Origin of the sequence: Mastigocoleus testarum BC008 (assembly GCF_001456025.1) — a bacterium.
GTDB classification, from domain to species: domain Bacteria; phylum Cyanobacteriota; class Cyanobacteriia; order Cyanobacteriales; family Nostocaceae; genus Mastigocoleus; species Mastigocoleus testarum.
Window position 1 is genome coordinate 1 of sequence record NZ_LMTZ01000077.1, and the last position, 57,671, is coordinate 57,671.

General features: G+C 37.6%; 37 protein-coding genes and 1 tRNA gene (1 of these 38 running past the window's edge). 20 read left to right on the forward strand and 18 right to left on the reverse strand.

Annotation, left to right across the window (positions count from 1 at the left end; translation table 11 throughout):
* Window positions 1-341: 341 nt before the first annotated feature.
* Window positions 342-830 (reverse strand): hypothetical protein, encoded by a 489-nt coding sequence (locus BC008_RS11975; protein ID WP_027846734.1) that lies wholly within the window; start codon window positions 828-830, stop codon window positions 342-344.
* 170 nt (window positions 831-1,000) lie between these two features.
* Between BC008_RS11975 and BC008_RS11980 the strand changes: the two genes are divergently transcribed.
* Both BC008_RS11980 and BC008_RS11985 read left to right on the forward strand, forming a co-directional pair.
* Window positions 1,001-3,022 carry a protein kinase domain-containing protein gene (locus tag BC008_RS11980; protein ID WP_063800753.1) on the forward strand — a complete coding sequence of 674 codons (2,022 nt, stop codon included), beginning with the start codon at window positions 1,001-1,003 and terminating at the stop codon, window positions 3,020-3,022.
* A gap of 222 nt (window positions 3,023-3,244) precedes the next feature.
* Window positions 3,245-3,565, forward strand: a complete 321-nt coding sequence (locus tag BC008_RS11985; RefSeq protein ID WP_058183427.1) for a GIY-YIG nuclease family protein — start codon at window positions 3,245-3,247, stop codon at window positions 3,563-3,565.
* 605 nt (window positions 3,566-4,170) lie between these two features.
* On the opposite strand, the gene BC008_RS11990 is transcribed toward BC008_RS11985, so the two are convergent.
* The 7 genes from BC008_RS11990 to ndhL all read right to left on the reverse strand — a co-directional run bounded on the left by BC008_RS11990 (window position 4,171) and on the right by ndhL (window position 17,688).
* Entirely contained in the window at window positions 4,171-5,964 is a 1,794-nt protein-coding gene (locus BC008_RS11990) for an SdrD B-like domain-containing protein (protein WP_027843954.1), read from the reverse strand.
* A 133-nt stretch (window positions 5,965-6,097) separates the two neighbouring features.
* Window positions 6,098-8,431 carry an OmpA family protein gene (locus tag BC008_RS11995; RefSeq protein ID WP_082650514.1) on the reverse strand — a complete coding sequence of 778 codons (2,334 nt, stop codon included), beginning with the start codon at window positions 8,429-8,431 and terminating at the stop codon, window positions 6,098-6,100.
* Between the two features lie 4 nt (window positions 8,432-8,435).
* Window positions 8,436-12,398, reverse strand: coding sequence for an Ig-like domain-containing protein (locus BC008_RS12000; RefSeq protein ID WP_235595825.1), 3,963 nt, complete (start codon window positions 12,396-12,398; stop codon window positions 8,436-8,438).
* Entirely contained in the window at window positions 12,395-13,321 is a 927-nt protein-coding gene (locus BC008_RS12005) for a DUF11 domain-containing protein (RefSeq protein ID WP_027843952.1), read from the reverse strand. The genes BC008_RS12000 and BC008_RS12005 overlap by 4 nt, the downstream gene beginning before the upstream one ends.
* A 2,195-nt stretch (window positions 13,322-15,516) precedes the next feature.
* Window positions 15,517-16,179 carry a hypothetical protein gene (locus BC008_RS12015; RefSeq protein ID WP_027843951.1) on the reverse strand — a complete coding sequence of 221 codons (663 nt, stop codon included), beginning with the start codon at window positions 16,177-16,179 and terminating at the stop codon, window positions 15,517-15,519.
* Window positions 16,180-17,105: 926 nt separating this feature from the next.
* A complete protein-coding gene (locus BC008_RS12020) occupies window positions 17,106-17,414 on the reverse strand; it encodes a DUF3007 family protein (RefSeq protein WP_027843950.1) in 309 nt (102 codons plus the stop codon).
* 25 nt (window positions 17,415-17,439) lie between these two features.
* The gene (gene ndhL, locus BC008_RS46355) at window positions 17,440-17,688 is read right to left on the reverse strand and encodes an NAD(P)H-quinone oxidoreductase subunit L (protein WP_072207702.1); all 249 of its coding nucleotides are present in this window, start codon (window positions 17,686-17,688) and stop codon (window positions 17,440-17,442) included.
* A 1,475-nt stretch (window positions 17,689-19,163) separates the two neighbouring features.
* On the opposite strand from ndhL, the gene BC008_RS12025 reads away from it, so the two are divergent.
* Window positions 19,164-20,474, forward strand: coding sequence for a hypothetical protein (locus BC008_RS12025; RefSeq protein WP_027843949.1), 1,311 nt, complete (start codon window positions 19,164-19,166; stop codon window positions 20,472-20,474).
* A gap of 20 nt (window positions 20,475-20,494) precedes the next feature.
* Here the strand turns inward: BC008_RS12025 and BC008_RS12030 are convergent, their stop codons facing one another.
* Window positions 20,495-21,427, reverse strand: coding sequence for a lysylphosphatidylglycerol synthase domain-containing protein (locus BC008_RS12030; RefSeq protein ID WP_027843948.1), 933 nt, complete (start codon window positions 21,425-21,427; stop codon window positions 20,495-20,497).
* Window positions 21,428-22,856: 1,429 nt separating this feature from the next.
* On the opposite strand from BC008_RS12030, the gene BC008_RS12035 reads away from it, so the two are divergent.
* On the forward strand, window positions 22,857-23,816 hold the full coding sequence (locus BC008_RS12035; RefSeq protein ID WP_058183569.1) for a hypothetical protein: 960 nt from the start codon (window positions 22,857-22,859) through the stop codon (window positions 23,814-23,816).
* Between the two features lie 542 nt (window positions 23,817-24,358).
* Here the strand turns inward: BC008_RS12035 and larC are convergent.
* Window positions 24,359-25,648, reverse strand: a complete 1,290-nt coding sequence (larC, locus tag BC008_RS12040) for a nickel pincer cofactor biosynthesis protein LarC (RefSeq protein ID WP_027842004.1) — start codon at window positions 25,646-25,648, stop codon at window positions 24,359-24,361.
* Window positions 25,649-25,953: 305 nt separating this feature from the next.
* On the opposite strand from larC, the gene BC008_RS12045 reads away from it, so the two are divergent.
* The 3 genes from BC008_RS12045 (at window position 25,954) to BC008_RS12055 (ending at window position 29,176) form a co-directional block, all read left to right on the forward strand.
* On the forward strand, window positions 25,954-26,595 hold the full coding sequence (locus BC008_RS12045) for an L-threonylcarbamoyladenylate synthase (RefSeq protein ID WP_027842003.1): 642 nt from the start codon (window positions 25,954-25,956) through the stop codon (window positions 26,593-26,595).
* Between the two features lie 386 nt (window positions 26,596-26,981).
* Complete coding sequence (locus BC008_RS12050) at window positions 26,982-28,205, forward strand: HetZ-related protein (RefSeq protein ID WP_027842002.1); 1,224 nt, start codon at window positions 26,982-26,984, stop codon at window positions 28,203-28,205.
* Window positions 28,206-28,687: 482 nt separating this feature from the next.
* On the forward strand, window positions 28,688-29,176 hold the full coding sequence (locus BC008_RS12055) for a PD-(D/E)XK nuclease superfamily protein (protein WP_027842001.1): 489 nt from the start codon (window positions 28,688-28,690) through the stop codon (window positions 29,174-29,176).
* A 27-nt stretch (window positions 29,177-29,203) separates the two neighbouring features.
* Here BC008_RS12055 and BC008_RS12060 read toward each other — a convergent pair whose 3' ends face one another.
* Window positions 29,204-30,037: a DNA adenine methylase gene (locus tag BC008_RS12060; protein WP_027842000.1), complete on the reverse strand. Its 834-nt coding sequence runs from the start codon at window positions 30,035-30,037 to the stop codon at window positions 29,204-29,206.
* A gap of 257 nt (window positions 30,038-30,294) precedes the next feature.
* Between BC008_RS12060 and BC008_RS12065 the strand changes: the two genes are divergently transcribed.
* From BC008_RS12065 to BC008_RS12075, 3 genes are all read left to right on the forward strand, one after another.
* Window positions 30,295-30,501 carry a DUF751 family protein gene (locus tag BC008_RS12065; RefSeq protein ID WP_058183430.1) on the forward strand — a complete coding sequence of 69 codons (207 nt, stop codon included), beginning with the start codon at window positions 30,295-30,297 and terminating at the stop codon, window positions 30,499-30,501.
* A 458-nt stretch (window positions 30,502-30,959) separates the two neighbouring features.
* On the forward strand, window positions 30,960-31,367 hold the full coding sequence (gene rbfA, locus BC008_RS12070; RefSeq protein WP_027841999.1) for a 30S ribosome-binding factor RbfA: 408 nt from the start codon (window positions 30,960-30,962) through the stop codon (window positions 31,365-31,367).
* 1,565 nt (window positions 31,368-32,932) lie between these two features.
* Window positions 32,933-33,175: a DUF4327 family protein gene (locus BC008_RS12075; RefSeq protein ID WP_058183431.1), complete on the forward strand. Its 243-nt coding sequence runs from the start codon at window positions 32,933-32,935 to the stop codon at window positions 33,173-33,175.
* A 482-nt stretch (window positions 33,176-33,657) separates the two neighbouring features.
* Here the strand turns inward: BC008_RS12075 and BC008_RS12080 are convergent, their stop codons facing one another.
* Complete coding sequence (locus tag BC008_RS12080) at window positions 33,658-34,017, reverse strand: hypothetical protein (protein ID WP_027841998.1); 360 nt, start codon at window positions 34,015-34,017, stop codon at window positions 33,658-33,660.
* 354 nt (window positions 34,018-34,371) lie between these two features.
* Here BC008_RS12080 and BC008_RS12085 point away from each other — a divergent pair, with 354 nt between their 5' ends.
* Window positions 34,372-38,901, forward strand: a complete 4,530-nt coding sequence (locus tag BC008_RS12085; RefSeq protein WP_027841997.1) for a WD40 domain-containing protein — start codon at window positions 34,372-34,374, stop codon at window positions 38,899-38,901.
* Between the two features lie 88 nt (window positions 38,902-38,989).
* On the opposite strand, the gene BC008_RS12090 is transcribed toward BC008_RS12085, so the two are convergent.
* Window positions 38,990-39,199 (reverse strand): hypothetical protein, encoded by a 210-nt coding sequence (locus BC008_RS12090; RefSeq protein ID WP_027841996.1) that lies wholly within the window; start codon window positions 39,197-39,199, stop codon window positions 38,990-38,992.
* Window positions 39,189-39,632 (reverse strand): PIN domain-containing protein, encoded by a 444-nt coding sequence (locus BC008_RS12095; RefSeq protein WP_235595827.1) that lies wholly within the window; start codon window positions 39,630-39,632, stop codon window positions 39,189-39,191. Before BC008_RS12095 ends, BC008_RS12090 begins: the two co-directional genes overlap by 11 nt.
* 425 nt (window positions 39,633-40,057) lie before the next feature.
* Between BC008_RS12095 and BC008_RS12100 the strand changes: the two genes are divergently transcribed.
* The gene (locus BC008_RS12100) at window positions 40,058-42,076 is read left to right on the forward strand and encodes an ABC transporter ATP-binding protein (RefSeq protein ID WP_082650515.1); all 2,019 of its coding nucleotides are present in this window, start codon (window positions 40,058-40,060) and stop codon (window positions 42,074-42,076) included.
* Between the two features lie 150 nt (window positions 42,077-42,226).
* On the opposite strand, the gene BC008_RS12105 is transcribed toward BC008_RS12100, so the two are convergent.
* A complete protein-coding gene (locus tag BC008_RS12105) occupies window positions 42,227-43,231 on the reverse strand; it encodes a mechanosensitive ion channel family protein (protein WP_407657042.1) in 1,005 nt (334 codons plus the stop codon).
* A 153-nt stretch (window positions 43,232-43,384) separates the two neighbouring features.
* Here BC008_RS12105 and BC008_RS12110 point away from each other — a divergent pair, with 153 nt between their 5' ends.
* From BC008_RS12110 to BC008_RS12130, 5 genes are all read left to right on the forward strand, one after another.
* Entirely contained in the window at window positions 43,385-44,302 is a 918-nt protein-coding gene (locus BC008_RS12110; RefSeq protein ID WP_027841993.1) for a histone deacetylase family protein, read from the forward strand.
* A 237-nt stretch (window positions 44,303-44,539) separates the two neighbouring features.
* A complete protein-coding gene (gene gshA / locus BC008_RS12115) occupies window positions 44,540-45,676 on the forward strand; it encodes a glutamate--cysteine ligase (RefSeq protein ID WP_027841992.1) in 1,137 nt (378 codons plus the stop codon).
* Between the two features lie 616 nt (window positions 45,677-46,292).
* Window positions 46,293-46,754, forward strand: a complete 462-nt coding sequence (locus tag BC008_RS12120; protein WP_058183432.1) for a tRNA (cytidine(34)-2'-O)-methyltransferase — start codon at window positions 46,293-46,295, stop codon at window positions 46,752-46,754.
* A gap of 833 nt (window positions 46,755-47,587) precedes the next feature.
* The gene (locus BC008_RS12125) at window positions 47,588-49,717 is read left to right on the forward strand and encodes a peptidoglycan DD-metalloendopeptidase family protein (protein WP_027841991.1); all 2,130 of its coding nucleotides are present in this window, start codon (window positions 47,588-47,590) and stop codon (window positions 49,715-49,717) included.
* Between the two features lie 241 nt (window positions 49,718-49,958).
* A tRNA-Met gene (locus tag BC008_RS12130) sits at window positions 49,959-50,032 on the forward strand.
* Window positions 50,033-50,327: 295 nt separating this feature from the next.
* Here BC008_RS12130 and BC008_RS12135 read toward each other — a convergent pair.
* Entirely contained in the window at window positions 50,328-52,439 is a 2,112-nt protein-coding gene (locus tag BC008_RS12135; protein WP_027841990.1) for an amylo-alpha-1,6-glucosidase, read from the reverse strand.
* Window positions 52,440-52,581: 142 nt separating this feature from the next.
* Here BC008_RS12135 and BC008_RS12140 point away from each other — a divergent pair, with 142 nt between their 5' ends.
* Together BC008_RS12140 and BC008_RS12145 are read left to right on the forward strand one after the other, a co-directional pair.
* Window positions 52,582-53,193 (forward strand): peroxiredoxin, encoded by a 612-nt coding sequence (locus BC008_RS12140; RefSeq protein ID WP_027841989.1) that lies wholly within the window; start codon window positions 52,582-52,584, stop codon window positions 53,191-53,193.
* Between the two features lie 523 nt (window positions 53,194-53,716).
* Window positions 53,717-54,253, forward strand: a complete 537-nt coding sequence (locus tag BC008_RS12145) for a peroxiredoxin family protein (protein ID WP_027841988.1) — start codon at window positions 53,717-53,719, stop codon at window positions 54,251-54,253.
* Window positions 54,254-54,301: 48 nt separating this feature from the next.
* On the opposite strand, the gene BC008_RS12150 is transcribed toward BC008_RS12145, so the two are convergent.
* Both BC008_RS12150 and BC008_RS12155 read right to left on the reverse strand, forming a co-directional pair.
* Window positions 54,302-54,529, reverse strand: a complete 228-nt coding sequence (locus BC008_RS12150; RefSeq protein WP_235595828.1) for a hypothetical protein — start codon at window positions 54,527-54,529, stop codon at window positions 54,302-54,304.
* Between the two features lie 672 nt (window positions 54,530-55,201).
* Complete coding sequence (locus BC008_RS12155; protein WP_027841987.1) at window positions 55,202-56,572, reverse strand: pyridoxal phosphate-dependent decarboxylase family protein; 1,371 nt, start codon at window positions 56,570-56,572, stop codon at window positions 55,202-55,204.
* 738 nt (window positions 56,573-57,310) lie between these two features.
* Between BC008_RS12155 and BC008_RS12160 the strand changes: the two genes are divergently transcribed.
* Window positions 57,311-57,671, forward strand: partial view of a pentapeptide repeat-containing protein gene (locus tag BC008_RS12160; protein WP_161938092.1) — the 5' end (the start) only. The gene runs 815 nt beyond the window's last position; 361 of the gene's 1,176 nt are visible here — the first part of the coding sequence; its start codon is at window positions 57,311-57,313; its stop codon lies beyond the right edge, outside the window.

Below are 57,671 nucleotides of genomic sequence, written 5' to 3' on the forward strand. Positions count from 1 at the left end.
CTTTGAAGACCTTAGAGGTGGTGGCGATCAGTCCTTTGATGACTTAGTTGTCAAGATGAATCTCACTATTCGCGCTTAGTCAATTAAAAATAACACTTTGCCACGATACTGTAGCAAAGTTCTAATTTCATAAGTTTGTAGAGATATTACTTGCGGTATCTCTACAATTTTTTTGATACAAGTGACGTAGTCGTAGCCTCTAATTTTTGGTACATCTCTACCTCATTACTTGCTGTTACTTATTACTTATTACTCATTACTGTGCGCTGTCGCGCCCCGCAATACCTTACGGTACGCTACCGCTAGCTGCTAACATTACTCATGACTCATTCCCCAATTTCCTAATCCGGTAATCCAGCAAACACCTGCTTAACTATTTCCTTAGTTTTTTCATCCAGATTATGCCAATCTACATCTCCTGTCTCATCAATTAAAGTAGTATCGATCGCAACATCTGAATTTTCTGTGGAAGAATAATCTAAAAAACATATTCGATAACACAATTCCCACATATCAATATTTATCTCTTTCCCTTGACGCTGCAAACACAGATGATATCCTGGTTGTGGGGTTGGTAACTCGGCAAGATTTTGTCTAATTTTTAAAGCTTGTTCAGGTGTAGCACTTTCTAACTCTTTAAGTAGCTGAGTTACAAGTGTCTTTACTTCATCTGTGGTATCAGGATTCCAAATAGTTACATCTTGGTAATTTCCCTTCCAAGAAGAAATTTCTAGTTCTTTGCGGATATTATCAACCAAACGAATAAATGCAGGTTGCATCAAAATTTCAGCCTGTTGCCACGTAACAGAATCTGATATGGTTGGCGGCATATGTATAAATCGGTATAAAAAATAGGTTATAAAAAATTTAACAAAGTGGAATGAGAAAATTAAAGTTCTTCTCACAAATCTTTTTTTTCAAGATAGCGGATTTTGTTCGCCAGAGAGTGGAGATATTTATTATCACCTTTAAAATCGGGTGTTAACACTGGGGAGGGATTATGATAAATACACTATTAGACCATCGATATCAAATAATTAGAGTTTTGGCAACTGGAGGATTCGGTAAAACTTATATTGCCGAAGATACAAAAAGACCAGGACGTCCTATTTGTGTAGTCAAACATCTTAAGCCCACCAGTGAAGACCCAAAAATTTTTGAAACAGCCAAACGTTTATTTCAAAGTGAAGCAGAAACTTTAGAACAACTAGGTAACCACGACCAAATACCCCGTTTGCTAGCATACTTCGACCACAATCAGGAATTTTTCTTAGTACAAGAGTTTATTGAAGGACATACTCTGAGTGATGAACTGGTTACAAACCAAAAATGGAGTGAAAGCGAAGTTGTAGAACTTTTAGAAGAAGTTTTAAGTATTCTGGAGTTTGTCCACGATCAAGGAGTAATTCACCGCGATATCAAACCGGATAATATTATTCGTCGCGCTTCAGATAATAAATTAGTTCTGGTAGATTTTGGGGCTGTCAAACAGTTGCGCGGTTCTCACCCCCATGGAATTGGTATTCCTCAACATACAGCAACAGTAGCAATTGGTACCCCTGGTTATATGCCCACGGAGCAAGGACAGGGTAAACCCCGTCCCAACAGCGATCTGTATGCTTTGGGGATCATTGCAATTCAAGCACTTACGGGTGTAGCACCAATCGACCTACAAGAAGACTTGGATACGGGCGAAATACTATGGCAAAACTTAGTTGCAGTTGACGATCAGCTAGCGGCATTTTTGAACAATATGATATCTTATCATTTTAAAGACCGCTATCAAAATGCAACTCAAGCCTTAAAGGTATTGCATTCCTTTACTCCTGAAATCTCAAATCGAGGATACGCTCGTCATTCTAGAAATTTGGGTGTTGGGTCAATGCGTGTAAATACACAACAAAAAACAATTGCATTTGCACCCGCAAACCCGGATATTCCCGCAGAAAAACCAATAGAAGTACGAAGGAGATCGAATCGTCGTGATTCTGGGGGGTTCGATTTCTTACAAGTTCTTTTTTTAGCAATGTTAACTGGTGGTGCAGCAGTTGTTACTCCTTTAGCAGTTGAAGCATTCCAAGGTCTAACAAATAATTTCTCCTTTGCTAGCAACACTTTACCTGGATATTGTGTTGCTGTAGTTGCGGGTGATAGCAACATCCGTACGGAACCAAGTTCTGTAAATCCAAGAACTATTGTCAAAACTCTTAGTAAAGATACTAAATTAGAAGCTATAGGTAAACGTACTACCCGTGGTTGGGTACAGTTAAAACTTAATTCCGGAAAATTGGTTTGGGCGCATTCAGATGCAATTAAAAATAATGATGAATGGAAGTCCTGTCTGCGAGATAAACATATTACTATCACGACTGTTGATGATCGCAGTTTAGTTGCAGATATTCCCGTACCTCAAACCCAAAGAAAATCTTCTCAGGAAACACCAACTACTTCCGATGAAGTAACAGAATCTCCAAAAGCTTCTTTCTGGGATTTATTTAAAAATAAAAAACAGGAAAAAACAGATTCTGCGACTCAAGAGGGGAATCGAGGAGATAAAGCTGTTAAAGAAGCTAGAGAAAAATATGAAAATGGGGATATTAAAGGAGCAGTAAGCATACTACGTTCCCTTGAATCTAAAAAAAACCAGGTTAAAGAAACAACTGATATGATTTCCCAATGGCAAAAAGATTGGGCTAAGGCGGAATCTTTATTTGAAGATATTGATCGCGCAGTTTTAGAAGGTAAGTGGGATAAAGTACTCGAATATAAAAATAACCCAGAAAAATTACCCGATATTGAGTATTGGAGAAAAAAAATAGATCCTTTGTTTCAGCAAGCGAACAAAAATTCAGTTGATGATAAAACTAATGGGAGTGAAACAACTGAAACTGCTCGAGCAAAAGAGTCTAAAGCTGACAAAGAATCTTCTGATACTGGGAAATTAACAGAAAATAAAAATATTAAACCTAAGCCAGAAAAATCACTAGCTGACAATATTCTCCAATGGTTTGAAGGTAATTAAATTTTATGTTTTATTAAAAGCTAAGTAAAGCTCTTGTAAATTGCAATTGTAGCTGAGTTAATCCTTCTTTCAATATTTGGTTTGGCGAGAGTTCGATCTGACAACAGCTTGTGAATTTATAAGCATCGTAATAATTTTTCAAAATGTGTCTTATTGTATAGGTTGACTGACTTCCTAAATGAGCTGTGTCATTATTCTTTCACCAAACCTAAAAAAGATAAGATGATCGTTCCCAAAGCAGTCAAACCAAAATTATTACCTTCTATAAGATTAGACAATCTAGAAAAATTACCTGAGATCGCTGCGATCTATTTTGTTCTTAACGATAAAGAAGAAGTTCTATACATAGGAAAAACCGAAAATATAAAACAGAAATGGAATAGCAATGCTAAACAAGAATTATTAAAAGTGACGAGGAATGCAATAATAACCTACTTCCCAGTAGCTTCTGCTGATAGTTTGAATCAAATTGAGACAACTTTAATCAAATGGTTCAAGCCAGAATACAATGTCACAGAGAAAAATGACTGCCAATTTCGATAAAAAATATAAATTTCAAATCTCAATTTTTATCAATCATTTTGATTTTGCAACGCTTCAAAACCCCAGTCGTATTACGTCCGGCTAAACAGTTATCACATCTGTGGGGGCGAAGTGATGAGTAATAAGTAATAAGTAATAAGTAATAAGTAATAAGTAATAAGTAATAAGTAATAAGTAATAAGTAATAAGTAATTGTTAGCGTTCACCGCAGGTGCATCTTGGACGCGCTTACAGCGAACAGCGGGGCGCGTAGAAGCAAGCACGTGTACCGGTTTGGACGCGTCTAAAGACGAATGCACGCGTCTGACTACGTTAGCGCAGCAAGAGGCTTTGCCGTCGCCTTTCTGCTCTAGGTATTGCGCACAGTAAAAGGGTTATTAGGTAATAACCGCCGTCTTTTCAATAGGGTTATATAGTAATACCAATTTAGAAAAATAATCTGTTGCAATGATTTATTTAGTTGGTATTACTAATTAAAATTAAGCGGACTTGATATCAAATAAGCAAAATATAATACAGGGGCTTACTTGTCGTAAACCCCTGTGAATCATCAAAGAAAATATGGCGTAAATTGTTTTTTGAAAAGTAATTTTACCAATAAATGGCTAATCAATTTTTACTCGGAAACGAATCAAACCAAAGTTATCAGGAAGAATTTCGTTAATATTGACAACTACTGCACCATCGGGATTATTAGGATTTTGACAGGCGTCTCCACCGGTTCGATCTGCCAAAGGTCTGAGGGGAGAATAAAATGTTCCTCCGTCTGTATCTTCAGTATTTGTCAAACTCCTTGCTGATGCATTCCCCTGTTGTAAACTAATTCCCCTACCAACACCAAAAGTATTTAGACTAAAGGATGTTCCCTGAGGAATCAAGTCACATATACGGACGTTTTGCTGCGGTGCACCACCTTCAGCTAAGAAGTAAATTGTATATTCCACCTCATCGCCACTTTTTGTTGGCAGTTCCAGTACGCCAAAAAGTCTATTCCCCAACGCTCGATTTAATACATTATCATCATTGCCAGTACCGTCTACAAAAGTATTAAATGAACCAATAGGTTGACCGTTGCTTCCAAATGCACCGGTAATTCGTTTCACCAACCGCAGATTAGTTGGAGCTCCTTCGCCAACATTTCCGCCACGCAGACCAAAATCAACATCATCTACATTTTGTCCGATGAGAAGATTAACTGTTCTTTGCGAACTACCAGTAGTAATTTCAGGAAAATTATCAGGAGGAGTAAGGGTTACTCGATAAGGACCAGGAGGTAAAAGCTCAAAGCGATAAAACCCATTGTCATTGGTGGTAGTTGTCCTGTTAATGTCATCAGCGGTGCCTAACTGATTGTCTTGTCCAGGTAAGGTAAGAGTTACAGTTGCGTTAGGAATTCCAGGTTCGCCCTGATTTTGAACCCCATCACCGTTACGGTCATTAAAAACTGTGTCGCCTATAGAACCAGGTCCAATACAAAGATTGAATCTGGTTAAACCAATAGTCTCATCCTGTTGGGGTACCCCGAATTCCGTTCCTGCTGTATATTGAATTTGAATTTGGGTTACCGGAGCAGTAATTGTGGCTTCTACATTACCATCACTACTATCACGAGTAGCATTTTCGTTAACACCTCTAGCGACATTATTATCTACAGCAACGTTTGGTCCAAGCGCTGTAAGATTTACGCCCACGGGTGTATTAGCGTTGAATGCTCTAACCGTTACCTGGTCTTGAAAAGTAAAGCCAAGATCGCGCTCTCCGTCACGGTCGATATCCACTAAAAGCAAAGGATCGAGCTGAATTGGTTGAGAAAAATTTATGGTCAAAGTCGCGCTACTACCTGGTGGTGCTGCTCTATCTTCTGCTCCAGTTGGATCCTGCAAACCTATATTGAATTCTAAATTGGGACCGGGTTGTCCTCCATAAACCCCGGAAGTAATTCTAGTTTCCTCATTGTCAATTACTTGTCCGGGGATACTTTCAGTAAATTGAAAAGTTGTTATAACTCCACCTGTATTTGGGCTTTGACTTTCAATTCCCGCTCGATTATCCGTAGGAGTCCAATTAACGACGGTTGGAGTTGTTCCCGCAGGACAACTTGTAGTTGGGGTTTGTGCCAAAACTCGATTATCTTGTAACAGGTTTCCCCCAAATATCAGTTGTGGTACGGTAAAAACCAAAGTTAGGAAACTGCTTCCCAAAGGTTTCATCATTCCCCTGAGCATGGGCTGAGTCTGAGAAGGGGAAAATAAAATTGGGAATGAATACTTCTGATTAACAGATACTTTGGTTGAAATTTTATCGTATCTTATTGGCGAGTTATTCTTCGAACTACAAGGCTCGCGATCTTGTCCGCGATTATTTGGTTTTGCCAGTAAATGTTTAAATAAAGCTTTCATTTTTAGCTTGCTAAACAATAAAAAATGACCAGTTGGGCTGGGAATTATGGGTTACTAAGGACTGCCTGGAATTGCAAACTGGAAACAAATTAGGAACCAATTACCAATTACCGATTACCAATTAGCAAAACCTTTATCTTCCTTCTCTTTTACGTCTTCTTTCGATTTGCAAATCATCTTCTTGTTCTTCAATAATTAGATCGACCCCTCTAATATCCTTGAAGATAATTTCAACGCGGCGATCGCGAGCATAATCTACAACACCTGTACCATCTGGAACTTTACGTTGAGATTCACCAAAAGTACGGATCGTCATTCTTTCCGGAGCAATACCTTTGCGGAGTAAATAATTTCTTACGGATAACGATCGCCTTTTACCCAAAGCTAAATTGTAAGCGTTACTAGCACGGGGGTCAGTATGACCTTGCAGTTCCACCACAATGAATGGATATTTCTGTAATACTTCTGCTACGCGATCAAGAACTTCCCCACTAGTTTCACTAATAAAAGATTTATCTAAGGCGAAGTGAACGTTACGTGGAACTTTGATTTTAAGTGGTGGTGGTGGCGGTGGCGGTGGAGGAGGTGGTGGTGGTGCCGGTGGAAGCGGTCGAGAAATACATTGGGGTATCGGTATGGGGGTTTGTTTCTTCGGACTAGGACCAATATTGGGTTTAGTTTGAGGTGTCCCAATTAATGCGGCAGCTGCTGGTTCTGAGGTACCGTATTTGGGATCGCTTGCGATCGCACTGACTAAATCCCCAGTTTTTAAATTATTTAACTGAACTGTGAATTTACCATCTTCATTAACTGGTACCTGGGTTAGGATTTCTGATAGTGCTCCATATCCAGGAGTATAAATTGCTTGCTTTCCTGTTTGATAATCACTAAGGCGATAAATTGTTACTTCACTGCCCCGATCAGCTTTTCCTTCCACAGTGACTGTAGTACCATTAGGAGCAAATGTCCGAGAAGTAAATTTGGGAGCATTAATTGCTGCATTTCCCGTATCTCGACGTCGGTTAGAAGAATTTCGCTTGGGGTTAGGACCATCTCCCCTTTGAAAATCAGACACTCCTAAATTTCGTTGAGTATTTAGATCGATACTCAAACCTTCTAAGGCAGTAAATTTATTTTTTTGAATTAAATTACGTTTTGTTTTAGGGAAAGCAGAAACTACAACCCCAGGACCTGTTTGATTGTCAATTTCATTACCAGTAACCCGGTGGTCGCTACCCATCAAATAGACAGCCGCTCTACGCAAACGTCTGCCATTGTAAGTAATTTTGTTATTTTGCAGCAGTACATTACCTTTTGGTTTAAATAAATATACTCCAGCGCCATCATTCGCACAAATTAAATTTCCGGTAATTTGGGAATTATTAACTATGCCTTCAAGCCTAATGGCGTCGGGCATTCCAGCAATTCCGTTACCTATGATAATATTTTCAGTTACTGCGGTATTCTCCGCCCTGACTGAAGTAATAATTGCACTACCTTCATGAAAGGAAATTCGGTTGCGACGAATTGTTGCACCTTGAGAATTGAAAGCGTATATTCCAAAAGCTGACGTTTGTTCCGGAAGTTTTTCATCTCGGGTCAAACCCAACCAATTATCTTCAATGACAACCCCCTTCGGCGCTACGTCTTTGTCATAAAAGGGAAAGTTATCATTGGGGGGTTGTTGTTGGCTGGTATCGGGCGGAGGTAAGCGATGGGCAATGACAATATCTCCTGGTGGAGTAGTCAAAGTTACTGGTTTGGGAACACCATCGTAAACTAATAAGTTACCCAATTGTTGCTTAATTGGGCTGGCATTAAACCCGTACAAATTTAAACCGCGAATAGTAATTCGATCTGCAACAACAGTTAAACCCCGAAATATTTCTTTACCAGCACCTGGGGTAACTGTCACCACTGGAATTGGAATTGCAATTTCAGCCGTTGCAGATTTATCGGGCTCGTATCCCGGTTGGGTAGTACCATCGACGATTAATCCTGGTACAGCTAAATCTGGTAACTGTTTGTGCAGTTCAATCGTAGTCGCGTTAGGCAAATTAAATTCAATTCGGGAAGTGCTCCTATCACCCACAGCTTTAACTTGCGCTCGTTCGCGATCGCTGAGTTGCTCGATGGTTAATGTGCCATTTACCAGTTCAATAGCTTCCCGTAGTGTTAGCTTTTCATCAGGTTGAACGTCACCATCTCCCTCGCTATTTACTACTACCTGCAAAGGTGCAGGTAAAGTAACCCCTGAGTTTTTTCCTGGTAAATTTTGCTTTTGAGCAAGCGCTAACCCTGAGGGAAACAGGTAAAAAGAAACAGGTAACAGATATAACGGAGCAGGTAAAAATTTAGCTTTTGGTATTCGGATAAACGAATGAAAATTGGGGGTGGGGAGTTTACCTCTCCCCAATCGCCAGTTCCCACTCACCATTCGTTTAAGATGAACTTTGAAACTGGGCATTAAATCACTCCTTTCGCACCACACTTGGTTTGTCTTGTTGCTGTTTAAGGTTATTTATCTGGTTAATTTGAGAATCTTGAGAAGTCTGAAAATTATTGTTTGACTGTTGTTCAACATGTTGTTCAACATATTTTCTCGGTTTATTGTCTTTGTTAGATTGATTGTCAACAGTTAGCAAATAATTAACAGGATTAGAACTAGATTGGGGTGGTTGTTTAACATTTAACGCTTGTTTTTGTTTTAAAGTGCGTATTAAACGTTCTTGGGAAGTTTTTTCCTCCGAGTTAGGTTTTTTTCGTACCAACGATTCACTTTCAGACTCCTGTTGCTGTTTGGGTACGGGCTTTTGTAGTCCAAAACCATTTAACAGTTCGTTCAGCTTCAAACTGACATTCAGATACACACCACCCCGAGAACGATAACCAGAAAAATCCCGATCGTCGACACTACCAAAGCTGTATCCTACACCAAGTCGTAAATCGGGCGATAAATAATATCCACCTTCCAATGCCCAACCAAATTCATCAAAATTTGGATTATTGTTGGAATTTTGACCAATCCAGCGTCCTTCTAGAGCTAAATCTGTACGATAGCCAGTACGGTAAGTTGCTCGCATTTGCGCCAAGTTAACATTACCGTTAAATCTATCGCCGTCAAAATAAGTGACACCATTACGGAATGCATATTTACCATATAATTCCCAGCGCCAATTTGGGGCGTAGATACCTTCCGCAGACAAGGTATGACCTGTAGCCGTAGAACCAGTAATTTGGTTTTCTATTGTCGAGTCAAAGTTTTGTCGCCACTCATATTTGAGCAAAGCATTGAATTTATCGTTGTTAGGGTCGCGATATGCCAAACCAACTTTTAGATTAGCGGTGTCTCCTAACTCTTGGAATCTTGTTCCACTGGCCCCAATATCGCTTACATTTGAAGGTAAGAACACATTTGCCTCACCTGCTTGCTGATAACGAACAAGTGCTGTGAGGGCTGGGGATATTTTACCGGCAGCCGCTGCAGAAATTACTGTATTATTACCTTCGGCACCGTCGCGATATTCCATCCTGGCACTAGCTTTTAAGTCAGGATTATCCGTGTATTCCAGACCCACGCTATAAACTGAACCAGAAAATAGCCCTAAAGAGGATGCAGTTTGTCCAACTGCGTAATACTGGGGAAATGTATTACCTGAACCTGTAGCGTTAAACACGTTTTTGAATACGTATTCATAACCGACATTCATGCGTAATCCTGGTGCTACAGCCCAACCATGACCTAAGCCGACGGCTCCTTGACCTTGCAAACCATTAAAGCCTGAAAGTACGGAATAACGACCTGTCAGGGCTGTATTTTCCGAAAATTTATGATCTAAAAGCGTGTCAAAAGTTGTAATAGAATTACCTTTGAGCAGCTCGCTACGGTCGTAGAATTGATGTGCTAGTCGAAACGTCACACCCGGATAGGCTTTCCAGTCCATTGCCAAGGTGGTACGGTTTGGATAAAGGGGATCGCTATCGCCCAAATTTAATTCATTTTGCGCCTGAAAAGTTAAAGATTGGGTTAAGGGTAACTTGAGACCGGAGACTAATTGGTTTGCATCTCCATCAAAGCGATCGCTAACTCTATCTTCTCTCGAGCGATTAACATATTCCAGGTTTAAATCTGCATTGCCAAACTTTTGCAGTATTCCCGCCCGGAAAGTTCTCAATTCATTATTGACTCTTTCACCCGGACGTGCTTGTGGTTGTGGGTCAAATAGATCGAAGAAATTAATTAAATTACTGGCTGCGACACCATAGTTTTCTTCAATATCGTAGGATGTCCGCAAGCTGGTTGTGTTAGTAATTTTGCTCAGCAAAGATGCCCCATAACGAGTTTGTCCGGGGAAAAAGCTAAACGTGGCATTATTAACAAAATTTGGTTCTACTGCTCGGTAATAAGCTGTACCTTCAAAATTGCGACTAATTTTACCAAAAGCTTCTATGCGATAAGCATTACCGCTAACATCTCCACCGTTGAGTAAATCACTGTTAGAACGAGCATACTCACCAATGATTTTACCTTTATCTCCCAAAGATACTTGGAAGTCTGCACCAAATAGCTCAAAATCTCGATCGCCTTGGTCTTCTAACAAATAACTCCCCGCAACGAAGGATTTTTTTTCGGCTTCCTGGGAGAAGTTATATTGCAAGCGTCCGCCAAATAAGTCAGAATCATCACCACCATCATTTTGGTAGGTAACTACTACTTTTCTAACTAAAGTGGTGCCAAAACCAGGATTGAGTTCCGTTGCCAAAATTGGACGCCGAAACAGTAAGGTACCCCGGTCATAATCTATGTCATAATCCTGACCGCGAAATAGTTGTTTGCGTTCAACTACTGTTCCTGGACGGTTAATTTCTTCAGATTCTAAATAAACGGTTTCACTACCAGGAACTAATAAGCGTCGAGACAGGAAATAGTTACCGCTGGTACCGTTGGGAATAAAGGTGTCCCTTTGGAAACCCTCAATGTTATTTGCATACAAGCCTGTAAATTGCAAATTCCCAAAATTATAGTTGGCTTTGAAACCATGTAATTGTCGCGACGTCGCTGTATACAACTGGGAAGACCGAGTAAACTCTTTGGTGTTGTAATCCCCCCACATGAAGTAATCTGGCTCTGCTCCTGGAATAGAAGGAGTACGTTCCAAACGAGCATAAAAACTATCTATAGAAGGAGCAGTGGAAGTAAAGGAAGAACTATCGCCGTAGACGGGATATTTCTGTTCGCAAAATTGAACCCCGCCAAATAAACGATTTCGACCTTCACAGTCTTCATTCAAAGGACGATCGCTATTAAAAGCTCCTGTAAACAACCATTCTCCAATGGAACCAGTAGCAAAAACAGCCGCATCAACATCAAATTCAGTACCACTGTCTCCCGGTCTGAGAAATTCACTCCGGCTTCCCCAATAGTCAGTACCTTTAGCACCAAGGCGAAGATTAACAACTCCTGTAACCAAAGAAGGTCGCAAATAAGTGGTAAATTCTACCTGCGTGTAGGCTTGAATTGGTTCATCTTGAAATCTATTCCAGGCTGTAGAGTCAGTTTGCTGGGGAAATGATGGGTTTCCCAACAGACCTGTTTCTCGACGTAAATTGGGGGATGGCTTTCTAATTTTCACAACAGCAGCCCGAATGCGAACTTGTTGCGCCTTAATCCCAGATTTCAGAGTGGCTATAAATTCTCCACCCCTAGCTATAACCTGAAATCCTGGTTGGTCTTTATTTTGGTCTGCACCAATAAATTTCCCCGCAGAACTAGTCAAAGTTACCATCACATCATCATTGATGGGTTGATTGTTCGCGTCGGTAATTTCCCCTCGAATTTTAATTGTGGAACGCCCGTCAGCTTGTATTCGCGGTTCCCCTATGGGTGCAATCTCAATTTTTGGTACTTCTTGACGAATTTGTTTTAAATTATCGATTTTGTCAGTACCAGTTTGTGCAGTTTCTGGTTGGGAAGATATTTGAAACTGTTTTTGATTTTTATAATATTTTTTTCCTTTTTTGAGTCGTTCGCGTAACTCACTTGTGCTACGAGCAAACTTTGTACTTGCAGGATTTGTACTTGCAGGATTTGTATTTGCAGGGTTTGTATTTGCAGGGTTTGCCTTTTCTTGGAGAGATTCTTCCAATGAAGGAGTGTTCTGGCTTTCCTGAGGGTGGAAATCAAGTAACTTATTTGAAGCAGATACAGTTGACCGATCGCCAATACCACTTCCTTTATTTAAGTTTACTTTTTGATTTTTATCAGATTCTTGAGCAAAAGTTTTGCTTGAATAAGCAGCTTCAACCCCCAAAAATGCCGGTACAACAGTTGCAAAAACCGCAGATAACATACTTGCGCGATTGCGACTGATGAGGATAAGTCGCAAAATACTAACATTTTTGGCAATGAATACTCCTAGTTTTTGACGTTTCATCGCTTTTCCTCCGAAAAAGCCGGTGTTACCGCAAAATTAACCCGCACCATGCTGTTAGGTGCTATTTTCACTAACCGTGATTGGCTGTTCCTTTCGATGAAATATTTATTGGGAGCAAGGGCATAGCCGGGTAAACTACTTAGATCGAGGGCAGCTGTTCGAGAACCAGATACAACACCAGGCAAAGAGTACAAACCTTTGGCATCAGTGACAATCCGATTGCCATCATCCATAAAAATTACCGCATTCGGTACTCCCGGTTCATTTGGTTGTTGTTCGCCATCAAAGTTTTTATCAACGAATACCCTACCAATTAGGGTGCCACAATCTGATAGAATACCACCCCTAATGCGGACGCGAAAACTGCTAGGTGGACTATTATTGACCTGTGCAACGTTTATACCATCTCCCCTAATAGCGTCTGGAGTAACTTCCAGAGCATAAAATACATTCAAAATTTCATTTGGCTGCAACACTTCATTTGTTGCAATAGAAATAGTGCGACTGGAGGTCTGATTGGCGGTTAAATTAACTGTTCTATCTCCTGTTCCCCCTTGTATAGTTCCTTTAAGAGATTTAGAAATAAACCGCAAGCCCACAGGTAAGCGATCGCTGATGGTTAAAGACTCTGTTGCTGCATTTCCAGTATTCTCAATTGCGAGCCGGTAGATTACAGTATCCCCAGGTTCAGCCGCAGCTCGATCCCCAGTTTTAATAATCCTTAAGTTTGCTTGAGAAGCTGTGAGAGTTACAGTATTCGACTCTACTTGTTCGTCAGGTTGATTGTCGGTTCTGGCAGTAGCTGTATTATTTATCGTTCCATTTTGGGCTATACTTACTCCACTACCGTAAGTATAAATACCGAAAAATAAAAAAGTTAAAAAGAGGCCGTTATGCCTCAACCAGGAGCTGATCTGTTTCATGGGAAGGCATCAATGGTGTATGTATATTTCCCAAATTTTTTAGGGTTTTATATTTACAAAAGACTGTACTTTAGCGTATTTTTTTATACGTTAAAGATGTGAGGATGCTTCCAGTTACATTATGGAGAAACTATCAGAAACTCATCCATTTTTAGCTGATTCGCAAACACTTTTACAAACTCTTCAATCTTACTTTAAGAATATTTCTTTCCCGAGATAGATATATACTTACTAATGCTTCAGAAGGGTAAAGATGTGATTTTTTTATTGTCATGGCAAATACAACCCAACTCCTCAAATATATGTGTATTTCAACACCAAAATTCAATCTTTAAGTAAAAAAAGCTCTGAACTCAGAATCACTTTGTCAGATCGCTAAAATCGATACTAGCTTGACATTAGTAGCTTTCAAAAGAAATGAAAGCCTGAAATCATGGCTAAAACCAAATTACAACTTGCAATCCATTAGGACATCAGCAAGTTAAGGTTGATTCCTTATATTTCATTCTAGGTTTTACATTATCTTCACATAAATAGAGTTTTTTATTACTCCTTTACAAAATCTTTGTTTTTGTTCTAAGAGCATATTATCTAATATCCAATATCCTCAACAATAATATTGTTGATTTTTTTTGATGCTGGATGCCACCTTGTAATTAAACTTTGAAATATAAATGTATATTTCAGATTCAAAATAATTCAAAATGATAGGAAGCAAAAAGATATTATTTGATATTGACATGTTCCACAAAATCAGTATTTTACCCACGAGCAAAATTGAAAATAATTAAAACAAGTTAAACGCACAGATGTAGACAAATAAATGAATCATTTGTCATCCATGATAATTTTTGACAGCAAAACTTTAATTTGCGTTGACTTTCTCCACACCGAGATGTAATGGAACCACACCATGAAAGCAATGCTTAGCAGGTATGCTTTTTGGAGTATCGCAATTTTCGTCTTACTTCTAACTGAACTCTTGGAAGGCGAACAAAATAATAAGGTCATTGTGCCTGGGTTATTCCGAGGAGTATCCCCAGTTTTGCCTGCTCAAGTAATTATATTGAACTCAAGCACTCTGATAAGTGGAAGTATGCACCAGGTTGCTTGCCGAATCTTAAACTTTTGAAGGTCACACTTAAGTAATATTACCTGTGGATTATACACAATTAATCACTATTCACAAAACTTTCTCAGTAATTTTTCTTGTTTTATAAACTGTATTATATTTATCCAAGGCTTGACTGTTAAATAAATCATAACGGAAAAATATAAAAAAATACACTTTTTTTGCTGATAAATTTACGGCTGTCAATTAAACTATCTTATTTGACTAAATCTCCTATTTTTATCATGTTTGCAGTTGTTGCAGTTATACTACAAAGTTATATAAAATACACTATTTTCTCTAGTCTATTTTTTCATTTCTAAATTTTAGTCTTTGAAATCGTATAATTTTAAATTTCAAAAAAATATAAAATTATGATTGAAATTCGAAATTAGAGAAAATGGATTTATACGCAAAAATTTGTCATTATGTATTTGTGCATACATGCAGCTGTTAGTATTACGAGTTAACGAGAACTATTTTTCTATACATTTCTCATATAGTATTAGGCGCAAGTGAAAGTTTTTTAAATTCATCAATCTTCTAACCCAATTACGCAGTGTTATATATTTAAATCAAGCGGGCGTAGATAACCAAGAATAATCACTCTATGGTGAATTATGAGATACGATGACGCCTTCATAATTTCGGTTCGGGTTTGGGAAAGCGTCCTCAAGGAGTTCTGTTATCAAGAAGGAAAAAGGACTTAGTGCTTCAGAGTATTGGAGAGATTGATTATAAAAGATTTGAACTGCACCTCATCCGGTGAAGCCATCCCGTAGGGTAAGGTGCTTGCACTATATCCCACCACTGAAGCGCGTGGGTTTTGTGCTCCGATACTATAAATTTGAAGAGTTTTGTAATTGTGTAGATGCTGTAATGGTAAAAATGTCCTAACCTTTATAGGCAATAATCCATCTCCATAAATTAATTTAGGGTTTTGAGCGCAATTCCGATCAAACCCAGGATAAAGACAATTCTGCAAACAAGATAATACCTCCGCGCAACTATGTGGTGGAGGTTTCTTAAAATGAGATTCTAGATTAATCAGACAAGAAAAAATGTCAGACAATATAAAGAATATTTAGTATATATCCTCATATTCTGTAGCTTCAGCCCTTCTGTGTTCTGGGCGTGGTGGCAAAAATTCCGCACGTCTCACAGGAGTTAATGTTGGATTAGGAGAATTATAAGGATGAATTACCTGTACAGCACGAGTAGAACGTGGTTTTTGGGAAAACAAAGCAGAAACTCCCGCTACCACAACTCCACCACCGACAGTAAGAGCCATTCCACCAACTGCTCCCCACAAAATACCTGAAGACCACCACTGATTTTCAACAGCAAGAGGTGAAGCGACTTGTTGTGGAGTATGCTGAATAGTTTGAGGATTTAGAACCTGTAACTGTGCTTGATATTGTTGACTAATTTGAGTTTGCAACTGCTCGTTACGATTTCTCAGTCGATCATTTTCCCGTTGCATGTTTTCCATTTGCAACTTCACGCGATCCACATCAGAGCGTAGTTGCTCGTTGACTAGGCTCCCAGGAGAAGATGAAGGATTTTGCGGTACATAAGAATATTGATTCGCAGGTGGAATTGCAGGTGGAGCAACTACAGGTTGCTGTGGTTGCTGGGAAGATATGGAAAAATTCTGTGCTGCATTCCCACCAGCTCCTTTTAATAGCAAAAGTGCCGCTAAGCCTGCTACAGCGACACCACCGATAAATGCCATACTTTCACTCATCGTCTTTGCCCCCTAACCACGAAACCAATATTTACTGATAAACAATTACACTCTCTCACATTCATAAATTTACTACCCTAGAAGACTTTTCATAAAATTTATACTTTAACAAATTGTACCTTAACGGTAATAATAAATAGTTTTTTCACCGTCTAATATGTGCCTTATATATTCAAGATCATATCCGTTAAATTGTCTACTCGAAGAGATGATAACAAACATTAGAGTTATATATTTTTAATATTCTCTTCCAATTCCATCAAAATTAATAATTGAGTCATATTACAGATTGACAGACCGGACGTCCGGATTTTACAAGAATTTACTTTAGCTCCAGATCTCCGATATACAGGCAAATCTTTACATTTATTTGAAATTTTATCTGAAAAATATTTAAAGTTAGTAAAAATATTATTACCTGCTGGGACTGGCTTGAAAAGCTAGGGGCGCAATCCTAAAGATTTTAAATTTCATTTATGAAACCACTAGACATCGTAGGTAGCGCAGCTAGAGGCTAGAAGCTAGAGACTAGAGGCTATCACTAACGTCACCTTGGGGATCCGCCGACGCCATAAACGCTCTAGCCATAACATGTCCGTAGTACAAACAGGATTACAAATGTCCTAACCTTATTGCGTAGTCCTACAGATTAACCGATGTAGATTTAATCAATTTTTGTGGGGGACAAGAATATCTACTCCACAGTAGTTAAATTTAAAATTCCCCTTGATAATTCCGACTGCAGTTAACGATTTACTTTATTGTTCTGACTACGTCAACTTGATAACTACAGACGAATAATGACAGACAATTAAATTTCAAATGAATAATAAAAATTAATAGTAATTTTGAACTTCTAAGAAAAATATAAGCGCTTAACAGAGTTAGGAATAGATGAAAACACAAAATCTATTTACAAAATATGTTTAGTTATTCATTTTTTCCTGTTCTATCTCAGCTTGTATTTTTGCTAATTCTTCCTCAGAAAGTTCATCCAAACGTTTTTGAAAAAAAGCTTGTTCGTATTCTTCCCGTTGTTGATGGTAGGTCATTTTATTGCCCACTGCACGAAACAGATAGGTGAATAACCAGCCAAGCAAACCGCCAACTAGTAATACCTGGCTCCAAATACCAGCAGACTGGCTATCTAAACCAACTTGTTGCAGCACCAAATATATCAAACCACCTGCAACAAAAACACCTAAACCAATTCCAATCGCGTCAATGCGTCGCATCCAATTTATGACCTACCAATTAGGACTACACTACAATTTTGCGTCGCCGGGGTCGCAAGTTTACGATGGGCGAGAGCAACAATAAACCAGGGAAGAAAAAGAAAACTAAAAAGTACATAAAAGCGCGCTCTAGTGAACTGGCAACATACCAGCGAAAATTGAGATATAGCAAAATAAAAACAGGCATGACTAATAAGTAAGTTCCTGCCAAAGCCAGATATAGTAGCGCTACAAGCATCTCTTTTACTTTGTACTCATTAAGGACATACAACATGTTCCGCTTGAAAAAGTCTAGCAATACTAGACCGAACTCCACGGAGTTTGTTTGGTTAATGGTAAGCCTTAGCCCTTAGTTCCTTTGCCTTAACGGTGTGGTTCCTCGAGCAATAACGAAAATACTGCAAGCTGCAGCACAAGGCCTTATATTATCATAACGCTTGCTTTTAATTTATTTCACATTAACCTTCGTACTTTGTTTTTGTGTTTGGTTTTATTTACTTTCCTAAAATTCTTTAGTTTCAAGAAGTCATTATTTTGACGATAGTATAACTTAAAAGTCAATACTGGAGAGACTTGTAAGATTTTTGAACACTGTTGATTTATTACAGTAAACTGCAAATGTTCATACTTAATCCCAAGAGGTCGAAAAAAAAAATTCAAAATTTAATGGACAAAAAATACAATTCATGCTGGAATATATGAGGAGGTTTTTTCGGGCCTAGCTTAGCAACAGGTCTAAAAAGTCTTCAGTTATGTTCAGTTTCGGGGGTGTGGCGGAATGGTAGACGCTACGGACTTAGAAAACTGAGCCTTGATAGAGAAATCTTTCAAGTGGAAGCTCTCAAACTCAGGGAAACCTAAATCTAATTAACAGACATGGCAATCCTGAGCCAAGCCAATTAAGATTTACTATCTTTAATTTGGAAGGTGCAGAGACTCGACGGGAGCTACCCTAACGTTTAGGACGAGGGTAAAGGGAGAGTCCAATTCTCAAAGTCTAAAGAGTTGATTTAGCTTGTAGACAGTAGCGAAAGCTGCGAGAGGATGAAAATCCGTTGACCGTAAAAGGTCGTGAGGGTTCAAGTCCCTCCACCCCCATTAGATAAATTAAATAATTATAAGTTCGGTAGTAAGGATAGTCTCTTACTATCGATATTTTTTATTGTGAAGTGAAATAAACATACCGTGCGACAATCTTTATCTCTCATAAAACCAAGACTTACACAAACCAACTTGGATATTCTTTTTTAAAGATTTTAGCCCAAGGGTTAATTAACGGTTGGATGGGAGCTTTTGAAACTTTATGTTGATGCTGCAATTGAATTTTTGTGACATCTTCCACTCAAACCTTCTTCCTTCCGACGGAGTCGGTCACGCTTTGCTAACAGCTACGCTGCGGGCTAGTATTAGCGACATTGCTATCTCCCTTTGGGAGACGTAATACCTATAGCTGCGCTACCTTACGGATCCGCTTACGTTGCGTAAGTCCTATTAATAAAATTGTGAAATAAAAAATTAAATAGAAAACTATTACTAGCAAAGTTTTGTACGGAAATAAAAAGTATAAAAAAAATAATAATTAAGTATTTTCTACTGAATTCCGAAGTATTTTAAAGTCGTATTTTAATATTCTGTCAGAGTTGTGTAAAAGAAATAATTAGATATGGAATATCACATTGATAGTGCAGAATACTAAGGTTAAGCTGAGAAAACTATCAATACCTAATGTTCGAGTTTTGAGTAACTATAATGAGCGAGAGTAGGTTACTAAGAATTCAGGGTCGTCATCTGATTTCAACGAGTGAGCAGTTAACGCTTAATATACAAACACTACAAGATAAACTATATTGTTTTTTATTAGAAATTGTTAAAGTCTCACATCCAAAGGATGTATTAAATGAATTCAAATATTTATTTATCGAGCCTTTAGAAATATACGAAACTGATGCATATCTTGGAATATACGAGATTTTTGTCGGCTGTGATGAAATTGAATTCCGTAATACCCTAAAGCGATGCTGCTATATACTTATCAATAATTGGGAAAGTCGTAGAAATCACAAGTATATTCAAGACTTAGTTCATCTATTTGCTGAATATAAACCTCAGGAACAGATCACAAGATTTCCCAAGCTCAATATATTTCGTTCTTGGCTTAAAAACTTTATTAACAGTGATGATTATAAAGGGTTAAATTTATTTGTATCCAAACATGAAGGACAATTTCAAAATCATTGGGTAAATCGCTATCGTTCTTATTTACTAGTTAATCAATATTTAAATAAAGATAATCCTATAGAACAAAAAGAAGCTGCAAAAAAACTATCTAAAAAGCTCAAGGATAAATATAAGTTCGAATTAGCAATGTATATTGCTCACTCCCAATCTAACTATTCCCATGTAAATAAATATCAAAATCCTAGTATTTTAGGGGAAAAGGTTTTATGTCTAATCAAATCAATCGTCATAAAAAAAGGAATATTTAGCCACGCTAACATTGCCAATATTTTTCTAAAACAAACTCAAAGTCAAAATTTTCAAGAGTTTAAAGTAAGCTTTGAAAAATACTTGATTTTTTCTCTTAAAAAAGAAACGGAAATTGAATATATTCGAGAACAACTATCAAACAAACTTTTTAACTGGAAGCAAAAATATCACGATTACCAAGTCAGTCAAGGATTAATTCTCAGAACTTGCACCAAAGTAATTGATTTTCTCACCGTCGAAAATGGGAGTAAACCATCACCAATATTTATTTCTTTGCTTGAAGAAGGACATCCCTTAACTCTGGTAGTGATACTACTAAAAATTATTTTAGTGTGCAAAAATGCTCGTAATCATTTAGAAATGAGAATTGGAAATCTGATTTGCTACTACGAAAGTTATCCAGAGCAAGAATGTCAAAAAATAATTAATTTTCTTGAGATTTTCAATATTACCTTTGCAATTTATGCAGATGACGTTGAATATAATCTGATTAATATGGAAACTAAAAGTAATTCAAAAGCAGACTTAGAAGGTTACCATGTCTTTTCCTTAATCAAGGGACATAGTAAATAATCAAGGGACGTAGTAAATAATTAAGCGAATAAATATCTATCTAACCAAGACAAACCAGCTGCTACGCTTTCTGCAATTATACTTATGATTCTATATAAAACTGTAGCCGTCACTATTTGCGCTTCAGGAATAGTGTACTGAAGAATTGCAATTGCAGTAACTTCAAATATACCCAGACCACCAGGTGCTCCTGGGGTAACTAAACCCAGTAACCAAGAAAAACTAAAAGCTCCTACGAGTAAGGGTAGTTGATTTAAATCTACCGGACCAATTGCATAAAGGGTGAGAATAAAGCCGATACTACGCAATCCTAAGAAACCTATCTCTCCAAGTAGGGGTAACAAAGGATATCTACGAATGCTCTTAAGCATACTGGACATGCTTCCACTTTGATTTTTTTTGATTTTTAAGCGTTGTAAAAAAATCACAACTGGATTTAAAATCCATGGGTGGATCCCGCAAAGTACAACAGCCAAGGCGAAAACTTGTGCAATTACGATCCAAGCTGATGTATTATAAGCAACGAATATTCCCCCAACTAAAACAGTAATTAAAGCTGCTGCTGCCATTAATAGCGGTTCCAAAATTACACTTAAAGCGGCTACAGCAGTCGAACCACAGGCTTTAGTAGCAGCATTAACCCGCAAAATATAATGCCAAACGTTACCAGGAAGATACTTGGCTAAGTTTGTATGTAGATATACAGGTATCAATCCTGAAGAATCGGTTCTTTGGTCAAACTCTTTGATTATCCAAGTCCATACTAATCCCGACCAAGTATGTGCGAGTAAAGTCACCCCAGTTGCAATCGCTAAAATTATTTGTTCTGCGTTACTAATTTGTCCGATTTCTAGAGTGATTTTATCCCAATTACTGGCTAGGGTTTTAAATAAAAAAAATAGTGTTATACCTAGAATTAGGTATTTTAAGAAGGGAATAATTTTTTTCTTCATTTTAGTAGTTTAAACAACAACTATAATTGGGAATAGCCACATCAAATCATATGGGAAGATATATTTATTCACCAAGCTTACAGACAACTTTGTTAATTTATATTTGAGTTTATGTTCTGAATACTACAAGTTTTAAATTTAACTTTAATTTTCTATTAATTAATAAGATATCAACTTTGATTTTTTGTGATTAGTACTTTCGGCGATTAAAAATAATCCAAACTTTTACTAAGGAAAAAAATTACACTACTTCAAAATACTAATTTTTTATCTGAGCCATATCTATTATTTTCTAACAGCCAGACTAATTTAAGCTGAATATATAATTTTGATTTGTGTACAAAAAAATACTAAAAAGGTATGCAGTTATTTTACCGAACTATGATTTTCAACAATTCAGGTGCTTCTAAACTTTATAGTTTCATCATTTAACTAAATTTTAATCTTAATATTAATTTATCTTTTCTTTTTAGATTTATTAATTGGCTATTGACATCTAAAATATCAAAATGTTTTGTATTGCTGTTTCGTCAGGCATCAATGCAAAACTGGCTATGTTATTGGCTCCATTTTTTAACTTCCCATTAATTCACAAACAAAGTAATCCGATGAGAGGGGAGGAGAGTGACTCGAGACAAGCTTAGCATAAGTAATTTTAATGTTTGCAGTGACTTAGGTACAGAATAAGCAATATATTTCTTAAGACAGAAACTAGCTTTCCATAATCTGCCAGAAGATAGTCAAAAAAATATAGCTTTTTGTAGAATATGATGTTATTTTCCTATTTGTGAGATTTAGCATTTATCTCTTTACTATTTAGCAGAGGTAATTTCGATCGTGTCCCATATAGCCAATATTGGCAAAACTATTAACGAAAAATATTTTGCTAATTACTAGTAGCAGATTGTAGGTATTGCTAATTCAGTTTATTTATACAATTTGAGTGTAAGTCAGCTTATAAAGTTTATTAATAATTTCTTTAGGAATGTGGAGGTTTCATCTGATTGCTTAGAATTTAATTGTTAAAGCTAGATATTTTTATATGGTTATTCCTGTGTAAAATTTGTATCTCGAGCAATATTTATATATCAGATAAAATTATTATATTTCCGCTAATTTCATGTAAATAGCATAAACAAAAACAGATATATAATTTATATTTATAATAGTTTATCCCTCAATTTTGCCAATAGATTATATATCTGTTTATGTATATTGGTTTTAGCATTACTCCTAAACAATATACAGATTAATTTTCTCAAAGAAGTGTTTATCCAAAAAAAAAATTATATTGTTTCATTTGCTTTTATACTAATCGTAAATTTTATCAAAATCAGTTCATGGATTAAGGATATTTCGTTTTGTTTTTAGTCAAAGCGAATCTATGTAGATTGTCAAACATGTAGAGAATATAGGAGTGTTCAAGAGTATGAATAGTTTATTTACTTGGCTAAGAAAAATTCAGTTCAAGCAAATTCTAATTACTTTAATTGCGGGAATATTTTTGTTTTTTACACAAGCTTGTAGTACCATATCCGCGTACAATACGACTTCTCCATCTGTAGGCGAAGATTTAGGTACCAACGCCAAAGAAATTTTTGATGAAGCTATTAAAAATGCAAATAATTTTGCAAATACCTTCAAAGAAGGTACTGAAGATTTGTCACATCTGATTCAAGATAGTACTAGCAATTTAACTACTGAGATACAGGAAGAAGTACAAGCACCTGTAGAAGAAGCTGCAAGTAATCTAGAAACTAAAGTCAGTGAAGATATCGAAACTACTAGTACTACATTAGAAAAAACTGCCGAAACTATAGAAGATAAGACCAGCCAAGATATTAAAGCTACAGCAGAAAAATTAGAAACAGCTAGCAAAGTAGTTGAAGATAAAGTTGAAGAAACTCAACAACCTTTGGAAACAGCTAGCAAAGTAGTTGAAGATAAAGTTGAAGAAACTCAACAACCTTTGGAAACAGCTAGCAAAGTAGTTGAAGATAAAGTTGAAGAAACTCAACAACCTTTGGAAACAGCTAGCAAAGTAGTTGAAGATAAAGTTGAAGCAACTCAACAACCTTTGGAAACAGCTAGCAAAGTAGTTGAAGATAAAGTTGAAGAAACTCAACAACCTTTAGAAACAGCTAGCAAAGTAGTTGAAGATAAAGTTGAAGAAACTCAACAACCTTTAGAAACAGCTAGCAAAGTAGTTGAAGATGAAGTTGAAGCAACTCAACAATCTTTGGAAACAGCTAGCAAAGTAGTTGGAGATGAAGTCGAAGCAACTCAAAAATCTTTGGAAACAGCTAGCAAAGTAGTTGGAGATGAAGTTGAAGCAACTCAACAACCTTTAGAAACAGCTAGCAATCTGCCTCAAAACATTGTTAACTAAGTAATTGACTGTTTGCTCAATTTACCTGGTGGTGGTAAAAGAACATTTGCTTTAGTCTTAATTTTTGGTAACTTCAAGACAATTTTCTGGATAAATCATAAAAATTTATGGGATGCATGAGAATTAATTGTCTCATGCATTTTTTTTATCACTGTCAAATTTGGACAAAATCAATGCATATATAACTTGTGCAAATCTGTATAAATATACTCAAAAATTAATTAAATTAGATAATTGGATATATTTGCTTTTATTGTATAAATTTATTTGATTTTTTTAAGCTTTGCTAGGGCTCAATCCAAAGGTTTTAATCGCCCGTAGCAACAAAAAGAGTTATGCAATGAAGATTGGTCATTGCAACCGGAATGCAGTACAGGGTTAGCGTAAGCGCGTAAGCGTACAGGACCGCAGGTAGCGCGTGTACGCTATCGCTTTTCCTTACGGAAAAGTTACACTAACGTAATTACGTAATTACGTTTATTTTGCGTCAGTCCTGAGATATATGAGTTGGGATTGATTATCCTGCTTGGCAGAACATGAAATTATTGCTGCATCTCAGAAGCTTGCTTTTGGTACCAGTTCTGGAGAGCCAGACGTTGAACCTCTCGCCATGGAACATTTTGATTGCGGGCTATTTCGGCACAATCCTCAAATTCAGGTTGAACATTGATTATTAATTTTTCTTCTCCATTTCCTTTCCATGCAACCTTTACCCTAACTTCACCGTATTCAGTTTCAACATATTGAATTTGTCTTTGCAAGATAGCCCGTTCTTGGAGCAAACGCCGCACTCCCAAAGTACTTGTCTCGCGAAATAATACTGCTTCACAGTCAGCTATTTTTGCGGGAGGACAAACTACACTTAGCAATATTCCGGGACGAGATTTTTTCATCCCAAGGGCTTGGGTAAAGACATCTAGAGCTCCTACGTTAAATAAGGCTTCAAAAATATAGCCAATGGCTTGGGGACTCAAGTCATCTATTTGAGTTTGCAAAACATAAATTTTTTCCAGACTAGGACTGATATTTGTCTGTGCAAAATTATGGGTATTAGTTGGTTTTGTAGTGCGATCCCCAACCCACAAACGTAAAATATTGGGAACTGCCAAATCCATAGAACCTGCACCCCATCCAACTTTTTCGATACTCATGGATGGGGGTGCACCAAAATCGCTTGCTAAAGTCGTCACGATCGCAGCACCTGTAGGAGTGACTAATTCTTTATTTATGTTGTTGCTATAAACCGGACAACCACGCATTTCCCACAACTTTAATACGGCTGGAACCGGTACCGTCATCTCACCGTGGGCTGCATGAACGGTCCCGCCGCCAGTAGGTTGTTCCGAACAGAATAATAATGGAAATTCCCGCTCATTATTATCAATTCCCAGCCAGTCTAACCCCAAACAAGTCCCAACAATATCAACGATCGCATCTACTGCTCCTACCTCATGAAAATGAACCTTTTGGGGATCTATTCCGTGCACCGATCCCTCTGCAATTGCCAAGTTCCGAAATATGGCTAAGCTCCATTTTTCTACTCTTTGAGGTAGTTGAGCCCCTACGATAATTTTTTCAATCTCAGGTAGATGACGCCCGTGATGGTGTTGATGTTCCCGAGCGCGATCGCAAACTAAATCGACATCTACTTTTGTCGCTTCTTGAGTTCCCCTGCGAACAAGTTCAGCCCTCAGGCGATATTCACCTCCAATTCCTAACAGATTCAACTTGTTTATTAAGTACTCCAAAGGAATTCCCAAACTGACCAAAGCACCCAAAAACATATCACCGGAAATACCTGTTGGACATTGAAGATAAATAATTTTACTCATGGTTAAAATTCCTGAAAACACTTGCCTTTCTAGCTTTAGGCTGAAACTCTATGGAGAATTTTTATGCCCTCAGGGTAAATTATGCCTGTTTGGAACGCTTAAATATACGAATGAATTAGGTGTTGCTCCCCTGAGGGAGGTACGATAGCGAAAATATTTCCTGTAAGGAAATGCTGACAACTGATTCTTATATCCTGATTCCAAGAATGAGAATCTTCAGACTAATGACTAACTCTTAAAACTTGCTGCTGCGTTTGTTGAGAGTTTTGTTGACTTTTCCTCCGGTCCCATTCTTCCAGCGATTTATGGCAAAAATTCTGACAGTCCATCCTGATAATCCGCAAATACGCCGAATAGAAGAAATAAAAGCAGCGCTGCAGCGTGGTGCATTGATGCTTTATCCCACAGACACAGTCTATGCAATTGGTTGTGATTTGACTGTAAAGTCGGCAGTAGAGCGAGTGCGGCAAATAAAAAGCCTAGCAAATGATAAACCCCTAACATTTCTATGCCCCTCTCTTTCTAATGTTGCATCTTACGCCTTCGTGAGTGATGCTGCCTATCGAATCATGAAAAGGTTGATTCCCGGTCCTTATACCTTTCTATTACCCGCGACGAAATTGGTTCCAAAGCTGGTGCAAAACCCCAAACGTAAAACAACTGGAATTAGGGTACCCAAGCACAACGTGTGCTTGGCTTTATTGGAAGCTCTAAGTAATCCAATTATCTCCACTTCCGCCCACTTCCCAGCAACAGAAACAGAAGACATAAATCTACCAATGACACGAATGGAATTATTTGACCATTTGGAAAATTTTGTTGATGTCATTGTAGACACCGGCAAAGAACCAACAATCGACGTATCCACAATTATCGACTTAACAGGAGACCCACCGAATATTATTCGACAAGGCTTGGGTTGGCAGGAAGCTGAAGTCTGGCTGTAGAAAATTACTGCTACAGCAAGAACAATGTTTTTTAAAACACTAGCCGGGGTGCTCCAGTTTTAGGATTGTCATACTCAAAACCCGGAGGTTAAGTCTGCCACAAATCACGGCAAACTTAATTCTATCAAGGGTTTGAATGTATTTATCCTAATTTTTTTGGGTGGTGTGCCACTCACAATTAAAGTTGCTTGCCAATAAACCGACACATGAATATCACCGTAACTTTTTTAGATTTTTTACAGTCATATATGTAAGCGGTAACCACAAGCAGAGCTAATAGATGGCAGCATCGGGCTAGGAAAACATTTAACCCTGTACTCTGATCGCTTTTGGTACTGTCTCAATCAATTGTAGTTAATGGTGCTATACCAATCTCATAAAAAATTATGAAAGTCAACCTTGCTAATCTACCAACTTGCAAACCCGAATCAGAAACACAAGTTTCTAGTACTGAATTTTCCCCAATATCTCATGATTCATTCGTAAAACTACTGTGTCAGGAAATACAGCCTCAAGTTAAGGTCGGATCTCATAAAGGTGTAGAAGCTTTAGCCAAGCGCATCGCTTACGAAGTAGAACGTATATGTACAAAAAGCTCTCGAATTCAAACTTCAGGTGAAATCAGTTCCTGGAAAATGACTTTGGCACGTCACAGGTTACAAAAGTGCCTGCGTTACTACAAACTCGGTTCCCAAAGAGGAAGGGTAGAATTACATAGTAGCCTGGGAGCGATGGTTTACCGGCATATTTCTACTCCCAATGGTCATCTCAGCTTTGATGGACGTTACAACTTAATAGAAGATTTTTTACAAGCGTTCTATATCGAAGCAATTAAAGCCTTCCGGAGAGAAAATGAACTTCCTGAAGATTACACTCCCCGGACTCGCTTACAACTAGCGGAATATATGGCATTTACAGAACAATATGCCAAGCGTCGAATTAATTTACCCGGACGTTGTAATCAACAGTTGATTATTTTGCGTGCCCAAGGCTTTAGCCGTCGTCAGCCCCAAGAAACGACTGTAGATATTGAAATGGCTGTGGAATCGGCAAGATCGGAAGATGCAGAAGCTTATCAGCGCAATTCCGCAGTACAGCAAGTTAGAGCACAAATGGTTGCTCAATCTCAGTACGATATTGCAGAGGATGCGGAGCGCAGCCGTGTAGTTAATGAACTAGTCAAATACCTAGAGTCCCAAGGTCAACAAGATTGTATAAATTATCTTGCCCTCAAACTTCAAGATTTAAGTGCGCCGGAGATAGATCAAATTCTTGGTTTAACTAGTCGCCAAAGGGATTATTTGCAACAACGTTTCAAATATCATGTGGAAAAGTTTGCTCGCACCCATCACTGGCAATTAGTTCATCAATGGTTAGGTGCTGGACTAGAACAAAAATTAGGATTGTCTTCTAACCAATGGGATAACTTCTGGAACCAACTCTCCGAGCAACAACGGCAGATGTTCCAACTCAAGACAACTCAAGAAAGCGACCAAACTATTGCCAAAAAGCTTAAATGTACTCCTAAGCAATTACAAAAACGTTGGTCTCAGTTACTAGAACTTGCATGGAATATCCGTAACACTAGCCAGGAAGCGCTAACAAGCTAAAGCCTAATGAACTTTTATTTGCAAAACCTAAAGTAATTCATCATTTTTGGCTTTATTTCGTCGCTCATTATAGTTAGTTAAGCATGATAGCTGCCGATATTCAATCTACTTCATCTTATCTTTTCCAAATTTGGAAGGAATAGTAAAGAATTTCAAACCTTTCACAGACCGAATAATTCAAACAGAATCATCATTTGTGTGAGAAAAAAAGCTAAGAGTTGTTCCCTCAGATCTCGGATATCCAGTTAATTATTGCATTGAAAAGTTCATTTAATTCATGAGTCTTTCTCGATAGAATTAAGACATTTCTATTAATACATTTGTATCTTTGTCGAGTGCATCTGTACCATCAAAAACCGTCATTTTTAATGTTTTATAGAGATTGAAAATAGAAATGGATAATTCATATTAAGTAAAAGAAAAAAATCTGCTATTTCCGCGAAAATTTAAAATAGTCGGCATTTATAGCAGAGACCCAAAAGATGGTATTAACAAAGGGTGCACGAGCAAATAAATCTGGGATAATTTTAGAAAATCAAGTTGAGAATATATTAAGGACGTACAATTATTTCCAGATATCTCCCCATTTACCCAAAAAACAACAAAGAGAATTTATTCTCAATTCAATTCTTTTGCCCAAACGCTATGCCAAACAAGTACATATTGGGACGGGGATTTATCATACAGATATTTATGTTGATTTTTTCGTCGTTGGTTTACCTGAAATGCCTAAAGGTTTAATCATCGAATGTAAATGGCAAGAAAGTGGTGGATCTGTAGATGAAAAATTTCCTTATTTAAACTTAAACATTCAAAATTCATATCCTGCTCCAACCATCATAGTTATTGGTGGAGAAGGAATGCGAGGAGGAGCAATTGACTGGTTAAAAGCAAGAGTTAAAGATAATCACAATTTAGTTGGCGTTTATACTTTAGATCGCTTTATCGCTTGGACTAGCAAGCATATTTAGTATCAGTATTTCGCCTGATTTTCGCTGTTAATATGATGTAATTATTAACTCATCAACAGTGCCGCGTTTTTTGACATTAGAATTAATTGCCCTGTTGGCTTTAATAGGGTAAATATTGAAGTTTACTTCACTGTAAATTTGCCTAATGAATTGGCAATCAGAGTTAGATATCATAACTTTTACGCCCCGCGAAGCTAATTCAGCACAACTGTCTCGTAATCGTGTTTGTTCGATTTCACCAAAGGGATGCCTACTGTAAGCGGTAAAATAGCTAGTGTCGCTAATTGGGTGATAGGGCGGGTCTAAATATACAAAATCATCACTACCGCGAGCGCGATCTAAAATTTGCTCAAAATCCGCAACTTTCACTTCAGCATTTTTGAGTAATTCAGATGCAGAAAATAACAAATCTATCTGACAAATTTTCGGGTTATTGTATCTACCTAAAGGTACATTAAACTCGCCTTTGGAGTTAACTCGATAAAGTCCGTTAAAACAAGTCCTGTTGAGATAAATAAATCGAGCCGCAATTTCTACATCGTTTTTGCCCGGTTTTGCACGTAGATTATAATAGTAATCCTTAGAATGATAATGTTCGTGTTCTTTCAGTAACGAAATTAATTCTTGCAAGCGATCCCTGACACAGCAATAAGTAGTAATAAGATCGGGATTAATATCTGTTAATATAGATAACCTAGGCCTTAAGTAAAAAAATACGGCACCACCACCTAAAAAAGGTTCGTGATAATTGCGGTAATTGGTGGGAAAGTGCTTAATGTACTGTCCTATTAGTCTGCCTTTACCCCCAGCCCATTTAAGAAACGGACGGGGTAAAGATGGTTTATATACTTCACGTAACATTAAATTGTAATTAAATTTACCTATATTGATTATGAGAATTGGAGAATCATATATTATCTTACCGTCGTAGCATCTCATTCTCTCCATTAAGATCCTAGCTATACTTTGGTAGTTAATTAATAATTAGGATTATTAATTCCGAATGTTTTAATTTAGGTTTAAATTTAGGAAGTGGCAAGTCGTAGATTACAATAAAACTGCTGTTGGCAAATCAAACAAACAGCCGTATTGTTTAGAAAAATAAACTCTAAGTCAACATGTTTGACGGATTTTGGGACAACGTTATTCGCTATCAACGCTATTTCATCAGTACTCTGTTGGGCTTGTTGTTAAACACTTTTGCCCCTGTGATTCCACTGTTAAAACGTCCAATAACCTCAATCGCCATTGTGGGGATCTTTGTAGGTACTTTAGTTTTTTTAACTTTCACATTGCGGGCAATGCTAGGTTTAAGTACAACTTGATGAAATTTAGATTTTGGGGGCGAACGCCCCCATGTTAGTGTAACGATCCCTAAATTTAAAACTAATTTTAAAACTAAATAAAAACACTAATTGACACATATAGAGGACTATAGATACTCACTGCATCAATGGCTACATTAAAGTTTCATTAGCACCATCCAAAATCGCTATCGTTACAGGCATCATGGTGATATATTGGGAACTGGTTGTAACCCTGGCAGACTATTTAAACACTTGCACAAGTACTAAGATAGTAACTTCAACTGTCAATCATTGATATCGGTTGAGATGGAAAACAGGAAACATAACAACCAAATAGATCCATATACGGATCTACAGGTGGATGTTGCTGAAAAATACTCACTATAGTGTGTTCCAAGCAAGCTGGTTTAGTAAAAAAATCTCGCGTTATTCGCGAGGGTATTAGTGGTACAACCTCTGTTAGGAGGAATTAGTTTATGGCTACAAATCGCCGTGTATCTCGCGTCGCGGAATTAATTAAGCGAGAAGTTAGTCAATTGCTGCTTAACGGTATTAAAGACGATCGGGTAGGTAGCGGTATGGTTAGTGTCACCAATGTTGACGTTTCTGGCGACCTCCAGCATGCTAAAATCTATGTGAGCGTTTACGGAACGGAAGAAGCAAAAGCTCAAACAATGGCTGGTTTAAAATCAGCCACAGGTTTTGTTCGTAGCGAACTTGGAGCAAGAGTGCGTTTGCGTCGAACGCCGGAGGTAGTATTTATTGAAGATACTGGGATCGAACGTGGTAGTAAAGTACTGTCTATATTAAATCGTTTAGAACAAGAACGTTCGCCGAAAGATATGCCAGAGGAGAGTCAAGAAGTTGGTGAAATAAGGGAATAAATTTTAACCTGCTAATATCAGCATAGATTCTCCAAAATAGATTTTCTTGCATGTATTTTCCGACTAAATCCTGAAGTGAATTGTTACTAGTCGAACTCACCAAATAATTTTGTCGATTTGTTTAAGCTGTAAAATATAAGCTGTAGATTTGAGATTATAGAATTTAGCTATAGCCCTTTAATTACAGAATACAAGCTTCGTAATCCTACGCGTGAAATTTTAAGTCAGCTAGTAACAATTCACTTAAAGTAATTAGCAAAATATATGACAGAAACCATAAATATATATTTGCTTAAATAAAACCATAGCTGAAGGAAGTATCAGGAAATTACTTACGTAACCTTGTCGTCATATTATGTGTGCTTTCTAGGTGGTGTGAGTGCAAACTAATTAATATCCACGAGGAGAGCATATAGTTAATGGTAAACCGTTTGGAAAAACAGTTCCCATTATTTCATGATTACTATCAGCTATCAAAAATAATCAGTTATACAGCCACCAATTAGCCTTATCTAACCAAGCCAAAATTTCCATGCAGCGAAAAACGCTTCATAGTAACAAATAATGCACAGTTAACAATACTGTGCTTTTTACTTATTGCTTTTATTAAAGTATGTTGAACTTTATTCAATTCGATAAGGTTAAGCAAAGATAAACTTTTAACTATGATACCGAATACAAATACTTTAAATTTCTATGAAAGATGTAATTAATTTACACTTATCTTAACCCATAATTATATATTTATCGCTTCTTTGTATTTGAAATAAAATCACAATACTCAATAAAATTTAATATCAATTAATTAGCAAAAAAATAAGTTAGTCTTTATATCTCTAGTATATGAGTAAAACAAATTACTTTATGCCATACGTTATATTACTTGTACATTTGCACCTATTTTTCACTCCTACGCTTGTTTGTAGGGTTAGAGCAAATAACAGACAAGGATTGACCTGTATAAGGTTGCTACACTTGCTACTTCAGGGTAATATCTTGCGTAATAGCGCCAGACTTATGCAAAATTTCGTTTATTTAGTTAAGAATTTATTAATAATAAGTAATCTTAAAGCCTTATTAGTGTACGGTAGCCCTTATATCAAGAAATTATCTACATCTCTGCCAGGAATTCATATACTTACTGTATTCCTTCATAAATTAATGAATGCTATCAACCACAGTTTTAGGTACTTTTCTTACCATAGTCAGTTATTTTTTGTGAGTCACTAAAGCAACTTCCTATTATAGGCAATTCCTATCTCAAACATCAAAGAGTAACATGGCGACTTTTCAATAAATCCACAGCTATCAAAAAACTGCGTTGAGCATTCACTAAGTGCTAATTAATACTTGTTATCCAGTTACGAAACACATTCAAACAAAATGTTATGCTTTGCTGATAAAATTAACATAACTTTACATATTTTCAGGATGTATAGCGTCAAAATGAAAATAGTTCCGTATAGTAAACTACAAAAAATTAGCGGGTAGTTTATTGCGATGTCGTGATTTGTTCCTAATTATTTTGGGAACACTAAATAGGTGTTACTTTGTGAGTCAAAACAATGAGTGTAAATACGGTGCCTTCTATTTCTACTAGCTACTATTCTCTGGGGGTAATTCAAGACGAAGCACGTCGATTAGTGCAGAAGGGAGTAGTTAGTCGTCAACAGCCAATCTATACCCTGTGTCAGTACATACCTGCGAGGGAATGGGTTTGTATTGAGTGTGAATTAGAAAAGTGTGAATTTTTATTGCGCGATCGCATTGCAGACCTGATTGGTCGGGAAGTTTGGGAAAATGATTAATTGATGTGGCATCGAGCTTTGCTGTTTTGGATTGGAAGTAGACTAATTGGAGACGTAGGTTTGCAGTTATGGATTTGGAAGCAAAACGTAAATCTTGAGACTACACTGTCAAGTCCAAACCGTTCATGTTAATCTTTGATTTTAATATCCATTTTGTCGATCCAAATTTTTAACTTTCCCAGCCGTTCGGCACGATCTGAATAAAGTTTTTATCGAAAAAATTTCAATGAAATGCGATAATGCAACCTTTTGACAGTCGCTCGCGCGCTGTTTTTTCAGTTATTTGGTTGTAGTCAGTTGAATAATAACTATCTAGATCCGGAGCAATTTACGATTTCCAATTGCTCCGGTAATTTTTCTGTGGGTGAAGGGATTGGCGACTGGGGACTGGCGATTGGGTACGGTAAAGATTGATTTAGAATACAGTCTTTTTTATTATCTTCCGAGTCGCCATACAGCTAACGCCATGCTAACGCTAGTCCCTAATCCCCAACTTGTTCCAAATACTGATTTAAATCTTCAATAACCCGGGTCAATTCGGCTTCTGTAGACAGACGAAGGTTAGAGTCACGGATAGTTAGCAGAACTTTGGCTGCAAAAGGACTAGCCCAAATATTAGGGTTACAAAAAACTTCTAAAAATACTTCTTCTCCTTTATGGCGGTATTCCATAGGTTTTTGAGGGTTGGGTTTACCACTGCTGGGAGTTGTTTTACTTGCGACAGCCTTAAGACGATTCATCAACTCATCGATTGATGCTTTCAATTCTCGTGCTGCGGTTGGTGAGAAGCTGAAGGAAACAGAACCTTCAGTTAGATTTAATGTCAAATTAGCTGAGGACATAGGAGCTATAACTAATAGTTCTAAATGGAAAGTTTGACAATGTCCTCAAGCTTTTATTTAGGGTGACCTTGAGGAACTTGGTTTTGCTCTTATCTGTGAAAGACAAGTGGTTAAAGCTGTTCGGAAACGCCTAAGTCTATTACTTGAGAACTCATCATATTACTGGAATATTGTACGGGAATATTTCCTTAGCGCTTGTAATCAAAAATTAAGTATATAAATTGCAAAATTAAGAAGTTAGGATTCTAAATCCAATGAGCACAAAATCTACTCTGCAAACAAAGTCTATTATCTGTTATCTGTAATAGTAGTAACTACGTAGCAGTTGAAACGCTTCCTATTTTCTGGAGTCTCATGAGCCCAATTGACCTGGATTTACTTTTTAATGCAATTAGTATTGTCAATCCTTTGATTAAAGATAAATTTCAGCGTAATGAGACTGTAATTAAATTACTTCAACAATTTAATCTCGATTCAGAACATCCACCTGCTGATTTTAGTGGGGTTTATACCTATACCCTTGTAGAGTATGGTGTTGGGAAGCCTAAACCTGTTTTAGAACTGTTCCGTAAAGAAGAAATTAAAAAAGCCTTTCGCCAAGCATTCGATCGCAATAACGCTTCAATATTGCTCTTGGAAGTCGATCATTTTATTGATAGTTATGCTTTAGGTGATGAAATTAAAGATTTAAGAATTGATCTTAGGCGGGAAATTGCAGCGTTTTACATTATCTTTTCCGAAGTTGTTAAACGTACTCGCAACCCAGCAGATACAATGATGAGTCAGCAAATTGGCTCTTTGCACAGAAGTATCACCGACATCCAAGAACAACTTAAGCAAATACCAACTCTCGAAGGTATTCGTACAGAAATCGCACGTTTAGCATTACCCGAAAATGTAGAGACGTTACATGTAACGTCTCTACAAGACGAAAATAAATGTCGTGCTGTAGCGTTAGCACAAAAAATGCGCGGTTGGTTTGAAACTTTGGGTTATGACTTTGAAAAATATGAGGTTCGGGCGGAAGAATATTTCGAGTTGATTATCGACATTCCGGTGAGACGTAGCTTTGACCGGATCCTAGTGCGTGGGATCGCAGGTGAGGTAGGGTTAAGTGATGTAATTGCGTTGCGTCAGTCAGTACAGGAGCAAAAAACTGATGAAGGTTGGTTGGTTACCACCCGGCGAATTTCCCGAGCAGCACGGGATGAAATTAAAAAGAATGAAAATCGCGATCTGGATTGTTATACCTTTGACGAACTGATCGACCTTGATGCTGATTTTAGCGGTTATCTAAAGTGGTTGGAAGCAGAAATTAAACGCCGGGAAATTGATACTAAATATGTACCACTAGCCTGCACTAAAGAAGAAATCGATCCACTTACCAAACAACGAATAGGGGTAAGCCATTACGAGGAAGAAGACGGCTGGATTGATGGGTATATTGACCTTTGGCTAGACGATCCTGCAAAAGAACATATTTCTATTTTGGGGGAATTCGGTACTGGTAAAACTTGGTTTGCTTTCCACTATGCTTGGATCGCATTACAAAGTTACAAGAAGGCTAAAGATCGTGGTTTGGAACGCCCCCGCTTACCCGTCGTAATTACCCTGCGGGATTTTGCTAAAGCTTTAGATGTGGAAAATGTTTTAGCAGGGTTCTTTTTTACTCAGCATAATATCCGCATAAATAGCGATGTGTTTGACCAACTCAACCGCATGGGTAAGTTGCTACTGATTTTTGATGGTTTCGATGAAATGGCGGCTAAAGTCAATCGCCAGCAGATGATAAATAACTTTTGGGAACTAGCGAAAGTTGTGGTTCCCGGTGCAAAAGTGATTCTTACTTGTCGTACAGAACACTTTCCTGAAGCTCAAGAAGGAAGGGCTTTATTAAATGCTGAATTACAAGCCTCAACTGCTAATTTAACTGGCGAAACACCCCAATTTGAAGTTTTAGAACTGGAGAAGTTCAATGAAGAACAAATTAAACAGGTTTTATCTTTCCAGGTTGAGAGTTCAATAGTTGAGCAAGTGATGGGTAGTTCTCAACTATTAGATTTGGCTCGTCGTCCTGTGATGACTGATTTAATTTTGGAAGCTTTACCAGATATTGAAGCGGGTAAAAAATTAGATATATCCCGTGTTTATTTGTATGCAGTCCGGCGAAAGATGGAACGGGATATTAAAGCAGAACGGACTTTTACTTCCTTAGCAGAGAAACTATATTTTTTGTGCGAACTGTCTTGGGAAATGCTTTCCACCGATCAAATGAGCTTGAATTATAAATTATTTCCCGATCGCATTCGCCGCTTATTTGGTTCCATAGTCCAAGAACAAACCGATTTAGACCATTGGCATTATGACATGATGGGGCAAACAATGCTGATTCGTAATGCTAATGGGGATTATACTCCCGCTCATCGTTCGTTATTAGAGTTTTTTGTCGCGTATAAGTTTGCGGCTGAGTTGGGTGCTTTAGCTGATGATTTTACTGAATTAGCCCGAGCACAGTCTTGTTTAGATGGGAGCGCAGAAGGTATTGAGTATAGTTGGTCTAGTTATTTCTCGCGTCAGTTAGATGAAACAGGACGAAGTATTGCAATCCCGGCGCTAAAGGGATTTACTAGCGAACCTTTAGAGAAGTTAAAAGAAACTTTTGGGCGATCGCCACTCACCAAAGCGGTGATAGATTTGATGTTGGGGATAGTCGATGATAATGACGCACTAATTAAAGTTATTGAAACAACGCGGGGGAGAAGTGAAGATGAGGTTGGTTATGTTGGTGGGAATGCGGCGACTTTGGTGGTAAAGCTGGATAAAACAGCTTTGGAAGGAAAAGATTTTTCCGGTGGGGTAATTAAACATGCGGATTTTTCTAATTCCAGCTTAAGACGCGTTAATTTTTCAAAAGCAAATTTAACTGACTCGATTTTTGCAAAATTTTTAGGACGTGTTTGGTCAATTGAATTTAGTCCTGCTAGCGCAGTTTCTCCTGATGGGACTGGTGAAATTTTAGCAACTAGCGATAATAACGGTGTCATCAACTTGTGGGAAACTTCAAGTGGTAAAGAAGTTTTGAGTTTAAAAGGACACAGTCGCGGTGTAGACTGCGTTGTTTTTAGCCCAGACGGTCAAATACTGGCTAGTGGAAGTCGCGACAATACAATGAGATTATGGAACGTCAAAACAGGTGAGTGCTTCAAGGTTTTTGAACACGGACATAAAGAATGGGTTAAATCACTTGTTTTTAGTCCAGATGGTAGATTCTTTGCTAGTGGGAGTCACGACTACACTGTAAAACTATGGGATACTCGCACATATGAATGCTTACAAGTTTTCCAAGGTCATACTGATCGGGTACGTTCCATTGCTTTTAGTGCAGACGGTGAAATTTTAATTAGTGGTAGTTACGATGGAACAATTCGCCAATGGGATCCCCACACTGGTGAATGTGTGAGAATCTTCGACGGACATAGTGGTAAAGTAACCTCAGTTGCCTTTCATCCCCAAGCTTCAATTTTTGTTAGTGGTAGTCACGACCGCACTATAAAGATATGGGATGCTCTTTGCGGTCAATGCTTGAGAACTTTGCGAGGACATACTCATATCGTTAGTATGATCGCACTGAGTCCTGTTAGTGCAGCGTTCCCACAGGGGATTGGTAAGACTATTATCAGTGGTAGTCACGATAAGACTGCTAAATTGTGGGATATAAACACAGGGAAATGCTTAAAAACCTTTGAGGGTGATGGTAGCAGAGTTGTTTCCGTCAAATTTAATCCTGATGGTAAAACTATTGCTACTGGGAGTGCAAAGCAAGCAGTAAGAATACTGGATGTAGTAACAGGTGAATGTATAAGAACTTTACAGGGACAAAGTTATTGGATCCGTTCAATTACCTTTAGCCATGACGGTAAAACAATCTTTAGTGGTAGCAACTACGAAGTTATACGCCAGTGGGATATTAATACAGGTAAATGTATCAAAACTTTAGAAGGACATACAGGTTCTGTCAGTTCAATTGTGCTTAGTCCAGATGGTATGTTGCTTGCTAGCTGTAGCGATGACGAAACAATTAAAATTTGGCATCTAGATCGCGACAAATGCATTAAAACATTACGAGGACATCAAAATTGGGTAAATTCAGTTGCATTTAGTCCTAATGGTCAAATTATTGCAAGTGGAAGTAACGACAAAACTATTAGACTATGGGATGTAGCGACAGGTGAATGTCTCCAAGTTTTACAGGGTCACCTCAGCAGTATCAGGTCAGTCATTTTTAGTTACGATGCTCAGATACTGGTAAGTGCAAGTGATGACAAAACTATCAGACTGTGGAATACATCTACAGGAAAATGCTTCAAAATTCTTCAAGGACATACTGATTGGGTGCAGTCAGTAGCTTTTAGTTCCATTAGTACTAAAGGTCTTGGGGAAAATAAGACAAAACTTGTTAGTTGCAGTAGCGATCGCACAATTAGAATTTGGGATATTTCCAGTGGTGAGTGTCTTAAAATTCTGCAAGGACATGACTATGCAGTTTTTGCAGTTGCGTTTAGCCCAGACGGTCGAACCGTTGTCAGTGCTAGTCGGGATCAAACACTTAGAGTATGGGATATTAACAGTGGCAGATGTTTGCAAGTCCTGCGGGGACATACCAACTCAGTAATTTCTGTTGCATTTAACCATGATGGTAGTCTTATAGCCTCATCGAGTGGAGATGACAGCATAAAAATTTGGGATTTTAAAACAGGTAATTGCATCAAAACATTGAAAAGTGAAAAAACCTGCTTTGAAATGAATATCACTGGCGTCAAAGGTTTAAGCGAAGCCGAAAAATCTACCCTCAAAGCTTTAGGTGCGGTGGAAGAAGTTGAGTAAATTGTTTGATATTTCCCCTACTCTGTCCATTTCCTCTACTCCCTAACTAGCAAATAAATTTATTCTCATGACAAACAATTAACAATTTTCAGTGAGAATCTTGATGTATTTTGATCTGTTCGTAAAGACTAGCAACGGTTTCTTTGTCAAAAACCTTATCTTTCAATTGGAGATAATCTCCCTTACCTAGTTTACAAGCTGACCAAAATTTTAATACTTTTGATGGTTCCAAATGTGTTATCAAAACTTCCATTGCTTCTTGTAAAACCTGCTGTTCGTTCATTACTTTAATTGTCATCTTCTATCTCCAAAATAAAATCTGTTGGATTGATAACCTGAAGTGTCAATCCTCTACAACGGTTAATTAGTCTTTTGTCGCAAGTGATGAAATAATCACTCTTAGATGCTTCAGCACAGGCTACGTGAAGTGCGTCAATTGCTTTAACTCCTTGTTTTTCTAGTTCCTGTGCTCTTTCCCTGGTAGTTTCGTTCACTTCTTGTTTGATTGTTGCTATTTGTAAATAGCGCTTCATCGTTTGTTGATTAACTAAAACAGAGTTACGGCTATTTTCGTATTCTAAAACTGATGAATTGACTAGTTCTATTAATTTAGCTTCGACCATTTGCAAAATTAAAATTACTGCTTGGGTTTCCAAAAATATTTTTGGCTGTGTTTGATCATCAAAAGGACGATTATAAATACTAGTATCTAGATAAACTTTGGTCATCATATAGTACCTATCATTTTATCCACTTCCTTCACCCTGCTCCTTCTTGATAGGAGTTTAAGTCATAAAGTGTCATAAATTGAGGTACAGATGAGAGATTGTCCGCAGTCAGCACTTATTTCTTTCGTTCAAGAAAACAAGAATTTATGCGATAAACGCCGTACAGAGCTTTTGCGTTCGCATCGCTTGTTACTTTGAAAGAACAAGAAGAATTTACAAAAGCTTTCAAATCTTGCTTAAGTTCAAAACATTACAGAAAAATGTGTGTATAAATATAACCTAAGATACAAAAAATAAGCTCCAGAGTGTAAAAATCAAGAAACACTACTGGCAGTCAATGCGATAACAATATAAATTAAGATATTAATCTGCTGCTACAATCCAGATAATTTTAGTGACAATTTAGTAACAAAATCTACCCGACTGGTATGAGAGAAACTATCCTAGATGTCCGCGACCTACAAGTGGAGTTTAAAAGCGATCGCAACATTGTTAAAGCAGTAGATCGTGTTGGATTCGAACTGCATCGTGGCGAAACCCTAGGAATAGTAGGGGAATCGGGTAGTGGAAAATCAGTTACATCCTTGGCGGTAATGGGTTTGATACAAGATCCAGGGAGAATAGCAGGCGGTGAAATTTGGTTTAACCCCCAAGAAGATGGTACGCCAATCAATCTGCTAGATTTACCTCCCGAAGAAATGCAATTATACCGGGGTGGGGACATTGCAATGATTTTCCAAGAACCAATGAGTTCCCTTAACCCAGTATTTACCATTGGTTTTCAACTGATTGAAGCAATTACCAGACATCAAAACATTTCTCCCCAAGCTGCACAACAAAAGGTAATAGAAAGTCTGCAAGAGGTAAAATTACTTCCCAGTGATGAAAAAATCACTCAACAATATATTGATGAAGGTATATCAGCCGAAGACACTCGCAGATTAGCCCAGTTAGTACAGCAACATAAAGAATCAATTCTCGAACGCTATCCCCATCAACTTTCTGGGGGTCAATTACAACGGGTAATGATTGCAATGGCGATTTCTTGTAATCCAATGTTGCTAATTGCTGACGAACCAACCACCGCCTTAGATGTAACAGTACAAGCAACAATTGTTGAACTATTGCGGGAATTACAGATACGTCGCAACATGGCGATGATTTTTATTAGCCACGATTTAGGATTGATTGCTGAAGTCGCCGATCGCGTTGCAGTTATGTACCGGGGAAAAATTGTCGAATCCGGTGCAGCAAGGGAAATTTTTACCGATCCCCAACATCCTTATACCAAAGGTTTAGTTGCTTGTCGCCCCACATTAGATCGTCATCCCCAGAAACTACTGACCGTTGCTGACTACATGACTGTTGAGGAAACAGCCACAGGGGAAGTGGTGATTAATCCCAAGGAACCCCCAAAAGAATTGGAAGTAACATCAGCAGAAATAGAGCAAAGACGAGCAGAATTAGAAAGAAAACCAACCGTCCTTCAAGTAAAAGATCTCACAGTTGGTTTTCCTGTGAAGGGAATATTTGGTGGTACAAAACGCCATTTTATGGCAGTTGATGGGGTTTCTTTTGATGTCAAACAAGGAGAAACCTTGGGTTTAGTAGGGGAATCAGGTTGCGGTAAAACCACCCTGGGTAGGACTTTATTACAATTAGTCAAACCAATGGGGGGTCAAGTTCTTTTTGAAGGTCGGAACATTACTGATATTAAGAAAAAATCCTTGCAGCAATTGCGACGGGAAATGCAAATTGTGTTCCAGAATCCCTTCAGTTCCTTGAACCCGCGTTTAAAAGTGGGAGATATTGTCATGGAACCTTTAGTGATTCATTCAGTTGGTAAAACCAAGCAAAAGCGGCGAGAACGTGCTATTTATCTTTTAGAAAGAGTGGGTTTAGATGCGGGAGCAATGAATCGTTATCCCCATCAGTTTTCTGGAGGACAGCGTCAGCGGGTTTGTATTGCTCGTTCCTTAGCATTAAATCCCAAATTTATTATCTGTGATGAATCCGTATCAGCCCTTGATGTATCAGTTCAAGCACAGGTACTAAATTTACTTAAGGAACTGCAAGAAGAATTTAATTTAACCTACATATTTATTTCCCACGATTTGAGCGTCGTTAAATTTATGAGCGATCGCATTTTGGTAATGAACCAAGGTCAAATCGTCGAACGAGGTGTAGCAGAGGAAATATATCGCAATCCCAAAAAAGAATATACCCGCAATTTAATTGCTTCGATTCCTACAGGTTCTCCAGAGAGAATGCGACAGCGTCTTCCTAAAACTCTACCTCAATTAAAAGATGAACTTTTAGGATTAGTCCAAGGAAATTCCGCTACAGTCCAAAATTTAATAGAAGCTCAAAAAAGCAAAACCCCAGACGAATCAGAAGAATGGATTTTGCAAAAAGTTATCCAGGATTTAATTAGAGACAGAAATTAGGTTCAGTTAACAGTTAATGCGCAATACTTACAGTACGCTTACGCTAGGTCGCGCACGCAATACCTACGGTACGCTTCCGCTAGGCGCTAACAGTTAACAGTTAACAGTTATCATTTAACCAATAACCCTAACTACCCGATCCCCAACCCCCTAATTATTCTGCAAATTAATATCTCGAATTGGGAACGGAATATTAATTCCTTCTTGAAGATAACGTTTGTGTAATTTTTTGATAAATAAATGTTTTGCTTCCCTTTGGCTGAGAAACTCGCTTACAGGAATATAAACTTTATAATCAATACTAAAATCATTAAATGTATGAAATAAAATGAAAGGCTCTCTTTCAGTTATATCTGGCGATATTTCCTGCATTACTTCTTTAGCTACATCTACAGTAATCCGCTCTACTCTTTCCAAATCGCTACTATAGCTAACTCCTACGTCCATTGTTACTGTAAGTTGTTTGATCGGTAAATGATAATTAGTAAATATTGCTGAACCCAACTGAGAATTAGGAATAATCACTACATTATTTGCCAGACTTTTAATAGTAGTAGTTCGCCATGTAATATCTGTGATATATCCTTCTTGAGCATCTTGTAATTTGATATAGTCTCCAGTTTTAACTTGCTTGGAAAGAATCAAATAAAAGCCAGCAAATAAATTTGCTAAAGTATCTTGCAGAGCCAAGCCTACTGCTAAACCACCAATTCCTAAGGTTGTAACAATTGCAGCAATTTCAATTCCTATGGTTTGTAATATAATTAAAATTCCTAAAACCAAAACAACAGTTTTAGCAAGGTTAGAAATTAAAGAAGCAGAAATGCCTTCTTTTCTTTGAATAAATAGATTGACAAACCCAGAAGTTAGTCTGGCAGAAACTAAGGTAATTGAAAATAAGAAAATTACAGTGATAAACTTTTGTAGTGCCTCTGTGACATCTGGTTTTAACTGATAGGTGATAATCGCTGCAAATAAACCTGCCAGAAATAACCAAGTAAAAGTCATTCGATGCAAGGATGAAATAATAATATCACTACCTGGTATTTGCTTGCTGATGACAATATTTCTGACCTTACTGAAAACGATTTTTTCACCAATTAATCCAGCAAATAAACCAATTAGAATACATGCAACTGGCACAATCCATTGCATCGTCATAAAAAATCCTATTTATTACAATCAAAATTAATTTATCAAAACCTGTGTTGTTTTATAGTGTTTCAAACATCACACTGAAAACTAAATGAAATTTTAAATACAAAAATTCTTTGTCTGGCTTGCACTTCAACGTTCCATAATTTAAGCATGGACTTGCCAATCATTTATCACCCGGACTACGTTACCCCCTTACCTTCAGGACATCGCTTTCCGATGTCTAAATTTGGACAACTCTATGAACTACTTTTAAATGATGGGGTTGCAAATAGAAAACAATTCTACTCACCCGAACGTCCTGCAAAAGAATTAATTGAGCTAATTCATATCCCGGACTATGTGGAAGCATATTATCAAGGAACCTTGAACCCCAAAATGCAAAGACGTATCGGGTTACCTTGGTCACCCCAAATAGTTAATCGTACTTGCACGGCTGTTGGAGGTACAATCCTCACAGCAAAATTAGCATTGCGTCATGGTTTAGCTTGCAATACTGCAGGTGGAACTCATCACGCTTTCCCCAACTACGGTTCTGGATTTTGTATTTTTAACGATTTAGCGATCGCACCTCGGGTCTTGCAAAAATTAGGTCTTGTATCCAAAGTTTTAATTGTGGATTTGGACGTCCATCAAGGGGACGGTACAGCATTTATCTTCCAAAATGATGACAGCGTATTTACATTTTCGATGCACTGTCAAATTAACTTTCCTAGTACAAAACAACAAAGTGATTTAGATATTCCCTTGGAAGTTGGAATGGAAGATGATGATTATTTACAAACTTTAGCCAACTATCTACCAGACTTGCTCTCACAAGTAAAACCAGACTTAGTCTTATATGATGCTGGAGTCGATCCACATATTGGCGATCGCTTAGGAAAGTTAGCTTTAACTGATGCTGGTATTTTTCGTCGAGAAATGCAAGTTCTTAGTACCTGTGTTGGTGCGGGTTACCCAGTTGCTTGCGTCATTGGTGGTGGTTATGCAGATGACATGAAATCCTTAGTTTGGCGTCATTCACTTTTGCACCGAGCGGCTACAGAAGTTTATCAACAATATCGACTTTGATTTAATTGTTAGGGAACAGGGAACAGGGAACAGGGAACGGGAAATGGGGAAAGTTAATCCTAGGGTGGCGTTAAAAATAGTCTGAACAGTCACGACTACAAACTACTAATTACACAAAATTTTACTGACACTTAATATTCTTATTAAATCTAAAGACTTAGTTAACGCGACAGATGCAGTATTTCGTTACCTCCGATACAATTTAATTAATAGGAGAGTCTAGGAGAAATAAAAAAGGTGCTATCAAAAGGCTTTGAAATTGAAATGTACACTGGTACGCCTAAAGCTGATGTCGTGGGACTCTCCGACAAGATTGTCTCTGCTCTAGATGGATTTGTTCGCGAACCAGATAATCGTAATGTCGAATATATAACTGCTCCATCTATCAATTACGAACAGCAGTTATGCGCTTTGTTACGTCCTCGGATGCAATTAAGGAAATATCTTCAAAGTTTAGGGAACTATACCTTAATTCCGGGAAGTACTTTGTCACTGGTTGAGGATGATCGCTTTTTCCGTTCTGACCCAACTAATCCTTACCATAGCCACATTGAAAACGCTTACGGAACCAAAGTAGTTACCGCTAGCGTTCACATCAATATTGGGATTGACAATCCAGAAACATTAATGCGAGCTTGTCGAGTAATTCGACTTGAAGCACCTCTTTTCCTTGCTTTGAGTGCTTCATCTCCGTTTATTAAGGGAAAAGCTTCCGGTTTCCATTCCACTCGATGGGGACTTTTCCCCCAAACACCCGAACGCGTTCCCTTATTTGAAAGCCATGCTCATCATATAAATTGGGTAGAAAATCAATTAGCTGATGGAAACATGTACAATGTTCGCCACCTATGGACATCAGTAAGACCAAATGGCGATCGTCGTCCCTACGATCTCAATCGTTTAGAACTACGGATTTGCGACTTAGTTACGGACCCTATTGCTTTGTTAGCGATCGCAGCTTTTCTAGAAACCCGTCTAATACAAATTATTGATAATCCTAATCTCGATCCTTTAACGCAGTCCAAATTTTCTCCAGAAGATTTACTTACCATTACCACAAATAATGAAATTGCAGCCGCAACATCTAGTCTTGATGCTCAGTTACAACACTGGGAAGATGGTAGAAGTATAACTGCTCGAGATTGGATAACCTATCTTTATGAAGATTTGCGCATCATAGCCAAAAGGAATGGTTTTAGTTGCTTCCTTTCTCCATTATTAAAGATTTTGCAAAGTGGTAACGAAGCCCAACAGTGGTTACAACTTCATGGTGTTGGCTTTAGCGCCAGAGATGTACTTATTCAAGCAATAGATACGATGAAAGAACGGGAACTTGAACTCGAAGATAAGGTATGTTCTTCCTTAGCTGCTTGATATTGAATGCTTGAGATTGAAGCTTCAATCGTAACGATATTAAATCAACCGATGAGCAGTTAGCTTCTGTCTAACTGCTTTTTTCATTAATTTCTCTTATCTACTAAGCATTATTCTGACAGACAGTTACTGTACAGGCATATTTCAGGTTCGCGCAATACTACATTTCCCATAGAATATATTGCGAACACTTGTAAACAAATGGATTGATCCACCAAAAAATAATTCTTTGAAATAAATTTATCGAGTATTTAATCGGTTAATTACTCCCACGACCTCAAAATTTTAGTCGAGCAAAAGCCAATAAATAGTTTTTTAATATTTCCTATCCTGTATTCTTTTGTTCATTTATCGTAAATTTTCTTTACCCGAATAAACCCTAACAATACTTAGGTAATTTCAAACATCTACTTACAGCGAGGGATACTATTATTTGTTCTATTGAGTAAAAATACGCTTTTGCAAGCACTTTGAGGAAGATTTATCGTGACTTTTAAAATTCTAATCAATGCAAGTCGGTTGAGAAATATTAACAAAACCTATCAAATAACACTATCTTAAGGTAGATTACGTACTTGTCTTACATTGTTTTTCTTAATACATAAATTGATTATATATGCCCCAAGTAGTATTAGTAAATCCCTTAATTCCCCCAAATACGGGGAATATTGCTCGAACTTGTGCAGCGACCAATACACAATTACATCTAATAGGACCTTTAGGATTTGAACTCAGCGATCGTTACCTCAAAAGAGCGGGTTTAGATTACTGGGAATTTGTTAAACTGCACTATCACGAGTCATTAGAAGCTTTTCGTAGGCAACATGAAGATATAGGAGGCAGATGCCTAGGATTCAGCGTTCGCGGCAGTATTAACTATATTGAGTTTGAATTTCAGCCCAATGATTGGTTACTATTTGGCAGCGAAACTGAAGGTTTACCACCGACAGTAATTTCCGAATGTGATGCAACTATTCATATCCCAATCAGCCAAGAGGGTGTTCGCAGCTTAAATTTATCTGTAAGCGTTGCTGTAGCGTTATTTGAAGCTCGTCGCCAGTTGGGTTATCTTCAATAAATTTAATTAATCACACAAATCATCATAGTTATTGTTAATTTAAGTGTAAATACACAACAAAATTAATTAAAAAGTTTAAAATTAATCAAAGATAAAAAATATACTTACACATCACATATTGGTTGTGTAAAAAATACAAATTTGTATAGTAGTTTTCCTGACGATCGCCAAATCTGCCAGTAATACCTCAAAGCAAGTGGGCCTAATATATAAGGAATTTATATAATTCATCTGATTCAGTCTGAGGATCGAATGATATATTTTAGTGATTTCGTATTTTTCCGGACTAAGGCCAAAGAAGGGTGAAAAGTTGTCTGAGCAGGAGTTTGAGCGAACGCCCCCAGAAATTCCACTATTGTGACAATTTGGGAGCGCAAAAACTCCTGCGAATTTATACGGTTGAATTCTTAAGCAAAATCAACGTACATTCACTTTTTGAGTAGGCAAGTTAACTTGTAGAAATCTAAGGGATTACTACAGCAGGGAAACACCTCTTTTACGAAGTCTTTACATAAGCTTCCTTAGATAGCCAGTAAACTCGTCAAATATATACTTGTCTAGTTCTGGTTGGAAGGGGTAAAACAGATGAAGACATGTGTAATAGAGAGACACGATAAGATAGCGGACTGTGAAACTGATTATTCAAAAACAAAAAAATTTATTCTTGTGTTTAGGGTGTGAACTTGTCTAAAACTAGAGAAGCAGGTTAATCTTGCCTAATAATCTCTAGTGGAAGTGATCTTGATCAATTTTTATTAGCGATCTAAATCATTGACTAGTATCCGACTAGAAATCGAGGTCAGTTAAGCGCTAGCGATCATAGGAGGTCGTCTTTGAAACGAGCATTAAAGAAGAGAGCAAATGCTGTGGTTGAAAACACTGTCAGCGATGATGCCTCGATGGGGCAGATAGAGGAATTGGATAATTCCAAGGCTTGTCGTCGAGCACGTACCAAAGCCGCCATGATTGGTTTGGCTATCTCGATGGGAGCTACCAGCCTTTTGGTGACTCGACAAAGCGATCGAGCCCTGGCAGCAGAATCTGTAGGCAGCCAAAAAGCAGCCTCTTCTCTTCCTGCTGCTTCTGAGAACGATGTAAATTTTGCCCCAAGAAAAACTTCGGAGTATGGAGTTTTTCCTAATGTAAGCGTACCGGATAACCCACAGACGGTAGATATCAAGGCAATACCTGAGTGGAAAAGGCTTGGCACAAAAGGACAAATAGCGGCACTGAAGTCAGCAAAACTTCCTTTACCTAAAGTAGTTTCTTCGCAAAGTGCAGTTAAGAATACAGCTTCGCTCAAGGAAACTCTTAAAACAGCCAAGCAGCAAACAGCAGTAAAAGTCTCTGGTCAGAGTAACTTTGCTGGCGAGCAAGTCGTATCATCCAACAGTCGCCCACGGACAATAGTCCCAACGACAAGCTTGGATACAAACGTTAATGCTCAACTTAAAGCTCAACAAGAGTTTGCTATTCAACGCTTACAGGAAAAATCTAATAACCTAAGAGCAAGTTTGGCAAAGCTGCGTTCTGGGGGAACCAAGAGTCCATCTGCACTTTCCCACAACTCAGTCAAGTCATTAAACTCAACTGAAAAATCAGTCAACAGTGTTGCTCGGAATGGAAGGCAAATTTCGGATAATGTAAAAGCTTCCGAACAAGCCAAATCCATCAAAAGGTTTAACCCTGGTGTAGTTGCCAATATACCAGCACTTCCAGGTGTTGTTGCACCAAAAGAAACTCAACCTTATTCTGTTAAGTCAGGAGATACTCTAGGTGAAATAGCACAAAGTTACGGTACTTCTGTTACCGAACTTGCAAGGGTAAATAAGCTTAACGATCCAGATAAGCTACAAGTAAATCAACAGATAGTTATACCTGGTCAGCAAGATCGCATTACTACTAGTGTAACAACAATTGCTTTTAACCCTCAATTTAAATCAAACGACCACTATCATGGTGGCAAAAATAAAGCATCTACACTTGCATCAAGTAAAATTGTTGGGGTAGATCCAACTTCTACTATTGGTTCAGAATTCATCAGTAGCATAAATCAATCCTCTACCGGAGAAGCAGCTTACGGTATGGGTGGTGAAGCTACACCCCTAGTTTTCGCTGAAATGCGCTTGGCAAAAGCTAAAGCAGCAAGTGATAAAAACCCGAAGTATAATCAACGTCTTCGCAGTTTAAAAGCAGAAATCGAAAGATTGCGGGCTAAGTACCGCGCTCAAAAATCTCGTGAAGGTAAAGCATCTGAAGTGGAAGCAGTTACACTTCCCCAGAACAAAAATGCTTCAACCTCTAGAAGATACATCAAACAAAACAATAATGTATCGGTACCAATTGCTGTTCCCACAGCAGGTAGCTCAAAATTAGCTACACAAAACAATGGGGCAGTGCCCATTCCCGTACCTCAACCAAAATCAGTATCTTCGATTTACGGTAGCCGCAATAGTTCACAGTTTATTCAACGGAATAACTCAGTTGTTACTCCCAGAACGAATAATCTTTCTACACCATTACCACCTTTAGCGGCGGCTGGCAGATACTTGCCCAGACCAATCGAAAATATTCAACCCAAATCCAAAGGTTATATTTGGCCAGCGAAGGGAGTTCTTACTTCTGGATATGGTCCACGTTGGGGAAGAATGCATAAGGGTATTGATATTGCAGCTCCCACTGGAACTCCAATCCATGCTGCTGCTGCAGGTATTGTTAAAAAGGCTGGCTGGAACAGAGGTGGTTACGGCTACCTTGTAGATATTCGTCATCCAGACGGTACCATAACTCGCTATGCTCACAACAGCAAGCTTTTAGTTAAGAAGGGTCAGCAAGTACAGCAAGGACAGAAGATTTCCTTGATGGGAAGTACTGGATTTAGTACCGGTCCCCATTTGCATTTTGAAATCCGTCCAAATGGTCGGGCGAAAAACCCAATGGCTTTCTTGCCGAAAAAGAGGTAAATTTTCTCCGAATACAACTGAATAATATACCGTTCAGTTGAGGGAGTTTTTCTCCCTCATTTACTTTTTTCTCGCCAGTAATTGTAATAGATAATTAGCGAGTGATAATTTATTATCTCTTTTCCCGGTAGTCAATTTACTCTGATTTAAGGATTTATTAAAAATTTCCGTCAAGGGGTAGTCAAGAGTAGATTTGTATGATAACTTAATAATTAATGGAAAGCCTTAGTAGCTTAAGTATGGCTCAGTAGCTCAGTTGGTTAGAGTAGGGGACTCATAAGCCCTTGGTCGTCAGTTCGAGTCTGACCTGAGCCACTACAAACCTAATAAATATAAAAAAATAGTAACCGATATTTGCAGATTCTACTAATAAAGTAGGTTTAAGTATCGGTATTTTTTGTTTTCATATCTATCTACTACATCGTCTAGTACACCGTGGCGGAAATAAAGCACCCGTTTATAAAAGCTCAAAGCTAGAAAAAACAGTACTTTTACTGTGCTAACGCCCCGCTAGACTGCACCTACGGCGAACACTAACGTCCACAAGGACGCAGTCTCTTATGTCTTACAGACACGCGAAGCTAATGACTTCCGCGCAGCGGTACTAGTATTACTTGGGAAAATGGCGAATTATTTCTGCTACCGACCAAGCTTGGGCAACTGCACCTCTAGGATTATGAGGTGGATCGCCATCAAAAATTTCTGAAATCGAACCGATACAAGCTTGATTCAAAAAGCTGTCAAGTATTGGCTGCCAATCAAAAGGTAATGGTTCGTCGGGATAAAAGCGTTCCCAAGACCTAATAAAAGGTCCAATCAGCCAACTCCAAACAGTACCCTGGTGATAAGCACTATCCCGTTGAGTTGAATCCCCTACGTATCTACCAATATATTCTGGATCGTAGGGGTCAAGACTGCGCAGACCATAGGGAGTTAGCAGTCGTGACGTTGCTAATTCAAGTATCTGTTCCCCTTGTGACTGGGAAAATCCACAATGGTATAAAGAAAGTGCTAAAACTGCATTGGGACGAATTTGACTATTGCGACGGTCATCTGGCTCGATGCTATCGTACAAATATCTCAACTGGGAGTTCCAATACTTTTGTAAAGACTCTTTTACTTGTTGTGCTTGTTGACTATACCTTTGAGCTTGTTTGAGAAATTTTAAAGAATCTCCAACGTGAATTTCACTTAAACGTTTTGCCCATTGGGCAGACCAACATAAAGCCGAAAACCACAAGGCATTTACTTCTACAGGTTTACCACGTCGAGGTGTAACAGCTTTTCCTTCAACTAAAGCGTCCATCCAAGTTAATGCGACTCCACGAGCGTCCCAACTAATAAGTCCATCGGTAGAATCAACTTGGATATTATAAAGAGTACCACCAATAAAAGCTTTATATATTTGTTGTACTACTGGATACTGAGCAACTAGAAAATCCCAATCTTGGGTTGCTTCTAAATAAAGTCCCAAAGTTTCAATCCACCAAAGAGCAGCATCAATACTGTTATAAGATGGCTCCCCATCAATATCTGGAAAACCGTTTGGTATAAGCCCATGGCGACAATATCTGCCAAAAGTCTCAAGTAGTCCTTTGGCTAGTTTAAAACGCCCTGTTACTAATGTTAAACCTGGTAAAGCTATTAAAGTATCCCGTCCCCAATCATTGAACCAATGGTAGCCAGCAATGACGCTTGGTCCAGAAATAGAAGTACGATGAACAATAAATTGTTCGCTAGATCTGAGTATTTTTTGCCACAGAGTATCGCGTGGCATATATGCAGCAGGGTTAGAGTTGTTAACTAAATTTTCTTCTAATCCTCTTGGTGTCCCTTTTGACATGCTCGTTGAGCTAAATATCTGATTCAATCTACTTTCTTCGGCTTCAACGGCCTTGGAAAAAGTTTCATAATTTAGTGGGGTTTGATCGTTACTTGGAAAACCTACTTTTGCTTCTAAAGTAACTGTATCTCCTGGTTGGAGAATTACATTCAAGTAACCTGGGCTGTAAAGGTCTTCGCGATCGCCTAATCCTCGTCGCGTTTCTTCTGGGAGCCCGTAATTCCAGTACCAAACGGCTTCTGCTTGATATTCTCCTCGGGTCCAACGTAATTGCCAAGGAGTACCAAAATCCCCAGCACTAATTGATTGGAGACAGATTACCCGTTCTCCAAGAATTTGTGAAAACAGTAGATCTGAAGTTTCTTTTTGTTGATGATGAAAATTCCGATTAGCGATTAACAGGCGCAGTCTTAACACCCCAACATCATTGCCTTCATAGGAATAATGAACTAAAATTCGGTGGCAATATTGATTATTAGGGATTTTGGAAAATGATGCTTCTTCTCCTATCCCACCCGTCGGGCACAAAAAATTTTCTCCCAATCCTGAGGGCATTATCATCCGTCTGGTAAGTTGCCACTCTTTATCCCCCCAAACCCATTTTGGAACAGGATTAATCTGAAAATAACGTAATAATTCGTAACCAGTTGGTTCGATCTGACCGCTACCCCAAAAATTAGTCCCTGCAACTACAACTTCGCCCCCAATCTCCAAGCTAGCTTCCAAATGCGATAGCAGAAGTGTTCTTCCTGAGGGTGGACTAGTTGCAGCAAACAACCAACCATGATAGGTACGAGTCCTAACATCCGAAACAGTACCACTGGCAAAACCCCCTAAGCCATTGGTAAGCAACCATTCTCTTGTATCTAAATCAGCCATTTATACTCAAAATCGTTATGACTATGATATAGTCGTAACAGTTCGTAATTTAATTGTTAGTTGATGGATTAGCGAACTTTAATAGACGGATCCATCTTCACAAAGCAGTAAAACTTGTATAGCTTTAAGGAGATATATTACTATGCCTCTGACTTACGCAACAGAAGGATGCCTTCGAGTCGGTCAACAAGCACCAGACTTTACAGCTACTGCTGTAGTGGATCAAGAATTTAAAACAGTTAAGCTTTCCGACTATCGCGGAAAGTATGTTGTTTTATTCTTCTATCCTTTAGACTTTACCTTTGTTTGTCCTACAGAAATTACTGCTTTTAGTGATCGTTACGAAGACTTTAAAAAACTGAACACCGAAATTCTTGGAGTTTCTGTTGACAGTGAGTTTTCCCACCTAGCATGGATTCAAACTGACCGCAAACAAGGTGGCGTTGGCGATCTTAATTATCCCCTAGTTTCAGATATTAAGAAAGAAATTAGTGCGGCTTACAACGTCTTAGATCCTGAAGCAGGCGTAGCACTACGGGGTTTATTCATTATGGATAAAGAAGGCGTAATCCAACACGCGACCATTAATAACCTTTCTTTCGGTCGTAACGTTGATGAAACTCTCAGAACATTACAAGCTATTCAATACGTCCAAACCCATCCTGATGAAGTTTGTCCTGCGGGTTGGCAGCCTGGAGAGAAAACTATGAATCCAGATCCTCAGAAGTCTAAAGTTTACTTTGCATCCATTTAAGTATCGTTACTTAATACTAGATTGATTGCCGTCAGCTATAAAGTCATTTGTGAAAAAGTGCCTTCAATTTTCTGAGTAGGTTTTAGTACCACAAAAATGGGAACTAGAACTATTCAGGCAGAAAGTGACCATGGGTAGATAGAATCGGCAGTTGGGAAATTGTCGATAAATCCTGCTTAGTGTAACACTATCATTTTTGGCTTCTGCAAAACCTGACGGCAAATATATCTATCCTTGAGATACAATTGTGCAATTATTTTGAACTAAATATTTTTGAATTAAATATTCTTGAAGAAAGTATCAAAGCCATATCTTAAATATTTAAATTATCTGAAGTCTTGAAAGTTGAATTTTGATCCAGTCTCAAAAGCTAACTAATTAACTCAAGACAAATTAAACAGTAAAAATAGTATAAAAAATCTCAGGATTCATCTCTACAGAGATTCATATTTACAGAGTTGCAAAATTAGGAATAAAAAAATAAATTTTTTAACTGCCAGGATAAATTAAAAATATTTTTACTATGCCTAATCCAAGTGATTTTAGCGGTTTGCTTAACAAACGTTTCCTGGATAATTTCCTTCCTATTCCTGCCACCAATAGATTTCAATTAGGAAATTCAACTCCAGACTTTAAATTACCAGATATTACCAATGGTAAATCAGTCAAGTTATCAGAGTACAAAGGTAAACAGCCAGTATTACTGGCATTTACACGTATTTTTACAGAAAACCAATATTGCCCCTTTTGTTTCCCTCACATCAAAGCCTTGAGAGATAATTACGAACAATTTCAAGACCGGGGCATAGAAGTTCTCTTAATTAGCAGTACTGACGAACGACAAAGCAAAATAGTTGTACAAGATTTAGGCTTACAAATGCCTTTACTTAGCGATCCTAGCTGTCGTGTATTTCGCTCTTACGAAGTTGGACAAGCATTAGGGGCACCTTTACCAGCACAATTTGTTTTAGACCAAGATAGAAAACTACATTACAAACACTTATTTTCTTTCTTCGAGTCTAATGCTGCTATTGATACCTTATTAAAGCAATTCGACTGAAATACTTTATTTTTGGTTTATTTTTTAATTCTTCATATTTTTGATTCTTCATACGCTGCTCATTTGTCTCGAAGCAGCTATGTCGCGGATCAAAGGAAGTCTAGAACGAATATATGTCTTAATCGTTTTTGCTTCTACCCGATCTAATCTTTTTTCCTCAAGTTGTCCTAGCAGTTGTTCGATTAGTTCAGTATCGCTAAATTCAAGAAGGATACTTGCTTGAGTTTCTTCAACTACAGACCACAAATGTCGCAATGTTGATGATGAATTTTTCACGGGACCTACTCCCACTGCAAATACTGAATTTTTGCAGTTTGTATAATTTTGCTATTGACAGATAACTGTGTAAGAATCAACAGAAATCTTGATAAATATTTTTCTTTGTTTCTAATTTTTAGATGTCATCATAAATTTATACATGTATGACATTAGTGTTTTAGAAAACAAAAATTATATTTAGAGATATTTTGAGCAGTAAAAGTCAAGAATTATTGAAAAAGTAAAAAACAAAGCTATCAAAGTGAGAAAATAATATTTCTTTGTTTGGCTATATTCTTCACCTACCTCTTCTGATTTTTTCTGTTTGTATCGAGCAAAGTAGTACTTATTTCTCGGATAAATTTTGAAGACCTTCTTAAAGACGAAAATTAGTTTATCTTTGCCTAATAACTATCTCTATAAAAATATTAGATGACAAATCTAAAGAAAAGATTAAATTTTAAGAATTATGTCTGATTTGATAAAAAACTCAACAAACGCTCAAGTTTAAACACTAAAACAGTTAAGCTCTATACCAATTCCAGAGAAATTAACTGTAGGAAGATAAATTTTGGGAAAATAAATTTCAGAAAATAATCTTACATGTAAATCTTTGTAAGGTTGACTCAAGAAAAATCTACAAAAAAGTGTATATTCTAAGAATTTAATTGCGCTTAACGCCATAAATCCTCAAAATCTTTTTGTTTTCAATACCTCATTTGTTACTGCGTCTAAAATCTCCCAAATTCGCTCTAACCAATCAAGATGTTCTGGTTTCATCAAACAAGAGCGCAAACAGGTAATGTACTTTTCATCCCATTCAATATCTATTTGATCTCCCTGCTGAAAAAACTCAATGGGAAGCTTAGCTAAGGCTAAATGTAAATTTTGGACTGCAGATTTTTCAAAAATTTCTTGGGATAGTAGTGAAGCTTTACTGACCTTGTCAGCTTTTGGAGCCCAGATTACTATGTCCAACTCAGGTGGGAAAGCAGTAATAAATTTATGATCGCTTTGTAGTTTTTCAAATAGATTGATTGCAGCTTGTCTAGCTTTACTCAAATCAATCGCAAATTCACCATCTCGAATCATTGGTAGTAATTTCTGAGTTGCCCATAATGCTACAGCAGCTGAGCCAGGACGGGAACATTCTAGGCTAATTTCTCCCAAATGTAATTCCTGGGAACTAAAGTAAGTGTAGGGTGAATCATGTTTATAAAATTGACCCACTGCAGGGTCTTTAAATAAAATACAGCCACAACTATAAGGCTGTAATCCGTGTTTGTGGGGATCGATAACAATAGAATCAACTTGTGAAATCGAATCAAAAATAGCGCGGGTACGATCGCTTAAGTTATCGATTAAAGTAAAATAACCGCCATAAGCTGCATCGACATGGATACGGAAATTATATTTGGACTGTAACTCAATAATTTCTGGTAATGGATCTACAGAACCTGTGGCTGTGGTACCCAGTGTAACTACAACTGTACCAATATCCTCTCCATCTAAAAGTTTTTCCAGGTTGCTCAAATTCATGCGTCCTTGGTTATCACACTTCACACTTTGAAATGGAAGACGTAGAACGTTACAAAGTCTTTGGTGGGTGTAATGTGCTTGAGAAGAAGCTACTATTTTGCTTTTTGGATGTTGCTTTAAACTTGCTACCCATAAACCTTCCAGGTTAGCCATAGTTCCACCACTACACAAATGTCCCAGGTGGATTTCCCAACCAAACATTCGAGCAATTTCCCCAACTGCTTCTTTTTCCATTACCGAGCTACTGCGTCCCCCATCAAGAGCGTGGTTGTTGGGGTTAATCCACAATGACAGCATATAAGCAAGACGGGCGATCGCTGTTGGTGGCTTGAGCATTTGTCCCACATATAAAGGATGATGGTAGGGGAAATTATCTTGCATGCGGGCTGCAACTTGGAGCAAAACAGGTTTAATTGTTTCTAGATCGGGAGTTGGATCGAGTTCGGGAAGGTCTTGGAAACCATAATCAAGTTTTTCTAAAGCTTCTTGGAGTAAGTTGAGGCTTTGTTTTTCTAAAGTCATTTATTTCTGTGTATCCAGAGTAATTCGGTATATGGGGTGAGCAAAAAATAAAGAGATTAGTAAATATTTGGAGCTAATAGAGGATTTTACTGAGGCTGCTTATAACCAGCAATTACTATCCTATATTCATAGTCATTACTACTGAAATATTATAAAAATGAATTTTTTTTAACTGCTCATCATACTGGCTAGATGATTGCGATTATTTTTGCAACAGTGTTACTCAAACAAGTCAAATTACTTATTTTAAGATTACTTGTTTTGAATTTACGGAAATGTACGCAAATTATTTTTACTGACTCATATAAATCGTATCTTGGGAAGCATAAATTATTTTTCACCTATCGTTCGAGCTAAATATTTTGGTTCGAATTTGATTTAATATATTTTCACTATATTTTATTCATCAAATTTTAAATATCTACTTTATAACTGAATGTTTGTTATACAAATTAATCATTGTAAGTTGGTAAATAATCTTAGAATATGTTATTGAAATAACAATTTCGTGACTAAATAATAATCATCTGGTATCTGTATAAAACTAGACTTTACGTCTATATGACTTCTGTTCTTTGATAAAAATTAGATTCAATTTTTGATTACATAAATGTTATGAATAACCATATACAAAATTGGCTAATATACCGTGATGCAAAATCATATAGATATTTACTCAATCTTCAAATTTTAAAATTTTTGTTTATTTTATTGTTTTTTACAATTTCTATATATGTCATGTTTTTTACGAATTCAATCAATATTATATTTTTTTGTATATTTTCCGTAATCATTTATGCTTTTTTAAGAAATAGAAAAAAAATAGAAAAATTTACATCTAAGTCAAAAGAAGTTACATACAAAGATTTAAAAGTTAAAAATGAGGGAGCAACTCAAGGCGATTTACATATAAATTTAGAAAAATTACAAAGCACAAATATCAATACAAGAATATCTGGAATTCATGCCTTAGAATCTGTCGTTCAAGATTCACCTCAACTTTATTGGCAGACAATGGAAGCTATCACCAATTACGTAAAGCAGAATTCTCCTATTCCGAAGATAAAGGATAATAAAGAAAATCTTCGGATTACCAAAG

Bases quoted from the DNA above. Each gene is read 5' to 3' on its own strand.
- BC008_RS11975 (WP_027846734.1), bottom strand. From the start codon at position 830: ATGCCGCCAACCATATCAGATTCTGTTACGTGGCAACAGGCTGAAATT.
- BC008_RS11980 (WP_063800753.1), top strand. From the start codon at position 1,001: ATGATAAATACACTATTAGACCATCGATATCAAATAATTAGAGTTTTG.
- BC008_RS11985 (WP_058183427.1), top strand. From the start codon at position 3,245: ATGATCGTTCCCAAAGCAGTCAAACCAAAATTATTACCTTCTATAAGA.
- BC008_RS11990 (WP_027843954.1), bottom strand. From the start codon at position 5,964: ATGAAAGCTTTATTTAAACATTTACTGGCAAAACCAAATAATCGCGGA.
- BC008_RS11995 (WP_082650514.1), bottom strand. From the start codon at position 8,431: ATGCCCAGTTTCAAAGTTCATCTTAAACGAATGGTGAGTGGGAACTGG.
- BC008_RS12000 (WP_235595825.1), bottom strand. From the start codon at position 12,398: ATGAAACGTCAAAAACTAGGAGTATTCATTGCCAAAAATGTTAGTATT.
- BC008_RS12005 (WP_027843952.1), bottom strand. From the start codon at position 13,321: ATGAAACAGATCAGCTCCTGGTTGAGGCATAACGGCCTCTTTTTAACT.
- BC008_RS12015 (WP_027843951.1), bottom strand. From the start codon at position 16,179: ATGAGTGAAAGTATGGCATTTATCGGTGGTGTCGCTGTAGCAGGCTTA.
- BC008_RS12020 (WP_027843950.1), bottom strand. From the start codon at position 17,414: ATGCGACGCATTGACGCGATTGGAATTGGTTTAGGTGTTTTTGTTGCA.
- ndhL (WP_072207702.1), bottom strand. From the start codon at position 17,688: ATGTTGTATGTCCTTAATGAGTACAAAGTAAAAGAGATGCTTGTAGCG.
- BC008_RS12025 (WP_027843949.1), top strand. From the start codon at position 19,164: ATGAGCGAGAGTAGGTTACTAAGAATTCAGGGTCGTCATCTGATTTCA.
- BC008_RS12030 (WP_027843948.1), bottom strand. From the start codon at position 21,427: ATGAAGAAAAAAATTATTCCCTTCTTAAAATACCTAATTCTAGGTATA.
- BC008_RS12035 (WP_058183569.1), top strand. From the start codon at position 22,857: ATGAATAGTTTATTTACTTGGCTAAGAAAAATTCAGTTCAAGCAAATT.
- larC (WP_027842004.1), bottom strand. From the start codon at position 25,648: ATGAGTAAAATTATTTATCTTCAATGTCCAACAGGTATTTCCGGTGAT.
- BC008_RS12045 (WP_027842003.1), top strand. From the start codon at position 25,954: ATGGCAAAAATTCTGACAGTCCATCCTGATAATCCGCAAATACGCCGA.
- BC008_RS12050 (WP_027842002.1), top strand. From the start codon at position 26,982: ATGAAAGTCAACCTTGCTAATCTACCAACTTGCAAACCCGAATCAGAA.
- BC008_RS12055 (WP_027842001.1), top strand. From the start codon at position 28,688: ATGGTATTAACAAAGGGTGCACGAGCAAATAAATCTGGGATAATTTTA.
- BC008_RS12060 (WP_027842000.1), bottom strand. From the start codon at position 30,037: ATGTTACGTGAAGTATATAAACCATCTTTACCCCGTCCGTTTCTTAAA.
- BC008_RS12065 (WP_058183430.1), top strand. From the start codon at position 30,295: ATGTTTGACGGATTTTGGGACAACGTTATTCGCTATCAACGCTATTTC.
- rbfA (WP_027841999.1), top strand. From the start codon at position 30,960: ATGGCTACAAATCGCCGTGTATCTCGCGTCGCGGAATTAATTAAGCGA.
- BC008_RS12075 (WP_058183431.1), top strand. From the start codon at position 32,933: ATGAGTGTAAATACGGTGCCTTCTATTTCTACTAGCTACTATTCTCTG.
- BC008_RS12080 (WP_027841998.1), bottom strand. From the start codon at position 34,017: ATGTCCTCAGCTAATTTGACATTAAATCTAACTGAAGGTTCTGTTTCC.
- BC008_RS12085 (WP_027841997.1), top strand. From the start codon at position 34,372: ATGAGCCCAATTGACCTGGATTTACTTTTTAATGCAATTAGTATTGTC.
- BC008_RS12090 (WP_027841996.1), bottom strand. From the start codon at position 39,199: ATGACAATTAAAGTAATGAACGAACAGCAGGTTTTACAAGAAGCAATG.
- BC008_RS12095 (WP_235595827.1), bottom strand. From the start codon at position 39,632: ATGATGACCAAAGTTTATCTAGATACTAGTATTTATAATCGTCCTTTT.
- BC008_RS12100 (WP_082650515.1), top strand. From the start codon at position 40,058: ATGAGAGAAACTATCCTAGATGTCCGCGACCTACAAGTGGAGTTTAAA.
- BC008_RS12105 (WP_407657042.1), bottom strand. From the start codon at position 43,231: ATGCAATGGATTGTGCCAGTTGCATGTATTCTAATTGGTTTATTTGCT.
- BC008_RS12110 (WP_027841993.1), top strand. From the start codon at position 43,385: ATGGACTTGCCAATCATTTATCACCCGGACTACGTTACCCCCTTACCT.
- BC008_RS12120 (WP_058183432.1), top strand. From the start codon at position 46,293: ATGCCCCAAGTAGTATTAGTAAATCCCTTAATTCCCCCAAATACGGGG.
- BC008_RS12135 (WP_027841990.1), bottom strand. From the start codon at position 52,439: ATGGCTGATTTAGATACAAGAGAATGGTTGCTTACCAATGGCTTAGGG.
- BC008_RS12140 (WP_027841989.1), top strand. From the start codon at position 52,582: ATGCCTCTGACTTACGCAACAGAAGGATGCCTTCGAGTCGGTCAACAA.
- BC008_RS12145 (WP_027841988.1), top strand. From the start codon at position 53,717: ATGCCTAATCCAAGTGATTTTAGCGGTTTGCTTAACAAACGTTTCCTG.
- BC008_RS12155 (WP_027841987.1), bottom strand. From the start codon at position 56,572: ATGACTTTAGAAAAACAAAGCCTCAACTTACTCCAAGAAGCTTTAGAA.